Below are 56,240 nucleotides of genomic sequence, written 5' to 3' on the forward strand. Positions count from 1 at the left end.
GCCATGGACCTCCTGCATGCGCACCGCATTCATCCGGGTGAAACGGTGGCCGGTGGGGCAGGCGAGGAGAAAGCGCTCGCGATAGAGCGGCTTGAGATCAAGCCGTTCCGGATAGCCTTCGGCCCAGGCCATAACCGCGATGTCGATCTCGCCCTTTTCGAGCCTGGCGGCGAGTGCCGAGGGCATTCCCTCGATCAGCTCCAGGGAGATGCCCGGATAGCGCATGCGGAAATCGGCCAGGAGACCGGTGAAGCGGGTCGGGCCGACAGAGCACATGATGCCGACCTTGATCTGGGCATTCTCCAAAGTGAGGAACTGGCGCGCCTCGCGCTTGGCCTCGCCCACCGTCGCCAGGATCTGCTGCAGGCGCGGGCGCATCAGCATGCCGAGATCGGTCAGGTGGGTGAAATTGCGCTCGCGGCGGAAGAGCTGGCCGCCGACCTCTTCCTCGAGCTGCTGCACGGCCCGGCTGAGCGCCGGCTGGGTGACGTTGCAGGCCTCGGCCGCCCTCGTGAAGTTGAGGGTCTCCGAGACCGCCAGGAAGTATCTGATGTGATGCAGGTCCATGGCGGCGACCCTAAAGGCAGGCTCAAAAAGGCGCCAATGCGCACTGGTCATGGAAACAATAGTCCTTCGGCATTTCCGGTGAACCCCCGAATTGGCCAAGCTGGGCCTCAGAAAATCGCCTGATGTCGGAGACTTCAATGCTTGTCCTCAATACCAAGAAAGATATCCATTCCTCGCGCCGTCCGCTCGAGGGCCGCGCCGCGATCGTCACCGGCTCGACCAGTGGCATCGGCCTCGGCATTGCCAAAGCGCTGGCGGAAGCGGGGGCGGCCGTGATGCTCAACGGCTTCGGCGACCGTGACGATATCGAGATGCAGCGCCAGTCGCTGGCCGATGCGCATGACGTCGATGTCGCCTATAGCGATGCGGATATGAGCCAGGCTCAGGCCATCAAAAACATGGCGGAGCAGGCGGAACGACGCTTCGGCCAGGTCGACATCGTCGTCAACAATGCCGGCATCCAGCACGTATCGCCCGTCGAGGCGTTTCCGGCGGAGAAATGGGACCAGATCCTCGCCATCAACCTGTCGTCGGCCTTCCATCTGGTGCGCGCCACCTTCGCGGGCATGAAAGCCCGCAAGTTCGGGCGTATCGTCAATATCTCCTCGGCTCATGGCCTCATCGCGTCGCCCTTCAAGGCCGCCTATGTGGCGGCCAAGCACGGCATTGTCGGCTTCACCAAGGTGGTGGCGCTCGAAGGCGCCGAAGCGGGTGTCACCAGCAACGCCATCTGCCCGGGATATGTATGGACGCCGCTGGTCGAGCGCCAGATCGACGACCAGGCAAAGTCGCACAAGATCCCGCGCGAGGCGGTCATTCGGGATGTGCTGCTCAAGAACCAGCCGAACAAGCGCTTTGCCGCGGTCGAGGAGATCGGCGCGCTCACCGTCTTCCTCTGCGGCGAAGGCGGCAGCTCGATCACCGGCACGGCCATTCCGGTCGATGGCGGCTGGACAGCGCATTAGGAGGAACAGGGACATGGATCAGCCAGTCAACACGGTAACGCAGCCGGCACCTCGCAAGACGGTGGTCAGGCAAGTGAAGGCGAAGACCCTCAATCTCGCCTTGCAAGGCGGCGGCGCCCATGGCGCTTTCACCTGGGGCGTGCTCGACCGGCTGCTGGAAGAGCCCAGGCTCGATTTCGAAGGCATTGTCGCCACCAGTGCCGGCGCCATGAATGCCGCGGTCATGACCTATGGGCTGATCGAGGGCGGACGCGATGGCGCCCAGAAGGCATTGGCCAATTTCTGGCGCCGGGTCAGCCATGCGGCGGCCTTCTCGCCGATCCAGCCGACGCCGCTCGATCGCCTGACCGGCAACCGGTCGCTCGAGAACTCGCCACCTTACATATTTTTCGACCTGGTGACGCGGCTGATGTCGCCCTATCAGTTCAATCCGCTCAACATCAACCCGTTGCGGCGGGTGCTCGAGCAGTCGATGGATTTCGAGGCGCTGCGCAGCGCGCGCTGCAAGTTCAAGCTCAATATCTGCGCCACCAATGTGCGCACCGGCAAGGTCAAGGTCTTCTCCAATGACGACATCACCTGCGATGCGGTCATGGCGTCCGCCTGCCTGCCGTTCCTGTTCCGCGCCGTCGAGATCGGCGAGGATGCCTATTGGGATGGCGGCTATATGGGCAATCCGGCGATCTTCCCGCTGATCTATGGCTGCGAGTCGCCCGATGTCCTCATCGTCCACATCAATCCGATGGCCCGGCCCGAACTGCCGCGCACCGCGACCGAGATCATGAACCGCATCAACGAGATCAGCTTCAACTCCTCGCTGATGCGCGAGATGCGGGCCATCGACTTCGTGACCCAGCTGATCGACCAGGGAACGGTCTGCGGCATGACGCTCAAGCGCATGCTGATCCATGCGATTTCGGCCGACGACATCATGCTCGATCTCGGTGTGGCGAGCAAACTCAATGCCGACTGGGAATTCCTCACCGAGCTGCGCGATGCCGGCCGCATGCGCGCGGAAAGCTGGCTCACCTCGAATTACGACCATATCGGCAAGCAATCGACCGTCGATATCCACAACACCTATCTTTGACGATGCCTTTGTGAACCCCGAGCAGCCCGTCTCCCCTCCACGGCTGCATAACTGGCCGCTCCCTTCCGGGAGCGGCATTTTTTTGAGGCAGGACCAACGCTCATAGAGCGCCGCTATCATTACCATGCGGATACGGCATTTCAGTTCGACGCCCATTCGGCCGACACTCAAGTTCGATAGTTCAAGCAGGCTATCCCAGACCTTAACCATCCATGGAGAGTCCAATGATCGATACCAAATTGCTTGTCGGCACAGCTCTGGCGGCGTTCACCGCCATTGCCGCGAGCGGCGCCATAGCCGGGCCGGCCGAAGAGCCCAATTTCTCGTTTGAGAAGTGCTACGGCGTGTCGAAGGCCGGCACGAATGACTGCCAGACCTCGACGCATTCCTGCGCCGGCACCGCGACGGCCGACAACCAGGGCGATGCCTGGATTTACCTGCCGGCCGGCAGCTGCGCCAAGCTGACGGGCGGAGCCCTCGAGCCGAAAGCCTGATCGACCCCCATCCTCAAGCCAGCCAACCGGAAAGGAGCACCACATGCACGCGACATCCCCCCGCACCCCGCTACCCCCGGTCGCCGGCATTGGTCTGCGCGGCCCCCATCTGGCGCAGATCCTGAAACAGCGTCCTTCCGCTGGCTGGCTTGAGGTCCATGCCGAGAATTACATGAAAGCGAGCCCCGCCGCGGCGGCGCTCGAGCAAGTGCGCAAGAACTACGCTCTGTCTGTCCATGGCGTCGGCCTGTCGCTCGGCTCGGCGACGGGCGTCGACCCCTCGCATCTCGCCAGGCTCAAGCAGCTCTGCGACCGTTTCCAGCCGGCAATGGTGTCCGAGCATCTCGCCTGGTGCGTCGGTGACGGCATCTATCTGAATGATCTCTTGCCCGTGCCCTATGATGAAGAGGCGCTCGCCATCGTGTGCCGCAACATCGAGCAGACGCAGGAGACGATCGGCAGGCGTATCCTGATCGAAAATCTCTCGGCCTATGTCGGTTTCGCGCGCTCGACCATGATGGAGCCCGAATTCCTGAGCGAGATCGCTGAGCGCACCGGCTGCGGACTGCTGCTCGACATCAACAATGTCTATGTCTCGGCGCATAATCTCGGCTTCGATGCGCAAGCCTATATCGCCGCCCTGCCGGCCGAGAGCATCGAGGAAATCCATCTCGCCGGCCATGCCGAGAACATGACCGACGACGGGCCGGTGCTGATCGACAATCACGGCTCGGCCGTGGCGCCGCAAGTGTGGTCGCTCTATCGCTTCGCGCTGGAGCGCATCGGCGTCCGCCCCACTCTCATCGAGTGGGATTCGGAGATTCCACCACTCGAAACGCTGCTCGGCGAAGCCATGTGGGCCGATCTCCTGGCCAATTCCGTCACTGAAGACGCAAGATCAATGTCGGCGTTCCTGCCACCCAGCCGGGCGCAAACCGCCAAAGTGGCGCTCTGCGATCATCATCCCGCCCGCATGATGGAGCATGTCCATGCTTGATCTCGCCGCCCTGCAATCCGCCATGACACATGCCTTGCTGGCCGGCGGGCCTGCTGAGATCGAAGCCGAGCTCGCCGCGCCTTCGGCAAATCCGGCGCGCCGCTTCGCGATCTATCGCAACAATATGTTCCTGTCGCTGACGGCGCATCTGCGCTCCGTCTTCCCGGTCACGGTGAAGCTCGGCGATGACAGGTTCTTCGCCTATGCCGCGCACCAGTTCATCCTGCGCGCGCCGCCGCGTGAATCACGCCTCGTCGTCTATGGCGAAGCTTTCCCGAGATTCCTGGCGCAATTCCCGGCCTGCCGCCATGCGCCCATCCTGGCGCAGATGGCGACACTCGAATGGGCCATCCACAAATCCCTGACCAGTCCCCAGATGCCGTTCCTCGAGCCTGGGGATATGACGGGTCTTTCAGGCGGCATGACACTCGCTGTGCAGCCCAGCCTCCATTTCGTCCTGTCGCGCTGGCCGTTGCTCGGTCCGTGGGCCCATGAAGCCGAACGGCAGCGCCCGCTCATGCGCAAGATGAGCCGGCTTGCCGTCGTCCGGCATGATGACGACATCCGCTTCTTCGAGCTCGACCCGGCCCGATTTGCCTTCTGGCGCAGTCTTGCCCGGCGCCGTCCGGTCGAAGTCGCCGCCGCGCACGCTTTGGCGCGCGATCGCAAGTTCAATCTCGTCGATGAACTCCTTTTTCTCTGCCGCAACCGTCTCCTCACCCAAGCCTGACAAAGGATGCCTCATATGATGACCCCCTCTCTTTCGAAGTCGCGTGTCACCGGGCTGTCGCCAGCCTGCCTCGCCAGGAAGGCGCTCGCTCTCGCCGATGCCATTCCGCTTTCGCTCGTCCAGCTGGCGGCGAGGGTCGCCATCGCCAATGTGTTCTGGAATTCGGCCCAGTCCAAATTGCTGAGCTGGCCCGTGACCCTGCAGCTCTTTGCGATGGAATACCGGGTCCCGGTGCTGTCACCGGAACTGGCCGCGCCGCTGGCGACAGCGACCGAGCTCACCGGCGCTGTGCTGATCTTCCTCGGTCTCCTCACCCGGGTCGGCGCGCTCGCCTTGCTCGGCATTGTCGCCGTCATCCAGATATTCGTCTATCCTGGCCATTGGGGCGAGCATCTCCTGTGGGCAAGCTTGCTCCTCCTGCTTCTGGCGCGCGGGCCCGGCAAGGTGTCGCTCGACCATCTGGCGGGACGCCTCGTCCTCGGCAACAGGTGAGCCTTGACCGATCTCCAGACCCAGCAACGCGATGGGCGGCCCTCGGGCCGCCCCCATGTCGTCATCATCGGCGCCGGCTTTGGCGGCCTGTCCGCCGCGAAGGCGCTGCGCCATGCGCCCGTCGATGTCACGCTGGTCGACCGGCGCAACTACCATCTGTTTCAGCCGCTGCTCTATCAGGTGGCGACCGCCGGCCTGTCGCCGGCGCAGATCGCCTCGCCGATCCGCCGGATCGTCTCGGGGCAAAAGAACATTGCCGTCCTCATGGAGAAGGTTGTCGGCGTCGACAAGGAGCGGCGAGAGGTCGTGACCTCGGGCCGGCGCATCCCTTATGATTATCTCGTCATCGGCACCGGCGCGCGGCATGCCTATTTCGGCAATGACCAGTGGGAGCAATTCGCGCCGGGCCTCAAGAAGATCGACGAGGCCACCGAAATCCGGCGCCGTATCCTGCTCGCTTTCGAGAAGGCCGAGGCGAGCCAGGACGAAAGCGAGCGGCAGCGATTGCTGACTTTCGTCGTGGTCGGCGGCGGCCCGACCGGCGTCGAGATGGCGGGCGCCATTGCCGAGCTCGCGCATCGCACCATCATTGCCGATTTCCGCCATATCAATCCGGCCGAAACCAAGATCATCCTCGTCGAAGCGGGCTCCCGGATCCTCACCTCGTTTCCCGAGCATCTGTCGGCCTCGGCGGCGCGCCAGCTGGCAAAGCTCGGGGTCACCCTCAAGATGGAAACGGCGGTCACTTCATGCGATGTGCAAGGCATCGCCCTCAAGGATGGCAGCCGCATCGAGACGGCGACGATCATCTGGGCGGCCGGCGTCATGGCATCGCCCGCCGGCAAATGGCTCGACGCGCCATCCGACCGCGCCGGCCGCGTGATGGTCGATGCGATGCTGCATCCGCCGGGCGCGGACAATATCTTCGTCGTCGGCGATACGGCGGCGGTGACCGATGCCAATGGGATCGTCGTACCGGGCGTGGCGCCGGCGGCCAAGCAAATGGGCCACTACGCGGCACGCTCGATCCTGGCTCTGCTCAAGGACGAGAAACCGCGGCCGTTCAGCTATCGCAACTACGGAAATCTCGCGACCATCGGCCGCAAATCGGCGGTGGCGGATTTCGGCCGCTTCACCCTCTCGGGCTTCCTCGCCTGGCTGACCTGGGGGTTCGCCCATATCTGGTTCCTGATCGGCTTCCGCAACCGCCTTATCGTCTTTCTTGATTGGATCATGGCCTATGTCACCTTCGAGCGCGGCGCCCGCCTCATCACCGGCGGCGAGAACTGACGACCGGCCGCGCCTCAGGGTGCGGATCGGCCTGGCGCTGACCGGCCTGGTGCTGGTCGCGGTCCTGGCGAGCGCGCTCATCGTCCATGTGTCATGGATGCGCACGTCGAGCCGCAATATCGAAATGGTGGTCGGCTCGATCAATGTCGAGACGGCGGCGGCGGTGAAGAAGGAGCTGGAAGGCACATTCCGCGCCTCGGAAGGGGCGGTCGAGATCATCCGCTCCATCCTGTTCCAGGGCGCCATCAAGACAGAAGACGAGGCCAAGCGGGAATTCGTCTTCCTGTCAGTCCTGCGCTCGCTGCCGGCCGTCTCCTGGATCGGCTTCGGCTTTCCGGATGGGCGGTTCTTCGGGTCTCACATACTGGACGAGAACGATATCGAAATGGTCGAGATCGGGACGCCGCTCGCCAATGGCATGCGCGAGCTGCGCCGCGACCGTTACCGGCCGATACCCGGCGATATATTCTTCGAGGAGCGCAGCAAGGGCTCAACGGCCTATGTGGCGCTGGGCAGCAAATGGTATCGCCAGGCCAAGGAAGCGCCGGGACTGGTCTGGACCATGGTCGATATACTGCCGAGCGGCTTCGAGCCCGCCGCGGTGGCCGCCACGCGCTTCGACCTTCACAACCGCTTCCAGGGCGTGATCATGGTCTCGCTCAACCTGCGGCGCCTGGCGGATTTCCTGGCCGGGCTCGATGTGGCGCGCAAGGGGGCGGCCGTCATCGTCAATGAGCAGGGGACGATTATTGCCACTTCGCTGGCCGACATGAGATCGGCATCCCTGTCGGAGGCCTCCGGCAACCGCGAGATCATCGGGGCCCTCAAACAGGCGGCGCAGGGAAGCGTGGTGGAGGGAACGGTCACCAGTGGCGACGGCACGATCTTCCATGTCACGCGGACGCCGCTCGACTTCAATGGCTGGCTGCTGGTGACCGCGGTGCCGCGCTCGGTCTTCACCGAGGAGATCGACCGCAGCACCCGCCGGCTGCTCGTCACGCTCGTCCTCTTCGCACTCCTGACCGCGGGCCTTGCCGCCCTGTTCGCGCATTATTCCTTCGTCCGGCCCATCCAGGCGGTTGCCGGAGAGCTGCGCCACATCGAATCCTTTGCGCTCGGCGACATAAAGCGTGTCTCCACCCGCCTGTTCGAGCTTGACCGGCTGTCCGACGCCCTGCGGCGGATGGCCGGGAGCCTCAAGGCTTTCGGGCTCTATGTGCCGGGCGATATCGTGCGCAGCCTTATCGAGCAGGGGATAGACCCCAAGCCCGGCGGCGAATTGCGCGAGATCACCGTGATGTTCGCCGACCTGCCCGGATTTACCCAGCTCACCGAGGATTATGGGGCCGATGTCGCTCCCTTCTTGACCGAGTTCCTTACCGTTGCGACAAAGGCGATACATGCGGAGGGTGGAATCGTCGACAAGTTCATCGGGGACTGCATCATGGGGATCTGGAACGCGCCGGCGGCGAATGATGAGCATGCGTTGCGGGCCTGCCGCGCCGCTCAGGCCATTCGCGGCGCCATGCAGGATGTCGCCCGGCCCGACAAGCGGGCAAATGGCCAGCGCGTCCGCATCGGCATCAACAGCGGCATCGCGCTGGTCGGCAATGTCGGCTCCATCGAGCGCCTGAGCTATACGGCAATCGGCGATGTGGTGAATGTGGCGAGCCGGCTCGAGGGGCTCGGCAAGGAGCTGGACGCCGAGATCCTCATCAGCGAGCAGACGCGCAAGCTGGCGGGGCAGGACCTCCTTACCAAGGCGCATGGCGCCGTCCTGCTCAAGGGGCGTAGCAGCAAGGTCCGGGTATTCGAGCTCATGGATTTCGTGGAGAAGACGCCGGAAGTCGCCAGGGAGGTGCAAAATGCGGCCCCCGGGTGACAAAGGGCTCTCCGTCAGATTCTGGGGCGTTCGCGGCAGCATTCCGACAGCCGGACCGGACTGCGCCGAGACGGGCGGCAACACGGCCTGCGTCGAGATCCGCTGCGGCCAACATGTTCTCCTTTTCGATGCCGGCACCGGCATACGCGAAGCCGGCATCGCTTTGACGCGGGAGGGGATCGGGCGCTTCGACATCCTTTTGTCCCACAGCCATTATGATCATGTGATCGGACTGCCTTTCTTCCAGCCCCTGTTCGACCCGCGGGCACGCTGCACGATCTGGTCAGGCCATATGGCCGGAGGCACAACGCGCGCCATGGTCGCGGACTTGCTGAAGCCGCCTTTCTTCCCGGCAGGGCCCGCCATGTTCCGGGCCGGCCTTTCTTATGAGGATTTCAGGGCGGGCGACGTGATCCGGCCAGCCGCCGGGATCGCCATCTCGACGGCGCAGCTCGATCATCCGGGCGGCGTCATCGGCTATCGCGTGGAGTTTGGCGGCCGCGTCATCACCTATCTGACCGATACGGGCACGGGATCGGAAGCGGCGAACAGGGCGGCTCTTCGCCTGGCGGATCAGGCCGACATGGTCATCTATGACTGCATGTATACCGAGGAGGAGGCGAATGAGCGCAGGGAATTCGGGCATTCGACCTGGATGCTGGGCGCCGGTCTCTGCCACATGGCGAAAGCCCGGCAGCTCGCCATGTTCCATCACGCGCCCGGCCGAAGTGATGCGGAAGTGAGCGCGTTCGAAGCCGCGGCGCGCAGCGTGTTCGCCGGTGCCTTTGCGGCGCGCGAAGGGATGAAGGTCAGTTTTCCGGCGCTGGAAGTAGCAGCGCTCTAGTCGCGCCTCTGCGACAGAGCTATACGGTCCGGTCAAACTCCACTATGTGTCCACGCCCCAAGCGGTAGAGCTGTGCGGGCCGCGCCGTGGCTTTGCTGACATTTCCGGCCAGCGGCTCGATCACCCGCAGCTCGTCAATCTTCCGTCTGAACGCACTGTCGTTCAATGCGCGGCCGAGCACTGCCTCATAGGCGTGGCGCAGGGCCGACTGAGTAAACGCAATCGGCAGCAGGAAGGCCGGCAAAGACGAGTAGGCGGCGCGCCGCCGGCATCGTTCCAGCGCTTTGCTCACGATGGTGTCGTGGTCGAACGGAAGGCCCGTCGCCCGGTCGAGCGGAAGCATCTTAAGGTTCCTGCGCACCTGCTGCGCGACGTCTTGATAAGGCAGCAGTCCGTAATAGGCGACCGACGCCGACCAGCCGCGCGGATCGCGCTCCGTACCTGAAAAGGTCATCAATTGCTCGAGCAGGCGCGCGGTCAAGCCGGCCTTGTCACGCAACACGCGTGCCGCCGCCGCTGCTGTCGATACATCCTCCTCGGGACGCACATAGCCGCCAATGAGCGCGAAGTGGCCGGCATGCGGCGGCTTGTCCCGCTTCTGCACCACGACATGCACCCGCTGCTCGTGGAGGGTCAGAACGACGATATCGACGGTGAGAATCGGGCGGATGAGTTCCTGGTTCATAAAGCGATCTTAACCACTTACTAGCAAATTGCAAATAACAAGTTGCATATTGATGAGTAGGAAGGGATGATCAAATACGGTCCCAATCGAGCAGCGAGATGGGTCGCCACTCTCAGGGAGGGCAATATGATTGTCGTCTGGCGTGTCGTGGATAGTTGCAACCTTGCCTGCCCGTTCTGTGCTTTCGACAAGCGGCTGGCTTTTCCGCGCAGGGAGGCACAACCCGACGAAATCCTGCGCTTTGCCAAGCTGCTCAGCGCCTATCAGGCAGCAAGCGGAGATGCGGTGCTTCTGAGCTGGCTAGGGGGAGAGCCCTTGCGATGGAAGCCATTGGAGACGCTGACACATGCCGTCCGCGCTCTTGGCCTCGAGGTCAGCGCGACAACGAACGGGTCCACTCTTGGAAGTCCCAGCGTCCGGCGCCATTTGTGCGAGACCTATAAGGAACTGACAATCAGCGTCGACGGTTTCGCAAACTTTCACGATGCGATGCGCGGTTGGACCGGCGCCTTCGAAAAGCTGTGCGCCTCGATCACGGTACTGGCGAAAGAAGCGCGGGCGCTCGGCTCGGGTTTGAAGTTGCGGGCAAATATCGTGCTCATGCACCAGAATGTGGGTGACTTCGAGCCACTCTGCCTCGAGCTGGCCAAATGGGGGATTTCTGAAATCACCTTCAATCAGCTTGGAGGGCGTGACCGGCCGGAATTCTACCCGGCTCACCGGCTCACCTGCACCGACATAGATGCCCTGGAGGCCCGGCTGCCGGACATTCGCAACAGGCTTCTCGACCAGGGTGTTGTCCTGGTGGGCGACGAGGACTATCTCAACCGCTTTCGCGCCAGCGCTGCGAATGAGCGCATTGCGGTGGAGGATTGCGGGCCGGGAGAGCGCTTCCTCTTCATCAATGAAGGCGGTCAGATCTCTCCCTGCAGCTTCACGACATCGGATTATGGGGTGGATATCCGCACGGTGGCGACAGTGGCTGATCTCATGGCTCTGCCTGATCGCTTCCGCGCGTTGCGCCAGGACAAGCGATCGACGCAATGCGACGACTGTCTCAGCACGCAGGTCTGCGGAAAATTCAAGAATGCCCCGAACGACGCAGATTGCGCGAAGAGCAGGAAAATTCTGGACCTCCTTTGGTCCCAGCCCGTCGCAGCGCGAGTCTCCGGATGCGCGGCGGCGACTATAGCAGGCGCCTGATCAGGAGGCGGTCTTCGCAGCCGGCGCGCCGAAGAGGATCCTTCTCTCCTCATCCGACATCCGGCGCTGCGATATATAGGAATCCTCGATGCCGTCATAGGCCTTGATCACCGCCGGACGGGCGGCGATGGTCTCGAACCAGCGCTTGAGATGCGGGTGATCGTCGAGCGACTGGCCGTGGCCCCCATGCGGCACGATCCAGGGATAGCACGCCATGTCGGCGATCGAATAATCGCCGGCGATGAAATCGCGGCCGGCAAGCTGCGTGTTCAGCACCTCGTAGAGGCGATGCGTCTCGCGCGCATAGCGCTCGATCGCATAGGGCACTTTCTCCGGCGCGTAGACATTGAAATGGCCGATCTGGCCGGCCATGGGCCCGAGCCCGCCGACCTGCCAGAACAGCCATTTGATCACTTCATTGCGGCCCCTGAGATCGCGCGGCAGGAACTGGCCGGTCTTGTCGGCGAGATAGAGCAGCATGGCGCCCGATTCGAAGAGCGCGAGGGGCTCACCGCCATCGACCGGATCATGGTCGATCATGGCCGGGATCTTGTTGTTGGGCGAGATCTTCAGGAAGTCCGGCTTGAACTGATCGCCCTTGCCGAGCCTGACCGGGATGACGCGATGCGGGAGGCCGGTCTCCGCGAAGAATACCGCCATTTTCAGGCCATTGGGGGTGCCGCAATAATAGAGGTCGATCATTCCGTCACAATGCAGGGCTGTGCGCCGCCGCGACAGCACCAATATCGACAAATCGCAGTGGACCAATGGGGGTCGGAAGGAATGCCTGTTATGCGTCGAGCCTTGATGTCAATCGCGCCCCAGCCGATAAGATCACCGACATAATCAGTTGCAGCGCCATCATTCCGGCCGGGAGGAAACCATGACAGGCGATGATCTTTCCTATGCTTCAGCAGGCAGCATCGCGGAGGCCATCAAGGCGAAGAAGCTCTCGCCCGTCGAAGTTGTCGATCATTTCATCAAGCGCATCGGCGAGCGCAATCCGAGCCTGAATGCGGTCGTGCATCTGGCGCCCGAGGAAGCGCGCCAAGGCGCCAAGGCAGCCGAGAAGGCCGTCATGGCGGGCGAGGAGCTCGGCCCCCTGCATGGCGTGCCGGTCGCCATCAAGGACCTGTTCGATTTCAAGCCGGGCTGGCCGGCGACGCTCGGCGGAATCCGGGCGCTCAAGGATTTCAAGCCGGATTTCCTGTGCCCGTTCGCCGAGCGCATCGAGCAGCGGGGCGGAGCGATCATCATCGGCAAGACCAACAGCCCGATCATGGGTTTTCGCGGCGTCACCGACAACTATCTGTTCGGGCCGACCGGCAATCCCTTCGACACGAGCAAAAACCCCGGCGGCTCGTCGGGCGGCAGTGCCGCCGCGGTCGCCGATGGCCTGCTGCCGCTGGCGGAAGGCACCGATGGCGGCGGCTCCATCCGCATCCCCGCCTCCTGGTGCGGCGTCTATGGCTATAAGGCGGCCTTCGGGCGCTTGCCGCATTGGGGCAGGCCGAACGGCTTTTCCAGCACCATGCCCTTCATCTTCGAGGGGCCGCTCACCCGCAATGTCCGCGACACCGCTTTGGCATTGACGGCGCTTGCCGGCTATGACCGGCGCGATCCTTTCGCGCTCGACGAGAAGGTCGATTTCCTTGCCGCGCTCGACCGCCCGATCAAGGGCATGCGCATCGCCTACAGCCCGGATTTCGATGTGTTCCCGGTCGAGCCCGAAGTCGCCGAGACCGTGCGCAAGGCGGTCGATGCCTTCCGCGAGGCGGGCGCCACCGTCACCGATGTGAAGCTCGGCATCAAGCGCTCAGCCATGGAACTCGCCGATCTCTGGTGCAGGATCATCATGCCGCTCAATGTCGGCGGCGTCATGGGCATGAAGGCGAAGGGCTTAGATCTCATGGGCAAGCACCGCCAGGATCTGCCGCCCGAATATCTCTACTGGTATGACCGCTGCAAGGATATGACGGCGGCCGACATCCATGAGGCGCAGTCGGTGCGCACCGAGATCTATGACGCCGTGCAGAATGTCTTCGCCGACCACGATATACTGATCTCACCGACGCTCGCCTGCCTGCCGGTCAGCAACGCAAGCGATGGCAACACGCTGGGACCCGACATGGTGGCGGGCGTGAAGGTCAACCGGCTCATCGGCTGGTGCCTTACTTTCCCGATCAATTTCAGCGGCAATCCGGCGGCCTCCATTCCGGCCGGCCTCGCCAAGGGCATGCCGGTCGGCATGCAGATCATCGGCAAGCGCTATGCCGACACGGATGTGCTGGCGGTCTCCGCCGCCTTCGAGCGGCTCAGGCCCTGGCAGCAGACCTATGATATTTGTCGCAAGCGCAAACTGTCATAGTCTCGCTCCATCATAGATCTGAGCACGTCTGCCGTGAGGGCAGGTGTGCCGATTTGCAGTGGAGTGCGTGATGAGCTGGCTTCCCGATAAAGATCCGGTCCTTGGCGATGTGAAATCCTGCAATGCGCTCGATCTCGTGATCGTGCCTAGAGTGCGCGACCTGGGCGATGGCTTCTCGGTGCGCCGGGCGCTGCCGCATGGACGGCGCCAGATGGTGGGGCCCTTCATCTTCTTCGATCATTTCGGGCCGGTTCAGTTCATTGCGGGGCATGGCATGGATGTCAGGCCGCATCCCCATATCGGGCTCGCCACCGTCACCTATCTGTTCGACGGCTCGATCCTGCATCGCGACAGCGAGGGCAATATCCAGGAGATCATGCCGGGGGCGATGAATCTCATGACTGCCGGGCGCGGCATCGCCCATTCCGAGCGCACGCCCGACACGCCGCGCCGGACCGGCAGCCATATGCTGGGCCTGCAAAGCTGGATCGCGCTCCCCGCCGACAAGGAGGAGATCGCGCCGTCCTTCCAGCATTTCGATGGCGCGGTGCTGCCGACGGTCGCCGATACGGGGCTGAAGGCGCGCGTCATTGCCGGCGAAGCCTTCGGCGTCAAGGCGCCGGTCAGCATGGTGTCGGACTGGTTCTATGTCGAGGTCGCGGCCGAGGCCGGCACTGCCGTGCCGTTCGATCCCACTTATGAAGAACGCGCCGTCTATCTGGTCGAAGGCGAGGTCGATATCGCCGGCGATAAATTCGCCGCCGCGCAAATGCTGATCTTCCGGCCGGGCGACAGGATCACCGTCAAGGCGGTGACGAAGACGCGCATGATGTTCTTAGGCGGAACCGCGCTGGAAGGCCCGCGGCATATCTGGTGGAATTTCGTCTCCTCGCGCAAGGAGCGCATCGAAGTGGCCAAGGAAGACTGGAAGACCGGCCGCTTCAGCCCGGTGCCGGATGAGACGGAGTTCATCCCGCTGCCGGAGAGGTGAGTGGGAGGTTTCGATGCGGCCTCGCGATACGGCAGCTCTTTTTTCCGGATCACAGGCGTTCAATGCGAGATGAGCGCTTCGGCGCGCTGCCTGACGTCATCGGCCAGCGGTACCGATGTGCGCGCAGCCTTGTCGAACCGCACGCTTGTCACCGTCGCGCGGGCCCTGGCCAGCTCATCGATGGTGCCCGACAGAAGGTGGACATAGGTCAGCGAGGATCCGCCTATGCGGGTTGCGTGCGAGCTGATCGTCAAAAGCGTGCCGGCTGCCGTCTCGTGAAGAAAATCCACTTCGATCCGGACATCGGCCCAGCCGAGGAAATCGGGTCCGGACGGCGCGATCCGGCCGAGGAGCTGGAAACTCGCATCATCGAACATCGCCGCATAGTGCCGGGTATTCAGGTGGCCCATAGCGTCGCACATCCAGGGATGGGCGATGCCGGCAAATGTCACGATGGCAGCCATGTTCAGAAGCCCACCTCGTTGCCGCCCTTGAGCTTCAGGAGCGTGCGAGCCTCGTCAGGGGTCGCCACTTCGAGCGACAGCTCGGCAAGAATGCGGCGGATCTTGGCGACCTGCTCGGCATTGCTCTTCGCCAGCTGACCCTTGCCCAGATAAAGGCTGTCCTCGAGGCCGACGCGGACATTGCCGCCCAGTATCGCACCCATTGTGCACAGGGACATCTGATGCCTGCCGGCGGCAAGGATGGACCACAGATAATCCCTGCCGAACAGACGATCGGCAGTGCGCCGCATGTGCAGGACGTCCTCGCCGTCAGGTCCTATTCCGCCCAGAATGCCGAAGATGGATTGCACGAAGAGCGGCGGGGTGAGCAGCTTGCGGTCCAGGAAGTGGGCCAGCGTATAGAGATGCCCGACATCGTAGCATTCGAACTCGAATTTGGTGCCATAGGCATTGCCGACTTCATCGATGATGCGCTCGATCTGGGTGAAGGTATTGGAGACGATGCCGCCGCGCGTGCTTTCGAGATAGTCGCGCTCCCAGTCGTGCCTCCAGGTGGTGTATTTTCCCACCACCGGATGGAGGCCGAAATTCATCGAGCCCATATTGAGCGAGCATAATTCCGGCTTGCTGACATGCGCCGCCTCCAGCCTTTCGTCGAGACTCATCTTGAGCCCGCCGCCGGTGGAAATATTGATCACCGCATCCGACTGCTGCTTTATGCGCGGCAGGAACTCCATGAATATGCGCGGATCGGGTGTCGGCTTTCCGGTTTTCGGATCGCGGGCATGGAGATGTATGACGGATGCGCCGGCATCTGCGGCCTCGACCGCCGCCTGGGTGATCTCGCTGGGCGTGATGGGAAGATAAGGGCTCATGGTGGGCGTGTGAACAGAGCCCGTCACGGCGCAGGTGATGATGACCTTCGAAGACACTTGCATCCATTTCTCCCGATTCAGATGGTGTTGCGAAGAGACGAGCTCGGCCGACCGGGGCTCTTACCGCCTCTTGCGGTCCTGTGGCGGCGGCTTGCCGTTCAAATCCATCGAGCCTCTGCTCGCGGCCCTGAGCATGATATCCGCGGCATCCGAGATATCCGCCACAATGGCGCGGCGGGCTTTCTGTCCATCGCCCTTGTGCAGCGCGTCGAGGATCTCGGCATGATGATCGAGACCCAGTCCCAAGGTCGCGCCCAGCCGCATGATGTTGAGCCATGGACCGGCCCGCAGCCACAGTCTTTCGATGATGGGAAGCAGGACAGGCGAGCGCGAGGCCCTGTAGATCAGGAAATGGAACTGCCGGTTCAAGGCGAGATAGTCCTGACGCTCGTCGGGATGCGAAACGATGGCCTGCATCCGCGCATTGATCGCCTCAGCCTCCGCGATCTCGTCCGTGGTGATGGTCGTTGCGGCCCATTCGGCGGCCGAGCCCTCGATCGAGCAGCGGACCCGAACCAGGTCGGAAATCACTTCCACCGTCGCCTCGGGAATGAGGACTCCCCGATTGGGGTGGTCGATCAGCGCCTCCTCGCTCACCAGCCGGCGCAGCGCCTCGCGGACGGGCATCGGACTGGTGTTGAAGCGCTCGGCGAGATCGCGCACGACGAGACGTTGTGCAGGCAAAAAATCGCCGTTCATCAAGGCACTGCGGAGCCTTCCATAGATATGGCTATGGGTGGTTCCGTGCGGAGGTTTCTTCGGCTTTCTTGCTGGGCTCGGCATTTTCATTTCCGGCGCGGAAGGAGATCCGCGCAATTGGTGAGGAAATCATCAAATGCATCGGAAAAACCGTCAAGCTCCTTCTGTCCGAAAGGCAAGGACAAAGCGAGCATGCCGCGTGGAGTCACGTGATAGCCGCGCAGCAGCATTTCCATCTGCCAGAGAGCCAGGAGGCGCGAATCGGCGGAGTCGAGCTGTTCGGGGCGTTCAACAGGCCCCGGCACGAAATGCAGGTTCATCAGCGATCCGATGCCGATCACCGTTCCAGCAATGGCGTGCCGGTCGAGCGCGGCGTTGAGCATCGCACGCAGGCTGTCGCCCTGCGTGTTGACGCGCCGGCTCGCCGCTTCGCTCAGAACCTGCGTGAAACCGGCCAGGCCGCCGGCCATGCTCAGGACGTTGTTGTTGAACGTGCCCCCATGCGAGAAAGCATTCGCCGAAGCGGGATCGAAGCGGTCCATCAGTGCCGCTCTGCCGCCAAAGGCGCCGAAGCTTGCTCCGCCGCCCAGATATTTCCCGAGAGTCACAAAATCGGGATTGATGCCAAGCTTGCCGTGGAGCGCGCGATAGTCGAGGCGCGAGGTCATCACTTCGTCGAAAATCAGCAGGGCGCCGACGTCGCGGGACACCTGCCGTAGCATTTCGAGAAAGGCCCGACTGGCCGGAACGCAGCCGCCACCGCCCATCATCGGCTCGACGATGATGGCAGCAAGGGTTGCGGCGTGCGCGCGAATGCTCCTCTCGGTTTCCGCGAGGTCGTTGTAACCGGAGAATATGAAGGGGAAGGGCAGGTTGAGCGGGGAGCCGCCATGGGCAAAGGTGAGGACGCCGCCATGATAGCCTTCACGGAATGCCATGACATGCGTTCGCCCGGTGATGGCACGAGCGGCCGAGATGGCCATGACGTTGGCTTCGGTGCCTGAATTGCAGAAGCGGACCCGCTCGATGGCGGGAAAGCGTTCGACAATGGCGGCCGCATAGCGCGCTTCATAACGATTGGGCGATCCGAGCAGCAGGCCGCCATCAATGGCCTCGATGAGGGCGGCGGCGATCACCGGATCGCTGTGGCCATAGAGTCCCGCCGAATATTCGGAAATCAGATCGACATAGCGATGACCGTCGAGATCCTCGACATGACAACCTTCGCCCCTCACCACGGTCAGCGGGAACGGGCGGTAGAACATGACCGCCCGGGTATTGCCGCCGGGCAATGCTGTGGCGGCATCGCGGTGACGGGCTTCGCTGCGCGGATTGGCAGCGGCGAATTTCAGGCGCGCTTCGGCCAGCACCGAATCCAGATCGGCGTTGCGGTTCGATTGATTGAGCTTCGCCTTCATTAGATCAAATTCCGCAAGATTTTTCTCCGACTTGTCGAATGTGAACTAAACGCTCTTGCATTGCTTGATTTGTTTGTTATAGGATTTGATCAAATATAAAGTCAACGACAAAGGAGGAGAGTGTGATGAATATCAAGCTTGGATATGTGGCTGCGGTGCTGGGCGCGTCGGTGATGACGTCCGCTGCCGCGCTGGCGGCCGACCCGATCACAGTCGTGGGGTGGGGCGGAAACTGGGACAAGGCCTATAAGGAGGGCGTCTGGTCCGTCTATACGGCCAAGACCGGCATTCCCATCGCTCTCGAGGAATGGGGCGGAGAGCTCGCCAAGGTGCGCGCCCAGGTGCAGGCCAACAACATCACCTATGATGTCGTATCGGTCGAATCGCCCAATCTCGAAGTCGGATGCGCCGAAGGACTGTTCGTGAAGCTGTCGCCCGAGATCACCGGCGATCCGTCGAAATACTTTCCAGGCACACTGCATGAATGCGGGGTGGCGTCCGACACATGGGCGACGATCCTCACTTACAATGGCGACTATCTGAAAGGCGAGGCCCCCAAAAGCTGGGCTGACTATTGGAATGTCGAGAAGATCCCGGGCAAGCGCGGCATGCTGGCGCAGGCGCAATATACGTTGGAAAATGCGATGCTGGCCGACGGCGTGGCGGCTGCTGACGTGTACACCGAATTGCGCAAGCCCGGCGGCGTCGACCGCGCCTTCGCCATGCTGGACAAGATCAAGCCGCATGTCGTGTGGTGGACCAGCTCATCGCAGGCTTTGCAGAACCTTGCAAGCGGCGAGGTCGTGATGACCGACCAGTACAATGCCCGCATCACCAATGACATCGTCAATGAGAAGAAGAACTATCACATCGTCTGGGAGGCCGGCTTCTTCTACGGCACCGATATGTGGGCCGTGGTCAAAGGCTCGGCGGGGGAGCAGGCCGGGCTCGATCTGCTGAAGTGGTTTTCCATCCCCGAGAACCAGGCCGGCTTCTCCAAGCTCTATGCCTATGGCACCGGGCGCATCGAGGCGGCCGAACTGGTTCCGGCCGAGTGGCGCAAGCATCTGCCGACGGCGCCCGATCACGTGAAATACGGCGCGACCTATGACGACGCGTTCTGGGTCGAAAACAAGGAAGCGCTGGAGGCCCGCTTCAAGGCCTGGCTGGCAAAATAGCAGCCGGACGTGGTCAATCTGTTCCGGCGGAAACGCTCGCATGGCAGGGCATGGCGACAGGGCTTCCTCATGGTCCTGCTTGCCGTGCCCATGGTCATCTTCATCACGCTGATCTTCATCTGGCCGGTGGCCCGTTTCCTCATGCTGTCGGTGGATAATTCCGACCTCTCGAACGGCCTCGCGCGCACGACAATGGCGCTTGACGGATGGCAGGCGGGCGACGGCGTCCCGGGCGAGCCCGCGTTCCAGGCGCTGGTGGCAGATCTCGCGCAAGCGCAGCGCGATGGCAGGGACGGGGTGCTGGCGCAGCTCATCAATCAGCGCCTGGTCGGGAGCCGCTATCTTGTTATCAAGACCGCGAATGACGCGGCGCTCGGCAAGATTGCCGGCCCGTCCGTCAAGGATGCGTTGCTGGCAAAATACCCGGGCTGGTCGAATCCCGCTCTATGGGCCGTCATTGCCGCGAACGCGGCGCCTTATACGGACTATTATCTCCTCGCCAGCCTCGACCTGGAGCGTGACGGCAATGGCGCCATCGTGCGGATCGGCGAAGATCGCGCCATCTTCCTGCAGGCCCTCGCCCGTACGGTGTGGATCAGCTTCGTCGTCACCTTGATCTGCGCCGTCATCGCCATCCCGCTCGCCCAGGCGATCGCCAGCGCTCCCCCCGTCCTCTCGAAAGTGCTTTTTGCCATGGTCCTCTTCCCACTGTGGACGTCGCTGCTCATCCGCACGGTGATCTGGATCATCGTGCTGCAGCGGAACGGGCCGGTGAATGCGGCGCTCACGACATTCGGCATCGTCAGCGAGCCGCTCGATCTCGTCTATACGCGGTTTTCGCTCTATATCGCGATGGTGCAGGTTCTCCTGCCGATGATGGTGCTGTCGGTCGCCTCGGTCATGCGGCGAGTGCCCGATATCTATATGCGGGCGGCGCGCTCGCTCGGCGCGCCGTGGATCACCGCCTGGCGGCGGGTGCAGCTGCCGCTCATCATGCCGGGCATCCTGTCGGGAGCGGCAATCGTCTTCGTATTCGCCCTCGGCTACTACATCACGCCTGCCCTGGTCGGCGGTCCGACCGATCAGATGATCTCATCGAACATCGCCTTCTTCACCAACCAGTCCCTCAACTGGGGGATGGCCGCGGCACTCTCGGTCCAGCTCCTGCTCATCCTGCTTGTCGGCGGCCTCCTCCTCTTCACCGCCCGGGCGCTGCTCGGCCGCAGGAGCGATGCATGAACGCGGCGCGCCTCAGGCTCGTTCTCATGTACGGCTATTCCGCCTTGCTGCTGGCCTTCATGCTGGCGCCGCTGCTCGTCATCGTTCCCATGTCGCTGACCAGCGGCAATACGCTGTCATTCCCCACGCCGGGCTGGTCGTCACGCTGGTATGCCGAGCTTCTCGACGATCCGCGCTGGCTGTCCTCCTTCTGGAATTCGCTCGTCATCGCATCCGTGGTCACGCTGATCTCCTGCGTGCTCGGCATACCCGCCGCGATCGGCCTCGCCTGGGGCAAATTCCCCGGCAAGCGGCTGATCTATGCGCTGGTCGCCGCGCCATTGGTGATGCCGGTGGTCATCGTGGGCGTGGCATCGTTCTCGTTCTTCGCGTCGCTCGGACTGGTCGGCAACCGGCTGTCGATCATCCTGATCCATAGCGCGATGGCGGTTCCGGTGATGCTGACGACCGTAATGGCCAGCCTTGCCGGCTTCGAGCGCAGCCTGGTGCGGGCTTCGGCCTCCCTCGGCGCCGGTCCGGTCAGGACGCTGTTCAAGGTGATCCTGCCGCTGATCATGCCAGGCGTGGCGGCGGGGTCCATTATCGCCTTCATCATCTCATTCGATGAAATCGTGGTGGCGAGCTTCCTGTCGACGGCCGATCAGCGAACGCTGCCCCGCATGATCTTTTCCGGAGTACGTGAATCGATAAGCCCGGCGATCGCGGCCGTGGCCGTCCTGCTGATCTTCCTGTCGGGCATCCTGCTCGCGCTGGCGGGCTGGCTGCAGCTGCGGAGCGAGCGTCTCAGAAGAAAGGTGCGGACATGAATATCGACCCGGCGATCACGGAACTTGAGCCGGAAATGAAACGGTGGCGCCACCATCTCCATGCCCATCCCGAGCTCGGCTTCGAGGTGCATGCCACCGCCCGGTTCGTCGCCGACCTGCTGCGAAGCTGGGGCATCGAAACCCATGAGGGCGTTGGCCGGACCGGTGTGGTGGGCGTTCTGCGGGGCGGATCGGCCGGGCCATCCATCGGAATCCGAGCCGACATGGACGCATTGCCGATGACCGAGGCGCGGGCGCTGCCGCATGCATCGCGCCAGCCGGGACGGATGCATGCCTGCGGGCATGACGGCCACACTGTCATGCTGCTTGGCGCCGCCCATGCACTTGCCCGTGACGGCGGGTTCTCGGGAACCGTGAATCTGATCTTCCAGCCGGCGGAGGAAGGGCAGGGCGGCGCGATGGCCATGCTGGCGGACGGGCTCTTTCCGCGATTTCCCTGCGATGCGGTTTATGCACTGCATAATTCGGAGCGGCCCCTGGGCGAGGTCGCAGTGCATGACGGCACGGTGGCTGCGGCGGCGGACCGGTTCGATATCGTCATCCACGGCCGCGGCGGGCATGCGGCGACGCCCCATCTCACCATCGACCCGCTGCCGATCGCGGCGCGGCTGCTCCTCGACATCGAGGCATTGCCGGGTCGCCTGACCAATGTGATCTCGCCGGCAGTCGTCACGGTGGGTTCGTTCCATGCGGGAGAAGCGTTCAATACCATTCCGGATACCGCCAGGCTGGGCGGCACGGTGCGCTGCTTCGATCAGACGGTACGCCGGCAATTGGAGCGCGAGATCATCGGCCGGGCAAAGGCCATCGCCACCATGCATGGCGCCACGGCGGCGGTGAACTATGAGTCGCCTTTCGCACCGACGGTCAATTCCCCGCAGCATGCAGCGATCGTGGCGAAGGTCGCGGAAAAGGTCGTAGGCGCACATCGCCTGGTGCGGAATCCGGACATGGAGATGGGTTCGGAAGATTTCTCTTTCATGCTCGAGCAAAAGTCCGGCTGCTATTTCCTGCTGGGACAGGCGGACGAAGCGCATGCCGCGGCCGCACATGATCCCGATTATGATTTCAACGACGCGCTCCTCCCAATCGGCGCGAGCATCTGGGTGGCGCTGGCGCGTCATTGCCTGCCGTCATGAGCAAAATTGAAGAACAGGATATCGGGTGGCGAAGCCATTGGCTGCGGCAGGCGCTTGCCGAATCCGCCGATCTGACGCCGCCGCTGCAAGGCAATGACCATGCCGACCTGTGCATCGCCGGTGGGGGCTATCTTGGCTTGTGGACCGCGCTCAAACTCAAGGCGGTGGCGCCCGAGCTCGATATCGTCATCCTGGAAAAGGACATTTGCGGCGGCGGCGCGAGCGGCCGAAATTCCGGCATGCTGCTGGGAGCCTGGGCAAAGTTCAGTGCGCTCTCGGCGCTGCGCGGCGAGGAAGAGGCGCTGCGCATCATACGCGCTTCGCAAGCCGCGATCGACGACATTGCCGCCTTCTGCGGGCGGAACGCCATCGATTGCTGGTTCGATCGCGTGGGCTGGATCTGGGGCGCGACCTGCGAGGCCCAGCGTGGCGCATGGGACGATGCTCTGACGAACCTCGCGCGCCACGGTGTGGTTTCGGCGCGCGAGGTGACGCGGCACCAAATTGCGGAGTTGACGGGATCGGAACGGCATGTCGCGGGCGTCCTCGATCCATCGGCCGCGACCATTCATCCGGGATTTCTGGCGCGGGGCCTGCGGCAAGCCGCCATTCGCGCGGGCGTCCGTATCTTCGAGAAGTCTCCGATGCTGCGCTTCGGGAGAAAGAGCCCCATCACCATTGTCACGCCGGGCGGGCAGGTGATCGCGCGCAAGCTGGTGCTTGCGCTCAATGCCTGGTCGGGCGGCATTCGCGAATTGGCGCCTGCAATCTTCAACATCTCCAGCGACGATGCCGTCTCGAAGCCGATGCCGGAGATGCTGCGGCAGGCGGGTTATGCGCGTGGGCCCCTGATGATCGATTCGCGCGTCTTCGTCTCGGGCTATCGGGTAACGCGCGACGGGCGGCTCAATGTCGGGGTCACGGGTGGGCATATCGGTCTGGGCGGCATCGTCGACCGGCGTTTCGATGCGCCATCGCGGCGGGTATCCGACATGCGCCAGGCGTTGCGCGAGGGCCATCCCGCACTGGCGGATTTCGCGCTTGATTCCGCCTGGAGCGGAGCCATTGATCGTACCGCCAGCGGCTTGCCGCTGTTCGGCAGCTTCCCGGCGAATCCCGACATCCTCTATGGATATGGTTTCTCGGGCAACGGCATCGGCATGACGTTTCTGGGAGGCAGCATTCTGGCTTCGCTGGTGATGGAGCGCGCGGATCAGTGGTCCGACTGTGCTCTCGTGCGGCCGGTGAGCCGCGGATTTCCACCCGAGCCTTTCAGGTTCATCGGCGCGCATCTGGTGCGGGGCGCGGTGCGGCGGCGCGATCATGTCGAGCATCTGGGCCGGAAGGCGGGGCCGATCATCACCGCTCTTGCTCGCCTCGCCCCCTCCGGCGTCACGCCGTCCAAGGTCAATATTGCCAGAAAGGAGGCTCGACGATGACGGAAGCGCGCGTCTTCAAACGCGAGGAGATGACCTTCAGGCCCGCCGTGACGGCGACCGGCACGACGTCCATCGCACGCGTCGTCAATGGCGCTGTCAGCCGGCATATGGGTGGCGGCATCGAGTATCTGGAGAATGTGACGATCGACTGGACCGTCACCTATGACGAGATTCTTTTCGTTTTCGAGGGATCGCTTACCGTCGTGCTGGACGATCAGGAGGTCCGGGACTGCCATGCCGGCGATATTGTCTGGCTGCCGGAAGGCACGCATCTGAAATATATCGCGCATGGCCGGGCCGGTTATTTCTATGCGCTCCACCCGGTGGATTGGGCGGCAAGGCAAGGTGTCAGAGAGCCATGAACTCCGCCCTGCAGGAAAGTGCCACCAGGAACACCCCGGCACGGAATACCGCCGTCAGCTTCGTGAATGTGCAGAAGACCTATGACGATGAAACACTGGTCGTCAGGAATCTCAATCTGGATATTCCGGAAGGTGAGTTCCTCACCATGCTGGGTCCCTCGGGCTCGGGAAAAACCACGACTCTCATGATGCTTGCCGGTTTCGAACCCGCCAGCCATGGCGAGATCTATCTGAAGAGCCGGCCGATCAACCGCGTGCCGCCGCATCGGCGCGGCATCGGCATGGTGTTCCAGAACTACGCCCTGTTCCCGCATATGACGGTGAACGAAAATCTCGCCTTTCCGCTTCAGGTTCGTGGCATCAGCAAGTCGGAGATCGAGGATCGGGTCAAGAAGATGCTCGCGATGGTCGAGCTTCCGGACATGGGCGGCCGCAGGCCTGGCCAGCTCTCAGGCGGCCAGCAGCAACGCATCGCCGTGGCCCGCGCCCTGGTGTTTCAGCCCGACCTTGTATTGATGGATGAACCGCTGGGCGCGCTCGACAAACAGCTGCGCGAGCAGATGCAATATGAGATCAAGCGCATCCATGAACGCCTCGGAGTCACCGTCGTCTATGTCACGCATGATCAGTCCGAAGCCCTGACGATGTCGAACCGCATCGCCGTGTTCAATGACGGCGTCGTGCAACAGCTTGCGACGCCTGATGATCTCTATGAGCGCCCGATCAATTCCTTTGTCGCCCAATTCATCGGTGAAAACAACAAGCTGATGGGCACCGTCGTAGCGATCACCGCCGACAAGATCGCCACCGTGCGACTCGAGTCGGGTGATATGGTGAATGCGCTGGCGGTCAATGTCGGTGCGAAGGGACAACCGACATTGCTATCGGTCAGGCCGGAGCGCATCGAAATCAATCCTGCCGCCGGGGATGTCGACACCATGTTGGATGGCCACATCGTCGAAGTGGTCTATCTGGGCGATCATATTCGACTCCGTCTCCAGGTGGCGGGCCGCGACGATTTCATCGTGAAGCTGCCCAACAAGGCCAATGGTGCCATGACGGCACAGGGTCTCGACGTGCGGTTGGGATGGAAAGCCGCGGATTGCCGTGCGCTCGACAGATAGCAGGTAGCTTCCACGCGCTGGGCAAGGCGTCATTTCAGGCTTGCGCGATCACCTGAATCGGGACTAGAAGACTCGCATTCCACAGGGGTGCTCCGTAATGCCGGGGCTGAGATGCGGGCGACATGCCCTCGGACCCTTAAGCTGATCTGGATAATACCAGCGGAGCGAGGTTGCGATGTTTTCCGGCGCGCAGATTTCCCTTTATCCGATGTCCGATGATTTCGTCGGCATCATCCTCAAGGCCATCAAGGCGCTCGATCCCTATCGGCCGCATTTCCGCATCGAGACCGATGACGTCTCGACCTTGATCGCAGGCCCGCCGGAACAGCTTTTTCCGGCGATGCGCGATCTCTTCGTCGCGGCGGCGCAATCGGGCGTCCACTGCACGCTTTCGGCCGCCGTGTCGCGCGGCTGCCCGGGTGAGCCCGACAGCCCGCTCTGCACGCCGCAAACGGATATGCCCGACCTGCCGTTGCTCCAGCGCATCGGCGCCGCGCGCGAGGCGGTGACGCTGGCGCCCCGGACCGGCCAGGTGATCGCCGCCCAGTTCTCGCTCTATCCCCTGGGCGTCGGCCACCATATGGACGAGATCTATGGCTGCATCGATTTCCTCAAGAGCTCAGGCGTGTTCGACCGGGCGAAGAATTTCTGCACGAGGCTCGCCGGCGATGCCGGGCCGGTCTTCGCCACGCTGAGCGAGGCGTTCCTGCGCTTCGGCGCGCCTGAGGGCCATGTGGCGCTCGACCTCACGGTCTCGGCCAACAGCCCCAGCCCCAACGCCCCGAGGTGATCCAAATGAATATTTCCTATCGCTGGAGCTTGCGTGAAATCCTGATCCTCGCCGTGCTGGGGGCCGTGTTCGGCGTCCTCTATCTGGGCTGGGTGCAGATCTGGCTCATCGCTCAGGCGATCCTTGGCGCCGTCACCATGGATGTGGTGATGGGCTTCTGGTTCATCGTCTCGATCATCGCCGCCGCCATCATCCGCAAGCCCGGTGCGGCGCTCGCATCCGAGATGCTGGCGGCCCTCACCGAGATTCTGCTCGGAAGTCCGGCCGGGCTGCTTCTGCTGCTCGCGGCCTTCGTGCAAGGGGCAGGGGCCGAGATCGTCTTCGCGGCGAGGGGCTGGCGCGACTATCGCCTGCCCATGCTGATGGCGGCGGGCATCGGCTCGGCGGTGTTCTCCTTCGCCTATACCTGGATCATGTTCAATTACGGCGCGCTGGCGCCAGGTCTCCTGGTCGCGATGTTCGTGCTGCGCTGCCTCAGCGGTGCGCTGCTCGGCGGGCTTCTCGGTCACCTTATCGTCGAGGCGCTCTATCGGACCGGCGTGCTGTCGGGCCTTGCCATCGACCACGACAAGAGGCTGGCGCGTGCCTGACCTGCCGGCGGCGGCCTGGCATGATGTCTCGGTACGCTATCCTTATGAAAAACGCGATGCGGTGGGGCCGGTCAGCTTCGCCCTGAAGCGAGGCGAGAGACTTCTGCTTCTCGGGCCCTCGGGCTCGGGCAAGTCGACCTTGCTCAACACGATGACGGGGCTCATCCCCCATACCGTGCCGGCCGATCGCACGGGCGATGTGCGGCTCGGCGGCGAGCCGGTCGGCGCGCGACCGCCCGCCGGCTGGGCCGTGGATGTGGCGCGTTTCTTCCAGAATGCCGAAGAGACCTTATGCGGCATGCGGGTCGAGGACGAGATCGCCTTCGCGCTCGAGAATCGCGCTTTGCCGGAGCTGGAGATCCGCAACAGGGTGACGGCGGCGCTGCGCCTCGTCGACCTGCCGGAAGACTGGCGCCAGCGGCGCAGCTCGACCTTGTCGGGCGGCGAGAAGCAACTGGTGGCGCTCGCCGCCTGCCTGGCGCAAGCAGCGTCCATCTTCGTCGCCGATGAGCCGACGGCGCATCTGGCCCCCGCCGTCGCAGCACGCCTGCACAGGCTCCTGATGGAGGGCGACAGGGATCGCAGCGTGTTCCTGGTCGATCACCGGCTCGACGGGCTCGTCGCCTCGGTCGATCGTGTGGTGGTGCTGGGGCCTGAAGGGACGATCATCGCCGAGGGTCGGCCGGCCTCCGTTTTCCGCGCGCATGGCCGGAAGCTCGAGGAACTCGGCATCTGGCTGCCGCTTGCCGCGCGGCTCGATGGCGATCTCATGAAAGCGGGCTTCGCCGCCGCGCAACCACCGCTCACGCTCACGGAAGCGCTTGGCGGCCTCGACCCTCTCGCCGGTGAAGACGAGGAGAAAGCCAAGGCGGTCGTGCGGGATTTTGCCGAGCGGCATATGCGAGGGCCGACGAAGCGCAGTGACCAGGTCGTGGCGCGATTGATCAACGCCGATTGCGCACCGCTGTTCGGCCCGACCGTGCTCCGCAATATCTCGCTTGCCGTCCATGAAGGCGAGATTCTCGGCATTCTGGGCGCCAATGGCGCCGGGAAATCGACGCTGGGCGCCAGCCTTGCCGGGCTCCTGAAGCTGAAGGCCGGCCGGCGCGAAGGCAAAGCGGGTGGCATCGCCTTCCAGAATCCGGAAAACCAGTTCATTGCCGGCTCGGTCAACGAAGAGATCGCACTGGCGCTGCCGGCCGGGATCCGGAACAGCGAGGAGATTCTGCGGTCCTTCGGCCTTTGGGAGCTGCGCGACCGGCATCCATTCGAATTGTCGCAAGGCCAGAAGCGGCGCCTGGCGTTTGCGGCGCTCACCGCACATGGAGAATGGCCGCTTCTCGTCCTTGACGAGCCGACCGCCGGGCTCGATGCGCGAGGTGCAGGCATGGTCACGCGCCATGTCGAGGCGCTGGCGCAGCGGGGACATGCGATCGCCGTCATCACGCATGACATGGACCTTGCGTTGCGGCTTTGTGCGCGCTCCGTCATCGTTGCCGGCGGCCGCATCCTTGCCGATGGGCCGACCATCGATCTTCTGGGCGACGCCGATCTTCTGGAGCGCGCGGGCCTGGCGGAACCGGCGATCAGCCCGGTCTTGCGCTGGCTCGCTTCATGCTGAGCCATCTCCATCCGCTGCCCAAGCTCGTCATCTGTCTTGTCTGGATGGTAACGGCCATCCTTGTCTTCGACGCGCACTTCCAGCTCATCGTCATCCTGCTCGCCGTCACCATTCTCATAGTCCTCGAGCGCAAGCCGCCGCTGCTCATCCTTGGCCTGATGATCCCTTTCGCGCTGTTCGGCTTCGGCTTCCTCACGACCAGTGTGCTCTTCCGTGCCGACAGCGACTTCGCGCTGCATGTGGCGCGGCAATCGCCCTTCGCATCGCAAGCCTTCTCTGCCGGCATCGTGCTCTTCCTGAGGGCCATCGCCACGGGCCTGGTCTCGGCGGTCTTCGTGCTGACCACCGATCCAGGCCTCTTCATCAAGGCGCTGATGGCCGACTGGAAATTGTCGCCGCGCATCGGTTATTCGCTGTTCTCCGCCCTGCAGCTGACCCCCGATCTCGCCGCCGAGCTCAGGCAGATCCGCATCGCCAGGGCGATGAAGCGGGGCAGGCCGCCATCGGCCTTCCTTCATCCGGCGGAGCTCATGACATTGTTCATCCCGCTTCTTGCTTTCGCCATTCGCCGCGCCGGACGGGCGGCCATCGCCATGGAGGCGCGGGGTCTCGGCATGGGGATGCGGCGCACCATTGTCGGTGCGCCGAGGCTCGCCCGCCGCGATGCCGTCTTCGGCGGGGCGGCTCTTTCACTGCTGATTGCCAGCCTTGCTTTGCTCTGACAGTGTGTCAACGGGGCCTGCGGGGTGTTCATGAAACAAATGACGATGGCGTTGACGCCGGAGCTCGTGGCGCTGTGCGAGCGTCAGGTGGCGGATCCGGGCATCGATCCGCGCTGGCTCACCGAAGCCGAGCTCAGGATATTCTCCGACAGTCTGGTGGCGCAGCGGCCCTCTGGTCCGTTCTGGATCTTCGCTTATGGATCGCTGATCTGGAAGCCGACCTTCGAGAGTGTGTCGCGCCGGCGCGGGACGGCGAAAGGCTGGCATCGCTCCTTCTGTCTCGAGCTCGAAAGCTGGCGGGCGACGCCGGAGCAGCGCGGCTTGATGATGGCGCTGGATCATGGCGGCAGCTGCGATGGCGTATTGCTGGAAGTTCCGGAAACGAACTTGTTCGAAACGGTATATGGCGTCGTCTGGCGCGAGATCAGCTTCGAGCATGAATTCAGGACCGCCCGCTGGCTGACGGTCACGACCAAGGATGGTCCGGTGAAGGCGCTGACCTTCTGGGCCGGTCCCAAGGGCGAAGGCATATTGCGCAAGCTGCCGCCCGAGAAAGTGGCGCAGGTCATTGCGCGCGCCTGCGGCCATCTCGGCTCCAATGCCGCCTATCTCTACAACACCGTCGTGCATCTGGCGGAAGCGGGCATCCGCGATCGCAATCTGTGGCACCTGCAAAAGCTCGTGGCGCAGGAGATCAGGGCAATTCACGGCAGAAGCGCCCCGGCTCCGTGACGAGCCGGGGAGCGTTTGGTGAGCGGGCTCAGTTTCCGACCTTGCCGCAGGTCGTCAGGGCGTTCTCCGGCGTGCAGACTTCCGTGCCCGTCTTGATGAAGGGCTCCACCGGCTGGCCCTTGGTCAGCTTGTCGAGCGACTTGATCGTCTCATAGCCCATGTCATAGGGACGCTGGCCGATATTGTAGTGGCTGAGGCCCTCGGCGAGGAGCGGCAGTTGCGGGCCGAAATTGTCGCCGAAGACGACGACAAGATCCTTGCTGTCGAGGCGCGCTTTCAGCGGCTCCATCGCCTGCTTGTAGGCTTGCGGCGCATATTGCGCCCAGCCGCCCACCGCGACAAAGGTGGTGAGCTCCGGATTGTTGGTCATCACGTCGCGGACCTGCTGGGCGGCGAGTGTGATGTCGTCATTATTGTAGACCGGGCAGCCCGCGGGCTCGGTCCAGCCATTCTGGCCGGTCAAAGACTCGACCGGCTTGTCGCGCGTCGAGCCGGCGAGCGTGTCGCGGATACCCTGGACGCGCGCCTTGAGATTCTCGGAAGCGGGCGCCCCCGACTGGATGCATACGGTGCCGCCGCTCTTCTTGTGCTCCAGCACCTTCTGCGCGAGATTCACGCCGAACTCGTAATTGTCGGTGCCGATATAGGTCGAGCGGAGACCCGCATCCTCGGGCAGGACGTCGGTATCGAAGGTGACGACGGGGATGCCCTTGTCCTTGGCCATCTTCATGATGCGGGCCATCGCCTTGGGATTGCCGGCAGAGACGCCGAGACCGGCGACGCCGCGGGTCACCATGTCCTGGGCGAGCTGCACCTGCTTGGCTTCGTCATATTCGGTCGGCCCGATATAGGTGCATTTGACATCGCCGAGCTCCTTGGCCGCCGCCTGGCAGCCCTGCTCGATCGGCGGGCTGAAGGCGTTGTTGAGAACCTTGAAGACGAGGGCGAATTCGCGCTCCTCGGCATTGGCCTGTATCACCGTCATGCCCAAAGCCAGGCAGGCCAGTGAAATTGTGGTTTTCAGTCCGGTTGGTAGCGACATCTGGGGTTCCTCCGTTTGTTGCCGTTCCTGTCCGTTCTCAGCGACGCAGAGAGCGGATTCGTTCGAGCAGGACCGCCGCGAGGATGAAGCTCCCCACGAATGTGCCCTGCCAGAAGGGATTGACGCCCGCGATCAGGAGGGCGTTGCGAATGACCTCGACGAGAAGTGCCCCGATCGCGCCGCCCAGCGCCGAGCCGGTGCCGCCGGTCAGCGAGGCGCCGCCGATGACGGTCGAGGCGATGACCTGCAGCTCATAGCCGGTGCCGATGGCATTGGTGACGGCGCCGAGCCAGCCGACCAGGAAGACGGCGGTCACCGCCACCATGAAGCCGCTGAAGGCATAGGCCGAGATCTTGATCAGATCGACCGGGATGCCGGCGAGGCGGGCGGCGGGTTCATTGCCGCCGATGGCGAAGAGATAGCGGCCCCAGCGCGTCATGGTCAGCAGGAAATGCAGGACGATGAGGCCGACGATCAGGGCGTAGACGACATTGGGCAGGCCGAATGTATAGCCGCCGCCGATGGCGATGATCGACTGGGTGGACTGGCCGAACTCGTAGAACACCTGGTTGTTGGTGATGATGAGGGCGAGGCTGCGCCCGATCGACAAGGTGGCCAAGGTCACGATGAAGGGCGGCAGGCGGAAATAGGCGATGATCGCGCCGTTCACGGTGCCGCACAATATGCCCATCAGCAGGGCGCCGAGGATGCCGATGACGATCGGCACATCGGCGTTGAGCAGCACGCCCAGCGTGACCGCGCACATGCCGAGGATCGAGCCGACGGAGATGTCGATGCCGCCGATGATGATCACCGGCGTCATGCCGAGCGCCATGATGGCGATGAAGCAGGCATTCTGGAAGACATTGAGGAGATTGCCGGAGGTCGCGAATTTGGGCGAGATCATCGACACGATCAGGCCCAGTATGAGGATGGCGAGCGCGACCCAGGCCTCCTGCGACATGAGGAGACGGTTCCACCAGGGCCGCGAAGATCCCTTGAGCAGGTCGATGTCCATGCTGGGCGGGTTGGGTGAGTTCATCGCGTGCCTCCGGTGGATTTGCGGGCAGGGCGCTCAGGCCGACTGGATGGCGCCAGTGATGAGGCCGGTGACTTCTTCGGGACTGGACTGGCTGATCATCTTGTCCGCCACCTTGCGTCCGCGCCGCATCACGACGACGCGGTCGCAGACCTCGAACACATCCGGCATGCGGTGGCTGATCAGGATGACCGACAGGCCCTGGTCCTTCATGCGGCGGATGAGGGCCAGAACCTCGGCCACCTGACGAACACTGATCGCGGCGGTCGGCTCGTCCATCAGCACGATCCTGGACCGTGAGAGGCGGGTGCGGGCAATGGCGACCGCCTGGCGCTGGCCGCCCGACATGCGGTTGACCAGATCGGCCGGCCGTGTTTCGGATTTGAGCTCGCGGAAAAGCTCGGCCGCCCGCGAGTTCATGCCGCCATGGTCGAGAACCCTGAGGGGACCAAGGCGGCGCATCATCTCGCGGCCGAGGAAAACATTGGCGGCCGCCGTCAGGTTGTCGCAGATCGCAAGATCCTGATAGACGACCTCGATGCCTTCGCGGCGCGCATCGGCGGGACCTGAGAAGCTCATCGGCCGGCCCTGGAAGAGGAAGCTGCCGGAGGTCGGCTGGAAGTTGCCGGCGATCGTCTTGACCAGCGTCGACTTGCCAGCGCCGTTGTCGCCCATCAGGCCCAGGACCTCGCCCTCATTGATGTCGAGCGAAACATTGTCCAGGGCCCGGACAGCGCCGAAATCCTTCACGATATGCTCGAGGCGGGCCAGAAGGGCCATGTCGTCCTCCCATCAATTTGCTTTTTCAAAAAACAAATCATCCTTTGGCACATGGGTCAATAGTCAAGATTCCGCATTATTTTCGCTGCAATGCACAATCGAATTGCTCTTTGACGCCAAAAGATGAGTGATTTAGTATTTTTGTCTTACAAATCTGGAGAGGATTTTGCCCGAATCGTCCGAATTGCGACCCAACGAAACGCGAGCGCTCGCGGCCTTGTTCCGCGCCGGCGCCTCGAGCCGGGCGGCACTGGCCCGCGATCTCGGCCTGACCCGGTCGACCACCGGCATATTGGTGCAGTCGCTGGCGGAAGCAGGTCTTGCGCGCGAACGCTCCGACACCGCCATTGCGGAGCAGGATGGCGAAGGCCGGGTCGGCAGGCCGGGAATTCTTGTCGAGATCGACGGAGACGGCGCCTTCTTCCTCGGCGCCTATATCGGCGTGAACTGGATCATCGTGGTGGCGATCGATCTTGCCGGAAAGGTGCGCGGCCGGGCGTCGCGGCCCTTTGCCGGGGCGGGCAGCGCGCCTGAGGATGCCGTTACCATCGTTGCGGCGCTGGTTGACGAGGTGATCGCCCAACTCCCGCGCGATGCCCGGCTCTCCGGCCTCAATGTGGCCGTTCCGGGCTTTCTCGACGCAGATGGAACGACCTATCACGCCGTCATACTCGGATGGCATCGCATCAATCTCGCAACCCTGTTCGCGCGCGTGCTGGGTCCGGACATGCCGGTCCTTCTGGAAAATGATGCGAATGCGGTGGCGCTCGCCGAAACCTACCGACGGCGCCCGGACGACCAGGCGTCGGGCGACAGCCTCGTCGTCCTGATCGAGAATGGCGTCGGCGGCGGCTTCATCAGCGGCGGGCGGCTGCATCGCGGCCATCTGCGCGGCGCCGGCGAGATCGGTCACATGCCGCTTGGCGATGAAGGTTTCATCCATGACGCGCAGCGCCCGGGGCGGTTCGAAACCTATGTCGGCAAGGATGCGCTATTGGCGCGCCATGCCTATATCGGCAGGCGGGCGGTGACCTTCGACATGTTCCTCGCGGCACTCGCGGCCGGTGAATCCGCCGCGGTGAAGGCGGCCGGCGATTGGGGACGCTGGCTGGCGCGCGGGCTGGCGGCGCTCATCTGCACCTTGCAGCCGGAGCGCGTCATCCTCGCGGGGTCCGGCAATGAAGTCTATCCGTTCGTCGCCACACAGGTGAAGGCGTTCCTGTCGACCTATCTGGTCGAGGGCTATCCCGTGCCCTCTATCGAACTGTCGCAAAGCGGTCCCGATGGACCCGCCATCGGCGCCGCGTTCCTTCTTCATCAGGCCGCATTGTCGGCCGATCCGCCGTTCCAGCTGCGCAATGCCGCCGCGCGTTGACTCACAGGAGACTTCATGATGCCGCAAAAAGACCAGACCCGGCTGCGCATCGGCGTCCTGGGCTGCGGTCCGATCGCCCAGGCGGCCCATTTCGAATCCTGCGTGAAGGCGCGCAATGCCGATCTCCATGCGATCTGCGACGTCGCCGACGACCTGCGCCAGCGAATGGCGGCGACTTATGCGCCGGAGAAGAGCTATGCCGATTACGGCGAGATGCTTGCCGATCCGAAGGTCGATGCGGTGATCGTCGCGACGTCGGACAGCTTCCATGTCAGCGCCTGCGAGATGGCGCTTGCCGCCGGCAAGCATGTGCTGTGCGAGAAGCCGCTCGGCGTCAGCATCGAGGAGGTCGAGCGGTTGCGCGCCTCGGTGGTGCAAAGCGGCAAGATCCTGCAGGTCGGGCACATGAAACGCTTCGATGCCGGCATCCAGGCGGCCAAGGCCTTCATCGACACTGAAATGGGCCAGCATCTCGCCTTCAAGGGCTGGTACTGCGACAGCACGCATCGCTATGCGATGACCGATGCCGTCCAGCCTACGATCATCACCAGCGCAAAGGCGCGCAAGCCGGCGGGCGATCCCAAGGCGAACCGCCGCCAATATTACATGCTGGCGCATGGCAGCCATCTGCTCGATACGGCGCGTTTCCTGTTCGGCCCGATCGAGACGGTCGAGGCGCGCCTCACCGAAAGATTCGGCGCCTATTGCTGGTTCATCACCGTCGTCTTCGCCGACGGCACTGTCGGCCATCTCGATCTGACGGTCGCCGTGCGGATGGACTGGCATGAAGGCTTCCAGATCTATGGCGAGAAGGGCAGCATTCTCGGGAAGACCTATAATCCCTGGTACTACAAGAGCAGCGATGTCGATATCTTCCGCGAGGCGGATGGCAGCTCGCAGCGCGTGCTCGGGGCCGATGGGCATTTCTATCGCCGTCAAATCGAGGCGCTGGCCGATGTCGTGCTCAAGGGCGCGCCCATGACCGGTGCCGATGTCGAAGACGGCATCGCCTCGGTGCGCGGCATGATCGCCATCGCGCGCTCGGTCGAAAGCGGCGGCCGTGCCGTGCGGCTTGCCGATGTCGACGGGGCGGTGTGATGGAGATCGGGATATTCGCCAAGACCTTCGAGACGATCGGGGCGAAGCCGACCCTCGCGGCGGCAGCGCAAGCCGGCTATTCGACCGTGCAGTTCAACATGGCCTGCCTTGGCCTGCCCTCCATGCCGGATGGGATCGAGCCCGGCATGGCCGCAGAGGTCGCAACAGCTTCCAGCGCCACCCGTGTCGGCATCGCGGCGGTGTCGGGCACCTATAATATGATCCATCCGGACAGGGCGGTCCGCGCGCGCGGACTGGCGCGGCTCGACGTCCTGGCCGCCGCCTGCGCCGATCTCGGCACGCGGCTCATCACCCTGTGCACCGGGACGCGCGATCCGGACGATCAATGGCGCGGACATCCCGGCAATGCCGAGCCTGAGGCCTGGCGGGATCTCGTTGCCGAGATGAAAGCCGCCATTGCGATCGCCGAGCGCCACGACATCGCGCTCGGCATCGAGCCGGAAATGGCGAATGTCGTTTCAAGCGCCCGGCAGGCACGCCGTCTGCTCGATGAGATGGCGAGCCCGTGCCTGAAGATCGTGCTCGACCCGGCCAATCTCTTCGAGACCGCGGAGGAAGGCGAGCGTCGTGACCTGATCGAAGAGGCCGTCAGCCTCCTTGCCCCGGATATCGCGATGGCGCATGCCAAGGACAGGGCCGCCAATGGCGACTTCGCCACTGCCGGAAGCGGCGTCATCGATTTCGCGCATTTCATCCGATGCCTGCGAAGAGCGGGCTTCGACGGCCCCCTGATCACCCATGGTCTTGCGGCGGGGGAAGCTCGAAGCGTGGCGATGTTTCTGTCAGGCCTTCTGGCGGGAGCGCACAATTCGTGATCTCGTTCTTCGCCCATGATGGTGTCGAGCTTTGCTATCGCGATGGCGGTGCCGGCGACCCCGTCCTTTTCCAGCATGGCCTTGGCGGCGATGAGAAGCAGGTTGCCGATATTTTTCCCGACATGCCGGGATATCGGCGGATCACGCTCGAATGCCGCGGGCAGGGGCGCTCCGGCTTCGGCCCGCCGGAACGTCTTTCGATAGCAACCTTCGCGGATGATCTCGCTGCCCTGGCCGGCAAGCTCGCCCTCGATGCTGTGATCATCGGCGGCATTTCCATGGGGGCTGCGATTGTGCTACGGCTCGCGGTGCGCGGGAATTTTAAGGTCCGCGCCCTGGTGCTGGCGCGCCCGGCCTGGGTGACGCGGCCGGCGCCCCTCAATATGAAGCCCTATGCGCTGGTGGGTGAGCTGATGATGCGCCATCCCGCCGATGAAGCCTCCCGTCTCTTCGCCGAGAGCGCTGTCGCCCGAGAGCTTGCGCAGCATGCGCCTGACAATCTGGCGAGCCTGCACGGCTTTTTCGCCAGGCCCCAGGCCAAACAGTTTGGCGCGCTGCTGAAGACCATCGCGGCCGATGGGCCGGGGGTCACGGAAAGCGAGCTGCGGGCGATCGATGTGCCGACGCTCGTCATCGGCCATGGCCGGGATCTGGCACACCCCCTTGCCTATGCCGAAGAACTGGCCGACCTGATCCCCCATGCGCAATTGCGCAAGATCACGCCCAAGGCTGAAAGCGCCGACGCCTACCGGTGGGATTTCAAAGCAAGCCTTGAGGAATTTCTGGAGTCGATCCGATGAGGCGGGCAGCCGACGAGACCATAGCCGTTGCCGAGATCGGCGGAACGTCGGTCAAGATCGGCTTCGTGCATCTGGGCCACCCTTCCGGCTTCACGCGGACCTGGCCGACAACCGGCTTGCGGCAGGGGGCGACGGTCGCGCATCTCGCGGCTTTGCTGCGCTCGACTGCCGATGAAGCGGGGCTCAAGCCCGACCGGGTGGTGGCCACGGTGCCGGGCTTCATCGGGCGTGACTTCGACACGGTCCTGCATGCCGCCAATGTGCCTGAGCTCGAAGGCATCAAGCTTGCTTCCGAGCTCACTGCCGAACTCGGCCTGCCGGTGCGGCTCGAGCGCGATGTCGTGCTGCAGCTGCTCGGCGAAAGTGTTGCTGGCGCGGTCAAGGGCGAAAGCGAAGTCCTGGCGGTCTATCTGGGCACCGGGATCGGCGCGGCCTATCTCGGCAAGGCCGGCATCTTCCGCGGCGGCGGCTGGGCGCTGGAGATCGGGCATATGCCCGTCTATCGCTCGCGACTGACGGATGCGCCGCAGCGCATCGAGGCCTATGCGTCCGGCGCCACTCTTGCCGACCTTGCGGCGCGCCATGGGATCGCCGTGGCCGACCTGTTCCAGGCTTCGGCTGGTGTGATGCAGCTCGCCGAGGCGCTTGACGATATCCTCTGGCACCAGGCCGTGACGATCGCATCGGCTGCGACATTGTTCTCGCCGCGGATCATCCTGCTCGGCGGCGGGGTGATCGAGATGAGCGGCTATCCGCGCGCGCTGCTCAAGCAACGCATCGCCCGATGCCTGCCATGCTCCGAGCGGATGCCGGCGCTCGACATCCGCTGGGCGAGCCTCGGCTGGCAGGCGGCGATCCACGGCGCCGTCCTTGCGGGCCATGACGAGGATCCGCACTAGCGGTGTTCTCTCAGGCCAGCGACCGGACCAGCTCTTCCCATTCCTCGGCAAGGCTCAAGGTTGAAGGTGTGGCGCGGCAGCGGCGATACCAGTATTCGGCATTCGACTGGTCACCTTCCTTGCGATGGAGATAGGCATGCACGCGCATGCCGTCCTGGTCGTCGCGGGCCTGCGCGCATTCATGCGCCTTGTCCCAGTTGCCCTTGCCGTCCCACCACAAGGCCTGCAAAGCGAAGCTCAGGCTTTGCGGCGGCTCGGGCTTCGTCAGCGATTCCTTGAAGGACGGGACATCCATCTCATTTCGCCTTGCGCCAGTCATATTCCGGCTTGTAGCCCAGCACGCGCCTGGCCTTCTCGATCGAGATCAGCGATTCATGCGGCTGCAACGGACGCTTGCGTTTAGTGCCGGGAAACACCTCGTCGAGCAGCTCATCATTCGACTGCGTCATGACGGAATCGTTGTTGGCAATGCCGAAGACATGGGCGCCGGTCAGCTTTGATTCAAGCGACAGGCGGATGGCCTGGGCGGCGTCGCGGGCGTCGATATAGGTCCACAAGTTGAAATGACGCGAGCGCGCATCCTTCTGGTAGGCCGGGAATTTCGCATAGTCCTGCGGCTCCTGGACGTTGGAGAAACGCAGTCCGATGATCTTGGTCCCGTCATCCCAGCGGGCGAACTGCTCGGCCATCTTCTCGCCGAGGAGCTTGGAGAGCGAATAGGACCATTGCGGCAATTCGATCTCCTCATCGACCGGGACATATTGCGGCCCACCGGGATAGGGGATGCCATAGACGGTCTCGCTCGAGGCCCAGACGACATTGCGGATCTTGAGGCGGCGCGCCGCTTCGAAGACATTGTAGGTCGAGATCATGTTCACATCGAAGATGACATGATCGGGCGCCTCTCCGGGCGAAGCGATGGCGCCCAGATGAACAATGCCCGTCACCTGTTCCTCGACACGCGTATTGATGCCGGAGAAGGCGGCCATGACCGCGCCGAAATCGGTGATGTCGGCGCGGGTGAAATTGACATCGGTCGGCTTTGGCGGATTCGAAAGCCCCGCCGGCCGCGCCATATCGATGGAGGCGACCTTGTAGCCATGCTCCATGAGGTCCTTGACGCAGGCGCGCCCGACCTTGCCGCTTCCGCCGGTGACGATGATCATGCGACTTCCCCGATATGAGATGAAGAAGGGGATTGTTTAGCGGTTCGTGGCGAGGGGAATCAATATGTATGATGAATCAATTGGTTGGGATCATTCCCCAGGATGATCGAGCGGGGAATGAATCCGCGTTCATTCAAGGTTCATCATTGCTTACGTATGGGTAGTGGTCTATTGGGCAGGTGTTGCAACCGTGGGAGATCGTGCATGCGATACCTGGGCTTGCTTCTTGTCCTCTTGGCGGCATTCGCAACATCTGCGGCCGACGCCCAGGACAATGCCATCCTCACGCGCGGCGAAGCGGTGGTCACCGGTTTCTCGGGGACGAAACCTGCCGATCCGCCGCCCGCCGCCGGCAATGCGCTGGATGAAACCTTCATCGATCCCGATGGCGCGTCGGCGCAGATCCTGAAGCTCGAGCCGGGCGCGCCGCCCCAGGGCCAGCTCGTCACGGCGCCTCCCGTTCTCAGCGTGAAAGCGCGCGATGTCGGCCAGCTATTCGCCGTCGCGCTCGATGACAGCTTCCTTCCCGGAGTGTCGCCCAACATTTATCTCGGCGCGACCTCGGCGTTCGGGCTGCAGATCGTGGCGCCCGATTCCGATGGCGACGGACGGCCCGAGCGGGTGAAGAAGGGCCAGCCCGACGCGCAATGGATGGCGGGGCAATTCGGTCTCGACAAGGGCGGTGGACCTGGCTCGATCTACAAAATCGACGGGATGACCGGTGCGGTCTCGCTCTTCGCGACGATTCCCGGCAATAGCGGCCCTGGTCTGGGCGACATTGTCTTCGACCGGGCAACACGGCAGTTCTTCGTCTCCGATCTCGACACGGGATTGATCCATCGCCTGGACGCGGCGGGGACATTGATCGACACGTTCGATCATGGCCTGATGGGGCGGCCGGCCGCCGGCCTTCCCGCCGTCGCCGATGACGGCGTCGCCATGGATATCAAGGCGCCGGCTTTCGACAGCGAAGATTCTTCCACCTGGGGCTTCACCGCACCAGAACGGCGCGTCTGGGGCCTCGGCCTCAGGGCAGGGCGCCTCTATTATGCGCCCTTTGCCGGTCCTGAAATCTGGTCCGTGTCGATCAATCTCGACGGCACTTTCGGCGCCGATCCGCGCCGCGAGATCGAGGTCTCGGGAACGCCCGGCAATCATCCGATTTCCGACATCGCCTTCGACACTCAGGATCACCTGTATGTCGCCCAGCGCGGCGGCATCAAAGGCAGCTACGACTATTCCGTGTTCGCCGATACAAAGCAGTCGGTGGTGTTCCGCTTCGCGCGGGAAATACCGGACGACGAAGTGACGCCCGGAATCTGGGTGCCTATACCTGACGAGTATGCTGTCGGCTTCCCGCCCGATCATCGCAACACGTCAGGCGGCGTGGCGCTGGGCTATGGCTACGACCAGGCTGGAGCGATCCGGCCCGGCGCTTGCGACATGACGGTCTGGATGTCGGGTGACTCCTTGCTCGACAATCCCGTCACCCATGGCCTGCAGGGCAGTGACCGCGCGCTGACGCGGCCAGACAATGAACCGCCGGCGAAATCCTATTTCGTCGGTTATGACGGCCGCAGTGGCGATCCGCGCCAGCAGGGCCATGTCGGTGATGTCGAAATCTGGCAGCCCTGCGAAGAGCGGGCGGGCATCGACACCTATTCACCCGTGGCCGACCTGCCGCCCGATTTTGTGCCGCCGTTATATGTTCCGCCGGGCGAAATTCCGCCGGATGGCTGGCAGCCGGAGGATACGCCGCCGGTCGGCACGCCGGACTGGACCTACAATCTGCGCCTCGACAAGAAGACGGTGCCTGACGCGTGCGTCGCGGGCGGGCTCGGCTTCCTGTGCGATTATGTGATCCGGGTAACGAATGAGGGGCCCGATGCCTATTTCGGTCCGATCGTCGTCAACGACAAGCTGCCGGCGGCGCCGGCGGGCGCGGTGATGACAGTCACCAACGCGCCGCCCTGGTTCTGCATCCCGCTCTCGCCTTCCGAGCAGCAATGCACCTATGCTCCGGCAGGGCTTTTCCCCGGCGAAAGCATCGATCTCCATGTCACCGTCGATCTCGCCGTGGCGGCGCCCGTCTGCCATCTGGACAACCTTGCCGGCCTCGTCTGGCCGCCGGGCCTCGGCGACATCGATCCTGCGGATGATTTCGATCTGGCAACGGCGACGATCCCGGCCCCGCACTGCCCGCCGCCCGCCGGCGAGACGACCAATCTGAAGATCTGGAAAAATCCGGTTGCCGATCTCTGCACCGACAAGGGTCCCTTCTTCGAGTGCAAGTATGTCGTCGTGGTGCGCAATATCGGCGCCGGCATCTACAATGGGCCGGTCAAGGTCGAGGACACCATCCCGGCGGGCGCGACCGCAAGCTTCTCGCCGGCCGCGTGGAACTGCGCCGGTCCTGCGCCGACCTATAGCTGCGAGCGCGGTCCGCTCGTGCTCCTGCCCAATCAGGCGGTGAATCTGAACGCCATTGTGAAGGTTCCCAAGAACCTTGCCGGGCCGTTGAGCTGCAAGGCCGAGAACAAGGCGAAGATCGTCGAGGCTGCGGGCGGCAGCAACCAGAATACCGACGCCACCGACGATGAGGCCGATGCCACGATGATCCTGCCGGGTGAGCTCGCGCAATGCCCGAATCTGGATGCCATGAGCAATCTCAAGATCACGAAGAAGAAGCCGGACGGCGAGTGCCCCGTGATCTTCGGCAACTGGATGTGCCCGTACAAGATCACGGTGCAGAACTTCGGCCAGGCTTACACGAGCCCGATCCAGTTCTTCGATGCCTTGCCGTTCGGCACACCCGCCGGCGCCACCATCGCGTTCCAGGCGCCGGCCGGCTGGAACTGCGGCGGCCCGGTCCTCTTCCCGACTCTCTATCAGTGCAGCAGCAACAACCCCAACCTGGCGCATAAGGGCAAGGCCGAATTCACGGCGACGGTGAAGATTCCCGTCGCCCCCGTGGCGAAATGCGAGGTCACGAACAATGTCGTGATCTCGAAGGCTCCGGGCGGCACATTGCTCAACTCCTTCGCCGGGGATGATACGAGCTCGGCCAAAGCGCAACTCGGCGCAGCGCTTGCGCAGGGCATCTGCCTTTCCAATCTCAAGCTCAAGAAAACCGGCCCGGCCGAGCCGTGCCCGGTCTCCGGCGGCAATTGGGAGTGCAAGTTCAAGGTCGCGGTGCAGAATTTCGGCGCGGACTACAAGGCCCCGATCCAGTTCGTCGACGCCTTGCCCTTCGGCTCGCCCGCCGGCGCGACGGTAACGTTCCAGCCGCCCGCCGGCTGGAATTGCGGGGGACCGTTCCTCAACCTTTACCAGTGCAGCAGCAACAATCCCAACCTTGCGCATCTGGGCAAGGTCGAAATTCCGGTCACCGTCAAGGTTCCCGTGGCGCCACTGGCGAAGTGCGAGATCACCAACAACGCGAAGATCATCAAGGCGCCAGGTGGAACGCCCGACAACTTCTTCGCGGCAGACGATACGAGCTCGGCCAAAGCGCAGCTTTCGCCGGTATTCCCGCTGGACGGGAGCCCGCTCATCTGCGTCGCCGCGGCCATGGGTGGGCCCGAGCAACCGCCGCTCACGGCGCCCGAAGGTCAGGAGAGCAATCTCTCGATCAGCAAGGCGGCCGGTGCCAGCCAGGCTACCGCGAGCGGACAGAACACGAAATTCACCATCACGGTCACCAATGAGGGACCAGGCGTCTACAAGGCGCCGATCGAGCTGCGCGATACGCTGTTCGATGGCGCCATCGTCGAGCCGTCGAATGGCAGCTGGTCGGATCCGTGGGTCTGCGAAGGCCAGTCCGCGCTCGGTCATCCGGAGCAGGGAATCTGCAAGCACCCGGAAGTCGAGCTTGATCCGGGCGAGAACGTCGTGCTCGAGCTTGAGATCGAGGCGCCGAACAGTTTCGTCGCGCCCTCCGGCTCGCAGGTGAAATGCGGCTACAAGAACAAGGCCGAGATCACCAGGCCCGCCGGTGGCAGCCCGAAGAATACGAATGCAGGCGACGACACTGCCTTCGCCGAAGCCAAGTTCGCGCCGTTCGAATTGCATGGCACGACCTTCTGCGGGCTTGGGCTGACGACGCCGCCGGCATCGCAAAGCTGCCCGCAAGGCTGGTCGCGCACGCCGATCGCCGGCAAATGCTGCCCGCCCAATTCGCGCTGGAATGGCGAACGCTGCAGCCGCGTCAAGGTGAAGACGCCGGAAGTATGTCCGGAGAACACAGTAGGCAAGTATCCCGATTGCCGCGAGATCGATGTGCCCGAGCGCTGCAGGGGCGGCATGGAGCGCGTCGATGGCGAGTGCCAGTGCCCGAAGGGGACGCGGTTCATCGATGGCAAGTGCCGGATCCCGACATCGGAACCGAAGAGCTGCCCGGCGGGCACCAGGGGCAAGTATCCCGATTGCCGCAAGATCGACTGCCCGGCGAACCAGCGGTGGATCGACGGCGCGTGCCGCTGCGCCTATCCGCTCAAGTGGAACGGCAAGCGCTGCGTGGCCGAAGAGCCGAAGACATGCCCGGCGGACTCGGTCGGCAAGTACCCGAACTGCCGCTGCAAGCGCGGCACGGTCGGTGAGCCCGGCAATTGCAAGCGCATCGTCGAGCCCAGGAAATGTCCGGCGGACTCGGTCGGCAAATATCCAAACTGCCGCTGCAAGCGCGGCACAGCCGGCGAGCCTGGCAATTGCAAGCGCATCATCATCGAGCCGCGCAAATGCCCGGAGGGCTTCCGGGGCACGCCGCCCAACTGCAAGCGCGTGATCCCGCCGCGGAAGCTGTGCCCCGAGGGCTTCAGAGGCGTGCCGCCTAATTGCCAGCGCGTGATTCCGCCCCGCCGGCTGTGCCCTGAGGGCTTCAGGGGCGTGCCACCCAATTGCAAGCGGGCCGGCACCAATCCGGGTTAGTCAACAACGCGCCGTGGCAAATGTCACGGCGACTGCCTCTGTCAACTATTTGGGATCCGGGAGAAAATGGTGGGCGGTACATGGATCGAACATGTGACCCCCACGATGTCAACGTGGTGCTCTACCGCTGAGCTAACCGCCCACACCATTTGCCTGAAGCGGGGCCGGTATATCGGGAAGACGATTTGATTGCAAGCTTTCGGTGGGCTCAATGATTGCCTGCGGTTGGCGTAAGCTTTTAATCCTATAACGCCTGCTCCGGCTGCCTTTCCCGCACCGTCTCCTTCACTGCCCGGATGATGTCGAGAAAGCCCGAGACCTGCCAGGCAGCGCGGCCGATGAACAGGCCGTCGATCTCGGGCTCAGCAATGAGCGCCCGGCAGTTGTCGAGATTGACGCTGCCGCCATAGAGCACCGGCACGTCCAGCCCGCAAATGTCGCGCGCTACCTGTTTGATATGCGCGTGCTGTTGGTTGGCGAACCGGGGCTCCGCCGGCGTGCCGCCTTCGCCGATCGACCAGACCGGCTCATAGGCAATCACTATATTCGCGCTGGCGGAGGCCGGTACCTGGCTGAACAAAGCACGCGTCTGGCGCTCGAGTGCGTCCGCCGTCCCGCCTGCCGCAAACTCCTCCTTCGTGTCGCCAATGCAGACCAGCGCCAGGAGCCCGTGCCGGATCGCGGCGGCGACCTTGAGGGCGACGGCTTCGTCGGTCTCGTTGAAATGCATGCGCCTCTCGCTGTGGCCGATCTCGACCAGCGCCGCGCCGCAATCCCTCAGCATCGGGCCTGATATTTCCCCGGTCCAGGCGCCCGCATCGTTCCAATGCATATTCTGCCCGCCGACCGAAACGGAAGTCCCGGCCAGTATCCGGGCGACGTCGCGGATATAGGGGAAGGGCGGAAGGACGAAGACCTTCGCCTCCTCGAATGTGTCGGCCGGCGCCGCGGCCAGGCTCGCCGCATAGCCGGCCGCCTCGGCGCCGAGCTTGTTCATCTTCCAGCCCGTGCCGATCCAGGGAATCTTCTTCTTGTGCATTGCTGATGACATACTTATTGACTCATTATACCAGTAGCTGATATGCCCATCCCCGACAAGAGGTGGATGAGATGTCGACGATCGCTCTTTTTGGCGCGGGCGGAAAAATGGGGCAGCGCCTGTCGCAGAACCTGGCGAAGTCCAGCTACAAGGTGCGCCATGTCGAGGTGAGCGAGGCCGGCAAGGCGCGGCTCAAGGAACGCTTCGGCGTCGACTGCTGGACGCCGGACGAGGCGATCAAGGGCGCCGATATCGTGGTGCTCGCCGTGCCGGACACCGTCATCGGCAAGGTCGCCAGGGGCATCGTCGACAGGCTGGGCCCGGGCACGCTCGTCGTCATCCTCGATGCGGCCGCACCCTTCGCCGGCCATCTGCCCGAACGCTCCGACATCAGCTATTTCGTCACCCATCCCTGCCATCCGCCGATCTTCAATGACGAGACCGAGCCCGCGGCCAAGCGCGATTTCTTCGGCGGCATCGCCGCGAAGCAGCATATCGTCTCGGCCCTCATGCAGGGGCCGGAGAGCGACTATGCCCGCGGCGAAGCAGTGGCGAAGACCATTTGGGCGCCGGTCATGCGCTCGCACCGCGTGACGGTCGAGCAGATGGCGATCCTCGAGCCGGGCCTATCGGAGACTCTGTGCGCCTCGCTTCTCGATGTGATGCGCGAGGCGCTCGACGAAGTTGCCCGCCGCGGCGTGCCGCGCGAGGCGGCGCGCGACTTTCTCCTGGGCCACATGAATGTGCTGGGCGCCGTCATCTTCGAGGAAACGCAAGGGGTGTTCTCGGATGCCTGCAACAAGGCGATCGAGTTCGGCAAGCCGGTGCTGATGCGCGACGACTGGAAACGCATCTTCGAGATGGACGAGATCGCCGCCAGCATAGAGCGGATAACCTGAAGCAGAACGTTCAACCAAAGGGAGGAAACTATGTCGAAATTCTCACGCCGCCTGGTGATTGCCGCCATGGGAGGCATGCTCGCCTTCTCGACGGCGCTTTCCGCGCGGGCCGCCGACCTGATCGCCATCATCACGCCCTCGCATGACAACCCCTTCTTCAAGGCGGAAGCGCAAGGTGCCGAAGCGAAAGCCAAGGAGCTCGGCTATGAAGTGCTCGTCGCCAGCCATGACGATGACGCCAACAAGCAGTCCGAGCTGATCGACACCGCCATCGGGCGCGGCGCCAAGGCCATCATCCTCGACAATGCCGGCGCCGATGCCTCGGTCGCCGCCGTCCAGAAGGCCAAGGATGCGGGCATTCCGTCCTTCCTGATCGACCGCGAAATCAACGCCACCGGGGTCGCGGTGGCGCAGATCGTGTCCAACAACTATCAGGGCGCCCAGCTCGGCGCCGCCGAATTCGTCAAGCTGATGGGCGAGAAGGGCACCTATGTGGAGCTGGTCGGCAAGGAGTCCGACACCAATGCCGGCATCCGCTCCAAGGGCTATCATGACACGATCGATGCCTATCCCGACATGAAGATGGTGGCGCAGCAATCCGCCAATTGGAGCCAGAAGGAAGCCTTCGACAAGATGGAGACCATCCTGCAGGCCAATCCCGACATCAAGGGCGTGATCTCGGGCAATGACACGATGGCCATGGGCGCCATCGCGGCACTCCAGGCGGCCGGCAAGAAAGATGTGATCGTGGTGGGATTTGACGGCTCGAACGACGTGCGCGACTCGATCCTGTCAGGCGGCATCAAGGCCACGGTCCTGCAGCCTGCTTATGCGCAGGCGCAGAATGCGGTGGTGCAGGCGCATGACTATATCACCACCAAGAAGGCGCCGGCGCAGGAGAAGCAGCTGATGGACTGCGTCCTCATCAACGGCGAGAACGCCAAGTCGCTCGAAACCTTCGCCTTGAAGTAATACTCCCTGAGACTTGGCGGGATGGACCGGCTACTCCGGTCCATCCCGTTGCTTTGTTTCTCGAGATCCCATGAAGCGCACCAGACTCATCATCCTCGCATGTACCGTGCTGCTGGCGGGCTGCAAATTCGTGGTAACCGAGAAAAAAGGCGGTGACGCCGGCGGATCGGGCGCCACTGCGCCCGAGCAGCAGGTTGCCGAGATGTGGGATGCCAAGGTGCTGCCCTATCTCGAAGCCAAGGCGGGCGATTTCAAGACGGTGAGCGAAGCGGTGCGCACCAATGCCGAAGCGGCGGGGGCCACCTATGGCAACAAGGAAAAGCAGGCCTCCTCGCCCTGGACGGTGATCGTCCGGCTGGAAGGCAAGATCGTCGCCGCCAATACGGAATCGCGCGCCGGCTCCATCGATGTCGATGCCGACGGCAATGGCAGCGCCGATGCCCGGGTGCAGATCGGTCCGGTGATGCGCGGCACTTCCTTGCGCGACAGCCTCGACTTCGTGTCCTTCAACCAGTTCACCAACCAGATCGACTTCGCGCAGTTCGGCAAGGCGTTCAACCTGCATGTCGACAAGACCCTGACCTCGAAGCTGCCGCGCGACCAGCTGGTGGGCAAGACTGTCTCGGTGCTGGGCGCCTTTCCGGTCGAAAACGGCAAGGACCTGCCGCTCGTCACGCCGGCGAAGATCGAGCTGAAATGACGGTCGCGGGTGACAGCGCCAGGGACGATGTCATCCTGAGGCTGGAAGACATCACCAAGGTCTATTCCGGCACGGTTGCCGTCAAGCAGGCCTCGCTCGACATCAGGCGCGGCGCCGTCAATGTGCTGGTCGGCGAGAATGGCGCCGGCAAGTCGACGCTCATGAAGATCATTGCCGGGGTCGAGCAACCGACCCTCGGCCGCATCCTTCTCGAGGGCCAGCCCGTCACCATCCCTTCGGTGGAAGCCGCCAATGCGCTCGGCATCTCGATGGTGTTCCAGGAGCTGAACCTGCTCGGCAATCTTTCCGTGGCCGAGAACATCTTCATCACGCGCGAGGTCACCTCCTGGCCCAGGGGCATCGACCATGCAGCGCAGATCAGGCGCGCCACAGCCTATCTCGACAGGCTGCAGGCGGGCATCAAGGCGGATTCGCTCGTCGAGGACCTGATGATCGGCCAGCAGCAGCTGGTGGAAATCGCCAAGGCGGTGTCGCTCGATTCCAAGATCATCATCTTCGATGAACCGACATCGGCGCTCAGCGCCGCCGAAGTCGAGATCCTGTTCCGCGTCATTGCCGATCTCAAGGCGCGCGGCGTCGCGATCGTCTATATCTCGCACCGTCTCGAGGAGCTGATCCGCATCGGGGACTACATCACCGTCCTGCGCGATGGCCGCATCACCGGCCATGAGGTGATGAAGAATGTCGACACCAAGTGGATCGTCCGCCAGATGATCGGTTCGGACGCCAAGGATTTCGCCAAATCGGCCGAGCATGTGATCGGGGATGAGGTGTTCCGCTGCGAGGAGATCAGCTTGCCGCGGCTCACCGGCGGGCTGGCCGTCGACCATGTTTCGCTTGCCGTCAGGAGCGGCGAGATTCTCGGCATCTATGGGCTGATGGGGGCGGGGCGCAGCGAGCTTCTCGACTGCATCATCGGCCGCCACGCCCATGCGACCGGCAGGATATTCATCGGCGGCAAGGAAGCGCAGGGGAAGGACACTGCCGGGCGCATCGCCGGCGGCATTGCGCTCATCCCCGAGGACCGCCAGCGCGACGGGCTGGTGTCGATCCTCTCCATCGCCGCCAACCTGACCTTGTCGAGCCTCAGGCGCATCGCGAGCCCGTTCTTCATCGACGGCAAGGTGGAAGACAAGGAAGTGCGGTCGGCCATTGCGAGCCTTTCCATCAAGGTCGCGGATCCGGCCTTCGAGGTGAGCTCGCTGTCGGGCGGCAATCAGCAGAAGGTGGTGATCGGCAAGGCGCTGATGACGCATCCGCGGCTGCTTTTGATGGATGAGCCGAGCCGCGGCATAGATATCGGCGCCAAGGCGGATGTGTTCCGCACCATGCGCCGGCTCGCCGCGGAAGGCATCGGAATCATCTTCGTCACCTCCGATCTCGACGAGGTGATGGCGCTGTCCGACCGCATCGCGGTGATGAGCAACGGAAAGCTGATCGCGGTGCGCGATCGCAGCGAACTCACGGAAACCGACATCGTGTCCGCCGCGGCGCGGGGCCACGGACCGCACAAAGCGGCAATGGGAGCTTGAAACATGGCTAGTCTGGATCGCGGCGCGGTCGTCCTCAATCTCATGAAGCTCAGGACCTTCATCGCGCTCTTCGCCGTGCTGATGTTCTTCTCCGTCGCCGCGCCCAATTTCCTGTCGACGGCGAATTTCATCCTGATGTCGAAGCATGTGGCATTGAACGCCTTCCTCGCCATGGGCATGACCTTCGTCATCGTCACCGGGGGCATCGACCTCTCGGTCGGTTCGATCGTCGGGCTCTGCGGCATGACGGCGGGCGGCCTTCTGCTCCATGGCATAGAGCTGCCGATCGGCTACACCGTCTATTTCAACGTCTTCGAGGTTGTCCTCATCACCCTGGGGGTCGGGGTGTTCATCGGCGCCATCAATGGACTGCTGATCACAAGGCTCAATGTGGCGCCCTTCATCGCGACCCTCGGCACGCTCTATGTCGCCCGCGGCGTCGCGCTGCTCGTCTCTGATGGCGGCACTTTCCCCAATCTCGTCGGCAAGGCGGAACTGGGCACGACCGGCTTCGGCTGGCTGGGGGCAGGGCGCATACTGGGCCTGCCGGTCTCGATCTGGCTCCTGCTGGTCGTCGCTCTCGCGGCCGCCTATCTGGCGCGCTACACGCCGCTCGGCCGCCATATCTTCGCCGTCGGCGGCAATGAGCGGGCGGCGCGGATGTCGGGGGTGCGGATCAACCGCGTCAAGATGTTCGTCTATATGTTCTCAGGCTTCTGCGCGGCAATCGTCGGGCTGATCATCTCCTCCGAGCTCATGGCGTCGCATCCGGCGACCGGCGAAAGCTTCGAGCTCAATGCCATTGCCGCCGCCGTGCTGGGCGGCACGTCGATGTCGGGCGGGCGCGGCACGATCGTCGGTACGATCGTCGGCGCCTTCGTGATCGGTGTCCTGTCCGACGGTCTCGTGATGATGGGGGTGAGCTCCTTCTGGCAAATGGTCATCAAGGGCATGGTCATCATCTTCGCGGTGGTCGTCGACCAGGCGCAGCGCCGCCTGCAGCAGCGGGTGACGCTCATGCAGATGGCGAAAGCGGGCTGAGATGAAGGAGCTGCGCGGCGCCCTCATCGGCTGCGGCTTCTTTGCCGTGAACCAGCTGCATGGCTGGAAGGATGTGCCGGGCGTCGCCATCGTTTCCCTGTGCGACCGCAATCCGGAGCGGCTGAAGCTTGTCGGTGAGCAGTTCGGCATCACGGCGCGCTATAATGATGCGCGCGAGATGCTGGCGGCCGAAAGGCCGGATTTCGTCGATATCGCCACGACGGTCGAAAGCCATCGGGCCCTGGTCGAATTGGCGGCGAGCTTGCGCATTCCGGTCATCTGCCAGAAGCCCTTTGCGCGGACGCTCGGTGATGCCAAGGCCATGGTCGAAGCCTGCGGACAAGCGCAAGTGCCGCTCATGGTGCATGAGAATTTCCGCTGGCAGTCGCCGATCCTGAAGGTGAAGCGGGCGATCGATGAAGGCCTGATCGGCAAGCCCTTCTGGGGGCGCGTTTCCTTCCGCTCGGCCTATGACGTGTTTTCCGGCCAGCCCTATCTGGCGGAAGGCGAGCGGTTCATTGTCGAGGATCTCGGCATCCATGCGCTCGATGTGGCGCGATTCCTGCTCGGCGATGCGCAGGATGTTTCGGCACGGATCGCGCGGGTGAATCCTAAGATCAAGGGCGAGGATGTGGCGACGGCGCTCCTGAACCACGGTAATGATGTGGCTTCGGTCGTCGATTGCTCCTATGCCACTCTCCTGGAGACCGAACCCTTTCCGGAAACGCTGATCGAGATCGATGGCAGCGAGGGGACCATAAGGCTCAATCGCGGCTATGAGCTGGTGGTGACAAGCCGCAAAGGCACCAGGCGCGAAGATGTCTCGCCGGCGCTTCTGCCCTGGGCGTCGCGGCCCTGGCATAATATCCAGGAAAGCGTGCTGCTCATCCAGCGGCATTGGGCGGACTGCCTGCGGGCGGGCAGGGAACCCGACACGTCCGGCCGGGACAATCTCCAGACATTGGCGCTGGTCGAAGCCGTCTATGCGAGCGCCAGAACGGGCGGGACGGTGTCCGTGCCTGGCCTGTTGCGGTGATGAGCTCAATTCGACAGGGAATAAAGATTTCGCGAGCGTTCGAGATGCTTCACCATGGCTTTCTCGGCACCATCGGCGTCGCGTGCTGCAAGGTGCTCGATGATGTCCTCATGCTCGGCAAGGGTGTATTTCTCCTTGCCGGACCAGATCAGAAGCTCGGTATGATAGACCTTGAGCCACCCCAGCAGCGCCTCGCTGACACCGACAAAGATCGGGTTGCCGGAAATGGCCGCGATCTGGGTGTGGAAACGCATGTCGGCGGCGATGAAGAGATCCGCCTTGCCGAGCAGGCCCTTCTGCTCGGCGAGCGTCTGGCGCAATTCGGCAATCTGCTTCTTCGTCGCCTTCTTCGCCGCCTCGCGCACCATGCCGCGCTCGAAGAACAACCGGGCGTTCTTCAGATTCTCGAGCGAATCGGGCGAGCGCGACAGCATGATGTGAGCGCTCTGGTCCACCTGGCGGATGATCGACAGGGGCGTCAATTCGAGAACGCGGGCGCGCTCGCCATGGCTGATGGCGACAAGGCCCATATTGCCCAGAAGCTGCATGGCCTCGCGAATGGCGGGGCGCCCGACGCCAAAGCGCTCCATCAATTCGCGCTCGGAGGGCATCTCATCGCCCGGCTTCATGCCGCCTTCGATGATCAGGCGCTTGAGACGCTCAAGCACTTCGTCGGAAAGCTTGCGTTTGACAATGCGGTCGGTCTGCATGGGCTCGCCAATCGGCTTGTGGACTCAACTCATTGTGTCATTATACCAGTTGGCCTCTCATGCACCAGAGCTCTAAAGATGTAATTCGATTAACTTATCGCATCGAGACGGCCGGCAGCATCGAGAAGCTGGCGGCCAAGATCGCTAGCGACCAGTCGACGGGCACCTTCATCGACCTGCCGGGCGAGACCGAGGAACTGAAGAACCGCGTGGCGGCACGGGTGGCCGATATCCGCCCCCTCGAGCCGTTTCCCGCTCCCTCCATCCCCGCCGGTGAAAGCGGGCCCTTCAAACGCGCCGATGTCGACATCGATTTCCCGTTCGATGCCATCGGCACCGATCTTGCCGCCCTGACGACCATCGCGATCGGCGGCGTCTATGCGATCAGGGGGTTCAGCGGCATCCGCGTGGTCGACATGCATTTGCCGGAGGCCTTTCGCGGCGCCTATCCGGGGCCGCAATTCGGTGTCGCCGGCAGCCGCCGGCTCACCGGCGTGTCCGGCCGGCCCATCATCGGCACGATCGTCAAGCCGGCTCTGGGCTTGCGTCCGCATGAGACGGCGGAGCTGGTGCGCGATGTGGTCGATGCCGGCGTCGATTTCGTCAAGGACGACGAGAAGCTGATGTCGCCCGCCTATTCGCCGCTGGCCGAGCGGGTGAAGGCGATCATGCCGATCATTCTCGAGCGCGAGCAGAAGACGGGCCGGAAATGCATGTATGCCTGGGGCATTTCGGCCGCCGATCCCGACGAGATGATGCGCAATCACGATCTGGTCGTCAAAGCGGGCGGCAATTGCGCCGTCATCAACATCAATTCCATCGGCATGGGCGCCATGCTGTTCCTGCGCAAACGAAGCGGCCTGGTGCTGCATGCGCATCGCAATGGCTGGGACATCCTCACGCGCCATCCTGGTCTCGGCATGGACTTCAAGGTCTATCAGCAGTTCTGGCGGCTTCTCGGCATCGATCAGTTCCAGATCAACGGCATCGGCGCCAAATACTGGGAGCCCGATGAGAGCTTTGTCGCTTCCTTCAAGGCGGTGACGTCGCCCTTGTTCGCGGAAGATGACTGCCCGCTGCCGGTCGTGTGCTCCGGCCAATGGGGCGGCCAGGCGCCGGAGACCTATCGGCGCACCGGGCGCAGCCAGGATCTCCTGTATCTGTGTGGTGGCGGCATCGTTTCCCATCCCGGCGGGCCTGCGGCAGGCGTGCGCGCCGTGACGCAGGCCTGGGAAGCGGCGGTCGCCGGCATTCCGCTTGAAATTTATGCGAAGGATCATCCGGATCTCGCCCAGTCGCTGGCCAAATTCGCCGACGGCAAGGGCGCATGAGCCTGCTGCTCTCCTATTACGGCGATGATTTCACCGGCTCGACCGATGTGATGGAGGCGCTCGCCTCCAATGGGATCAACACGGTCCTGTTCACACGCCTTCCGACACAAGAGCAGTTCGCGCCTTTTGCGGACTACCCGGCCATCGGTCTTGCCGGCACCAGCCGCAGCCAGCCGCCGCAATGGATGAATGAACATCTGCCGCAGGTCTTCGAATGGCTGCGGTCGCTCGGCGCGAGATTGTGCCATTACAAAGTGTGCTCGACTTTCGATTCGAGTCCCAGGGTCGGCAGCATCGGACGCGCGATCGAGATCGCCCAAAGCGTGTTCGGCCAGCCGGCGGTGCCGCTCGTCGTGGGAGCGCCGCAGCTGGGGCGCTACACTTTCGCCGGCCATCTCTTTGCCAGATATGGCGGCGACGTCTGGCGGATCGACCGGCACCCGGTGATGAGCCGGCACCCGGTCACGCCGATGGATGAAGCCGATCTGCGCCTTCACCTGGCCAAGCAGACCGCGCAACCGGTTCACCTGGCTTCAGGGGATTTGCGTGAGCCGGGCATTCACCTGATCGATGTCTTCGATGCGGCGACGCAGATGGAGGCCGGTGAGCGCCTTCTAGCGCTTCCCGGCGAGGCAAAACCATTCATCGTCGGCTCTTCAGGGGTCGAATATGCGCTCGTTCAGGTTCTGGCGCGGAACGGCGAGATTGCCGGCACGGCGGATTTTGCGCCGCTCGATCCGGTCGAGCGTTGTCTTGCGGTATCAGGCAGCGTATCCCCGACGACGGAACGGCAGATCCGCCTGGCTTGCGCCAATGGCTTCACCGGGATCACCGCAGATCCGTTGAAATTGGCGAGACAGGAAGTGGAGGAGAGTGCGCAGCTTACCAACAGAGCCTCACATGCGCTCGCGGGCGGCGAGAGCGTTCTGATCCATACCGCAATGGGCAGCGCATCGGATAAGGGACATGAGCTGGATAGGATACCGGATGGACGCCGTCGCCTCGGCCGGGCTCTGGGAAAAATTGCCGGTGAGCTCGTGCGCCGGCACAGGCTCACGCGCCTCATCCTGGCGGGCGGCGATTCATCGAGCCACGCGCTGGGAGAGCTCGACATCCATGCGCTGACGCCGCGTTTGCCGTTGCCTGAATCGCCCGGCTCGCCGGTTTGCCTCGCGCATAGCGCTGATCCGGCCTATGCCGGACTGGAGATCGCCATGAAGGGCGGACAGATCGGCCGAGACGACTACTTCATTCGCCTGAAACAGGGCGGCCCTTAACCAGCGGCTCTCACGCCGCCATCATCCGGTCGACCTCGGCGACGAGCTCGCGCAGATGGAAGGGCTTGGAGAGCACCTTGGCGTCCTTGGGGGCGCGTGAATCGGGATGCAGCGCCACTGCGGCAAAGCCGGTGATGAACATGATCTTGAGCGTGGGATCGAGCTCGGCCGCGCGGCGCGCCAGCTCGATACCGTCCATCTCGGGCATGACGATGTCGGTCAGAAGCAGGTCATAAGAGCTCTGCTTGATCTCCTCGAAGGCGCTGGCGCCCTCGCCGAAGGAGACGACGGTATGGCCGGCGCGCTCCAGTGCCCGCACCAGAAACCGGCGCATATCCTCGTCATCCTCAGCCAGAATGATCTTGGCCATCATAACCCTGGTCTTCTCTCTTTTTTCATTCATAGGCCATGCCAAAGCAGCCCGCCAGCCCAGGCCCGCCACCCGGCATCAGCCTATGCATTAGAGGTAAATGTCCTATAAAGCGCGTCTATCCTGTGGACAACGGCGCGTTTGACCGTAATATTCGGAAATATGCAGTCTCCAGGAGCCATGCGCATTGGGTAAGCCCGTTGAGATGGACCCCTTCGCCATTCTCGCCCCACGGCAGTGGACACGGCCGGCGATCTTCAACTCACCCCACAGCGGCCGTGCCTATCCTGAGGATTTTCTTGCCGCCGCGCGCCTCAGCCCGCATGCGTTGCGCAAGTCGGAAGATTGCTATATCGACGAATTGTTCAGCTTCGTCGCCGATCTCGGCACGCCGCTGCTCCATGCCCATTTCCCGCGCGCCTATCTCGATGTGAATCGCGAACCCTATGAGCTCGATCCGCGCATGTTCCGCGAGGACCTGCCGGGTTTCGCCAATGTCTCCTCCATGCGCGTGGCAGGCGGCCTCGGCACCATCCCGCGCATCGTGAGCGAGGGCGATGAGATCTATCGGGGACCCGTCAAGCTCGCCGATGCGCTGGCCCGCATCGAGACGATCTACCGACCCTATCACCGCACCTTGGCCGACCTCATCAACCGGGCGCGCCAGGCCTTCGGCTATGCGCTGCTGGTCGATTGCCATTCGATGCCTTCCACCGCCTGCTCGCATGTGACGCCCCATCCCATGGGCCGGGTGGATGTGGTGCTGGGCGACCGACATGGGGTCGCTTGCAGTGATGAGATCGTCTCGACGCTGGAAGCGCTCATGCGCAGCCAGGGCCTCAGGGTCCTGCGCAACAAGCCTTATTCAGGGGGCTTTATCACCCAGAACTATGGCTCGCCGGCGCATCACCGGCATGCGCTGCAGATCGAGATCAACCGGGCGCTCTATCTCGATGAGCGGACGCTCGAGAGGAGCCGGGGCTTCGCCGCGACGAAACTGACGCTTTATCGGGTTTTCGCGGGGTTGCTCGCCTCGCTCCCCGACATCATGCAACCCCGCCGCCAGGCGGCCGAATAGAAGGCCGGCCAAAAGAAAAGGGGCCGGGACTGCTTGCGCAGACCGGCCCAAGTCTAGGGAGGAAACGCCCAGGAAGGGCATGCGAGACGTCTCCGTCTCACGAGGTGTATTTGGCAGTGCAGCAGTGGAATTTCAAGGGAAAGGTTCAATCGAAGTGAATAATTCTGTGCAACTTTATGAAAATGCAGATCGGAGAATTCTGAGTTAACTAATTGTTTTTCCTAATTAATTAAGGCATATCCAAAGTTGATCCCTACATCTTTCGATAAAAGACATGCGCATGACGCATGGCTTTGTGCTGGATAACTCTTTTGCGCTGCAGCAAAAACGGAGGGCTTGAGCCTTCCTTCCTGTTCCCCTAGATCACGCTTCTGCATCGGTTTTTCAAGAGAAAGC

Annotated in this window: 55 protein-coding genes, 1 tRNA gene and 1 riboswitch (2 of these 57 only partly in view); of the genes, 39 read left to right on the plus strand and 17 right to left on the minus strand. The window is 63.3% G+C overall.

The features are described from left to right. On the minus strand, nt 1–567 hold the 5' portion of the coding sequence (locus DT068_RS21485) for a LysR family transcriptional regulator (protein WP_119392105.1). 330 nt of this gene lie to the left of the window's left edge; the window shows 567 of its 897 coding nt (coding positions 1–567); it begins with the start codon at nt 565–567; its stop codon lies off the left edge, out of view. A gap of 137 nt (nt 568–704) precedes the next feature. Between DT068_RS21485 and DT068_RS21490 the strand changes: the two genes are divergently transcribed. From DT068_RS21490 to DT068_RS21530, 9 genes are all read left to right on the plus strand, one after another. After that, on the plus strand, nt 705–1,532 hold the full coding sequence (locus DT068_RS21490; protein ID WP_119391949.1) for a 3-hydroxybutyrate dehydrogenase: 828 nt from the start codon (nt 705–707) through the stop codon (nt 1,530–1,532). 13 nt (nt 1,533–1,545) lie between these two features. After that, on the plus strand, nt 1,546–2,622 hold the full coding sequence (locus DT068_RS21495; RefSeq protein WP_119391950.1) for a patatin-like phospholipase family protein: 1,077 nt from the start codon (nt 1,546–1,548) through the stop codon (nt 2,620–2,622). A 224-nt stretch (nt 2,623–2,846) separates the two neighbouring features. Beyond that, a complete protein-coding gene (locus DT068_RS21500; RefSeq protein ID WP_119391951.1) occupies nt 2,847–3,116 on the plus strand; it encodes a BufA1 family periplasmic bufferin-type metallophore in 270 nt (89 codons plus the stop codon). Nucleotides 3,117–3,159: 43 nt separating this feature from the next. Beyond that, nucleotides 3,160–4,113: an MNIO family bufferin maturase gene (gene bufB / locus DT068_RS21505; RefSeq protein ID WP_119391952.1), complete on the plus strand. Its 954-nt coding sequence runs from the start codon at nt 3,160–3,162 to the stop codon at nt 4,111–4,113. After that, nucleotides 4,106–4,843 (plus strand): HvfC/BufC family peptide modification chaperone, encoded by a 738-nt coding sequence (locus DT068_RS21510; protein WP_162914355.1) that lies wholly within the window; start codon nt 4,106–4,108, stop codon nt 4,841–4,843. The genes bufB and DT068_RS21510 overlap by 8 nt, the downstream gene beginning before the upstream one ends. Before the next feature lie 15 nt (nt 4,844–4,858). Further along, complete coding sequence (locus DT068_RS21515; protein WP_119391954.1) at nt 4,859–5,335, plus strand: DoxX family protein; 477 nt, start codon at nt 4,859–4,861, stop codon at nt 5,333–5,335. 3 nt (nt 5,336–5,338) lie between these two features. Further along, nucleotides 5,339–6,625, plus strand: a complete 1,287-nt coding sequence (locus tag DT068_RS21520) for an NAD(P)/FAD-dependent oxidoreductase (protein ID WP_119391955.1) — start codon at nt 5,339–5,341, stop codon at nt 6,623–6,625. Next, nucleotides 6,576–8,507 carry an adenylate/guanylate cyclase domain-containing protein gene (locus DT068_RS21525; RefSeq protein ID WP_368904950.1) on the plus strand — a complete coding sequence of 644 codons (1,932 nt, stop codon included), beginning with the start codon at nt 6,576–6,578 and terminating at the stop codon, nt 8,505–8,507. The genes DT068_RS21520 and DT068_RS21525 overlap by 50 nt, the downstream gene beginning before the upstream one ends. Next, on the plus strand, nt 8,491–9,351 hold the full coding sequence (locus DT068_RS21530) for an MBL fold metallo-hydrolase (protein WP_119391956.1): 861 nt from the start codon (nt 8,491–8,493) through the stop codon (nt 9,349–9,351). Before DT068_RS21525 ends, DT068_RS21530 begins: the two co-directional genes overlap by 17 nt. Nucleotides 9,352–9,370: 19 nt before the next feature. Here DT068_RS21530 and DT068_RS21535 read toward each other — a convergent pair whose 3' ends face one another. After that, on the minus strand, nt 9,371–10,036 hold the full coding sequence (locus DT068_RS21535) for an NUDIX hydrolase (protein ID WP_119391957.1): 666 nt from the start codon (nt 10,034–10,036) through the stop codon (nt 9,371–9,373). A 126-nt stretch (nt 10,037–10,162) separates the two neighbouring features. Between DT068_RS21535 and DT068_RS21540 the strand changes: the two genes are divergently transcribed. Further along, the gene (locus DT068_RS21540; RefSeq protein WP_162914356.1) at nt 10,163–11,239 is read left to right on the plus strand and encodes a radical SAM protein; all 1,077 of its coding nucleotides are present in this window, start codon (nt 10,163–10,165) and stop codon (nt 11,237–11,239) included. Here DT068_RS21540 and DT068_RS21545 read toward each other — a convergent pair whose 3' ends face one another. Next, nucleotides 11,240–11,941: a glutathione binding-like protein gene (locus DT068_RS21545; RefSeq protein ID WP_119391959.1), complete on the minus strand. Its 702-nt coding sequence runs from the start codon at nt 11,939–11,941 to the stop codon at nt 11,240–11,242. A gap of 181 nt (nt 11,942–12,122) precedes the next feature. On the opposite strand from DT068_RS21545, the gene DT068_RS21550 reads away from it, so the two are divergent. Together DT068_RS21550 and DT068_RS21555 are read left to right on the plus strand one after the other, a co-directional pair. Then, nucleotides 12,123–13,607 carry an amidase gene (locus DT068_RS21550; protein WP_119391960.1) on the plus strand — a complete coding sequence of 495 codons (1,485 nt, stop codon included), beginning with the start codon at nt 12,123–12,125 and terminating at the stop codon, nt 13,605–13,607. A 70-nt stretch (nt 13,608–13,677) separates the two neighbouring features. Continuing rightward, nucleotides 13,678–14,598, plus strand: coding sequence for a pirin family protein (locus tag DT068_RS21555; protein ID WP_119391961.1), 921 nt, complete (start codon nt 13,678–13,680; stop codon nt 14,596–14,598). 59 nt (nt 14,599–14,657) lie between these two features. Here the strand turns inward: DT068_RS21555 and DT068_RS21560 are convergent, their stop codons facing one another. Genes DT068_RS21560 through DT068_RS21575 form a run of 4 tightly spaced genes read right to left on the minus strand, consistent with a single transcriptional unit; the run spans nt 14,658 to nt 18,114 of the window. Beyond that, the gene (locus DT068_RS21560; protein WP_119391962.1) at nt 14,658–15,062 is read right to left on the minus strand and encodes an acyl-CoA thioesterase; all 405 of its coding nucleotides are present in this window, start codon (nt 15,060–15,062) and stop codon (nt 14,658–14,660) included. A gap of 2 nt (nt 15,063–15,064) precedes the next feature. Then, nucleotides 15,065–16,000, minus strand: coding sequence for a 3,5-dioxohexanoate:acetyl-CoA acetone transferase (gene kce / locus DT068_RS21565; protein WP_119391963.1), 936 nt, complete (start codon nt 15,998–16,000; stop codon nt 15,065–15,067). 57 nt (nt 16,001–16,057) lie between these two features. Beyond that, nucleotides 16,058–16,786: a GntR family transcriptional regulator gene (locus tag DT068_RS21570; protein WP_119391964.1), complete on the minus strand. Its 729-nt coding sequence runs from the start codon at nt 16,784–16,786 to the stop codon at nt 16,058–16,060. Continuing rightward, nucleotides 16,783–18,114, minus strand: coding sequence for an aspartate aminotransferase family protein (locus DT068_RS21575; protein WP_119391965.1), 1,332 nt, complete (start codon nt 18,112–18,114; stop codon nt 16,783–16,785). Before DT068_RS21575 ends, DT068_RS21570 begins: the two co-directional genes overlap by 4 nt. A 125-nt stretch (nt 18,115–18,239) precedes the next feature. Here DT068_RS21575 and DT068_RS21580 point away from each other — a divergent pair, with 125 nt between their 5' ends. The 12 genes from DT068_RS21580 (at nt 18,240) to DT068_RS21635 (ending at nt 29,877) form a co-directional block, all read left to right on the plus strand. Further along, a complete protein-coding gene (locus DT068_RS21580) occupies nt 18,240–19,292 on the plus strand; it encodes an extracellular solute-binding protein (protein ID WP_119391966.1) in 1,053 nt (350 codons plus the stop codon). Nucleotides 19,293–19,301: 9 nt separating this feature from the next. Continuing rightward, a complete protein-coding gene (locus DT068_RS21585; protein WP_119391967.1) occupies nt 19,302–20,531 on the plus strand; it encodes an ABC transporter permease in 1,230 nt (409 codons plus the stop codon). After that, complete coding sequence (locus DT068_RS21590; protein ID WP_119391968.1) at nt 20,528–21,337, plus strand: ABC transporter permease; 810 nt, start codon at nt 20,528–20,530, stop codon at nt 21,335–21,337. Before DT068_RS21585 ends, DT068_RS21590 begins: the two co-directional genes overlap by 4 nt. A gap of 35 nt (nt 21,338–21,372) precedes the next feature. After that, nucleotides 21,373–22,497: an amidohydrolase gene (locus DT068_RS21595; protein WP_368904954.1), complete on the plus strand. Its 1,125-nt coding sequence runs from the start codon at nt 21,373–21,375 to the stop codon at nt 22,495–22,497. Further along, nucleotides 22,494–23,936, plus strand: coding sequence for an NAD(P)/FAD-dependent oxidoreductase (locus DT068_RS21600; RefSeq protein ID WP_119391970.1), 1,443 nt, complete (start codon nt 22,494–22,496; stop codon nt 23,934–23,936). The genes DT068_RS21595 and DT068_RS21600 overlap by 4 nt, the downstream gene beginning before the upstream one ends. Next, nucleotides 23,933–24,298 (plus strand): EutQ-related cupin domain-containing protein, encoded by a 366-nt coding sequence (locus DT068_RS21605; RefSeq protein ID WP_119391971.1) that lies wholly within the window; start codon nt 23,933–23,935, stop codon nt 24,296–24,298. The genes DT068_RS21600 and DT068_RS21605 overlap by 4 nt, the downstream gene beginning before the upstream one ends. Further along, nucleotides 24,295–25,422, plus strand: a complete 1,128-nt coding sequence (locus tag DT068_RS21610) for an ABC transporter ATP-binding protein (RefSeq protein ID WP_119391972.1) — start codon at nt 24,295–24,297, stop codon at nt 25,420–25,422. The genes DT068_RS21605 and DT068_RS21610 overlap by 4 nt, the downstream gene beginning before the upstream one ends. A gap of 74 nt (nt 25,423–25,496) precedes the next feature. After that, nucleotides 25,497–25,607, plus strand: a riboswitch (TPP riboswitch). Continuing rightward, on the plus strand, nt 25,598–26,212 hold the full coding sequence (locus DT068_RS21615) for a YkoF family thiamine/hydroxymethylpyrimidine-binding protein (protein ID WP_119391973.1): 615 nt from the start codon (nt 25,598–25,600) through the stop codon (nt 26,210–26,212). Its footprint overlaps the riboswitch before it by 10 nt. Nucleotides 26,213–26,217: 5 nt before the next feature. Next, a complete protein-coding gene (locus DT068_RS21620) occupies nt 26,218–26,802 on the plus strand; it encodes an ECF transporter S component (protein ID WP_119391974.1) in 585 nt (194 codons plus the stop codon). After that, complete coding sequence (locus DT068_RS21625; RefSeq protein WP_162914358.1) at nt 26,795–28,423, plus strand: ABC transporter ATP-binding protein; 1,629 nt, start codon at nt 26,795–26,797, stop codon at nt 28,421–28,423. The genes DT068_RS21620 and DT068_RS21625 overlap by 8 nt, the downstream gene beginning before the upstream one ends. Then, nucleotides 28,417–29,145 carry an energy-coupling factor transporter transmembrane component T family protein gene (locus tag DT068_RS21630; RefSeq protein WP_119391976.1) on the plus strand — a complete coding sequence of 243 codons (729 nt, stop codon included), beginning with the start codon at nt 28,417–28,419 and terminating at the stop codon, nt 29,143–29,145. Before DT068_RS21625 ends, DT068_RS21630 begins: the two co-directional genes overlap by 7 nt. Nucleotides 29,146–29,175: 30 nt before the next feature. After that, on the plus strand, nt 29,176–29,877 hold the full coding sequence (locus DT068_RS21635) for a gamma-glutamylcyclotransferase (RefSeq protein ID WP_368904957.1): 702 nt from the start codon (nt 29,176–29,178) through the stop codon (nt 29,875–29,877). A gap of 28 nt (nt 29,878–29,905) precedes the next feature. On the opposite strand, the gene DT068_RS21640 is transcribed toward DT068_RS21635, so the two are convergent. The 3 genes from DT068_RS21640 to DT068_RS21650 are packed head-to-tail and all read right to left on the minus strand — an operon-like array spanning nt 29,906 to nt 32,738. After that, nucleotides 29,906–30,919: a sugar-binding protein gene (locus tag DT068_RS21640; protein WP_119391977.1), complete on the minus strand. Its 1,014-nt coding sequence runs from the start codon at nt 30,917–30,919 to the stop codon at nt 29,906–29,908. 37 nt (nt 30,920–30,956) lie between these two features. Further along, nucleotides 30,957–31,937, minus strand: coding sequence for an ABC transporter permease (locus DT068_RS21645; protein WP_162914374.1), 981 nt, complete (start codon nt 31,935–31,937; stop codon nt 30,957–30,959). Between the two features lie 57 nt (nt 31,938–31,994). Next, nucleotides 31,995–32,738, minus strand: coding sequence for an ATP-binding cassette domain-containing protein (locus DT068_RS21650; protein ID WP_119391979.1), 744 nt, complete (start codon nt 32,736–32,738; stop codon nt 31,995–31,997). Nucleotides 32,739–32,904: 166 nt separating this feature from the next. Here DT068_RS21650 and DT068_RS21655 point away from each other — a divergent pair, with 166 nt between their 5' ends. The 5 genes from DT068_RS21655 to DT068_RS21675 are packed head-to-tail and all read left to right on the plus strand — an operon-like array spanning nt 32,905 to nt 37,746. Continuing rightward, on the plus strand, nt 32,905–34,113 hold the full coding sequence (locus DT068_RS21655; protein WP_119391980.1) for an ROK family transcriptional regulator: 1,209 nt from the start codon (nt 32,905–32,907) through the stop codon (nt 34,111–34,113). Between the two features lie 18 nt (nt 34,114–34,131). After that, complete coding sequence (locus tag DT068_RS21660; RefSeq protein ID WP_119392108.1) at nt 34,132–35,211, plus strand: Gfo/Idh/MocA family protein; 1,080 nt, start codon at nt 34,132–34,134, stop codon at nt 35,209–35,211. Further along, nucleotides 35,211–36,047: a sugar phosphate isomerase/epimerase family protein gene (locus DT068_RS21665; protein WP_119391981.1), complete on the plus strand. Its 837-nt coding sequence runs from the start codon at nt 35,211–35,213 to the stop codon at nt 36,045–36,047. The genes DT068_RS21660 and DT068_RS21665 overlap by 1 nt, the downstream gene beginning before the upstream one ends. Next, the gene (locus DT068_RS21670; RefSeq protein ID WP_368904960.1) at nt 36,044–36,847 is read left to right on the plus strand and encodes an alpha/beta fold hydrolase; all 804 of its coding nucleotides are present in this window, start codon (nt 36,044–36,046) and stop codon (nt 36,845–36,847) included. Before DT068_RS21665 ends, DT068_RS21670 begins: the two co-directional genes overlap by 4 nt. Beyond that, nucleotides 36,844–37,746 (plus strand): ROK family protein, encoded by a 903-nt coding sequence (locus DT068_RS21675; protein ID WP_119391982.1) that lies wholly within the window; start codon nt 36,844–36,846, stop codon nt 37,744–37,746. Before DT068_RS21670 ends, DT068_RS21675 begins: the two co-directional genes overlap by 4 nt. Before the next feature lie 10 nt (nt 37,747–37,756). Here the strand turns inward: DT068_RS21675 and DT068_RS21680 are convergent, their stop codons facing one another. Both DT068_RS21680 and DT068_RS21685 read right to left on the minus strand, forming a co-directional pair. After that, nucleotides 37,757–38,041: a hypothetical protein gene (locus DT068_RS21680; protein ID WP_119391983.1), complete on the minus strand. Its 285-nt coding sequence runs from the start codon at nt 38,039–38,041 to the stop codon at nt 37,757–37,759. Between the two features lies 1 nt (nt 38,042). Continuing rightward, nucleotides 38,043–38,912 (minus strand): NAD-dependent epimerase/dehydratase family protein, encoded by an 870-nt coding sequence (locus DT068_RS21685; protein ID WP_119391984.1) that lies wholly within the window; start codon nt 38,910–38,912, stop codon nt 38,043–38,045. 204 nt (nt 38,913–39,116) lie between these two features. Between DT068_RS21685 and DT068_RS21690 the strand changes: the two genes are divergently transcribed. Continuing rightward, entirely contained in the window at nt 39,117–43,838 is a 4,722-nt protein-coding gene (locus DT068_RS21690; RefSeq protein ID WP_119391985.1) for a hypothetical protein, read from the plus strand. A 67-nt stretch (nt 43,839–43,905) separates the two neighbouring features. On the opposite strand, the gene DT068_RS21695 is transcribed toward DT068_RS21690, so the two are convergent. Then, nucleotides 43,906–43,980 (minus strand) — tRNA-Val (locus DT068_RS21695). A 102-nt stretch (nt 43,981–44,082) separates the two neighbouring features. Continuing rightward, the gene (locus tag DT068_RS21700; RefSeq protein ID WP_368904963.1) at nt 44,083–44,889 is read right to left on the minus strand and encodes a triose-phosphate isomerase; all 807 of its coding nucleotides are present in this window, start codon (nt 44,887–44,889) and stop codon (nt 44,083–44,085) included. Nucleotides 44,890–44,948: 59 nt separating this feature from the next. On the opposite strand from DT068_RS21700, the gene DT068_RS21705 reads away from it, so the two are divergent. The 6 genes from DT068_RS21705 (at nt 44,949) to DT068_RS21730 (ending at nt 51,078) form a co-directional block, all read left to right on the plus strand. Beyond that, the gene (locus DT068_RS21705) at nt 44,949–45,776 is read left to right on the plus strand and encodes a phosphogluconate dehydrogenase C-terminal domain-containing protein (RefSeq protein WP_119391987.1); all 828 of its coding nucleotides are present in this window, start codon (nt 44,949–44,951) and stop codon (nt 45,774–45,776) included. A 30-nt stretch (nt 45,777–45,806) separates the two neighbouring features. After that, on the plus strand, nt 45,807–46,748 hold the full coding sequence (locus DT068_RS21710; RefSeq protein ID WP_119391988.1) for a D-ribose ABC transporter substrate-binding protein: 942 nt from the start codon (nt 45,807–45,809) through the stop codon (nt 46,746–46,748). A gap of 70 nt (nt 46,749–46,818) precedes the next feature. Next, a complete protein-coding gene (locus tag DT068_RS21715) occupies nt 46,819–47,448 on the plus strand; it encodes a DUF2291 family protein (RefSeq protein ID WP_119391989.1) in 630 nt (209 codons plus the stop codon). Then, entirely contained in the window at nt 47,445–49,001 is a 1,557-nt protein-coding gene (locus DT068_RS21720; RefSeq protein WP_119391990.1) for a sugar ABC transporter ATP-binding protein, read from the plus strand. The genes DT068_RS21715 and DT068_RS21720 overlap by 4 nt, the downstream gene beginning before the upstream one ends. A 3-nt stretch (nt 49,002–49,004) precedes the next feature. Further along, nucleotides 49,005–50,042, plus strand: coding sequence for an ABC transporter permease (locus DT068_RS21725; protein ID WP_119391991.1), 1,038 nt, complete (start codon nt 49,005–49,007; stop codon nt 50,040–50,042). A 1-nt stretch (nt 50,043) separates the two neighbouring features. Further along, nucleotides 50,044–51,078 carry a Gfo/Idh/MocA family protein gene (locus tag DT068_RS21730; RefSeq protein ID WP_119391992.1) on the plus strand — a complete coding sequence of 345 codons (1,035 nt, stop codon included), beginning with the start codon at nt 50,044–50,046 and terminating at the stop codon, nt 51,076–51,078. 5 nt (nt 51,079–51,083) lie between these two features. Here DT068_RS21730 and DT068_RS21735 read toward each other — a convergent pair whose 3' ends face one another. Next, the gene (locus DT068_RS21735; protein WP_119391993.1) at nt 51,084–51,788 is read right to left on the minus strand and encodes a transcriptional regulator NanR; all 705 of its coding nucleotides are present in this window, start codon (nt 51,786–51,788) and stop codon (nt 51,084–51,086) included. Between the two features lie 59 nt (nt 51,789–51,847). Here DT068_RS21735 and oiaX point away from each other — a divergent pair, with 59 nt between their 5' ends. Next, the gene (gene oiaX, locus DT068_RS21740) at nt 51,848–53,119 is read left to right on the plus strand and encodes a 3-oxo-isoapionate-4-phosphate decarboxylase OiaX (RefSeq protein WP_119391994.1); all 1,272 of its coding nucleotides are present in this window, start codon (nt 51,848–51,850) and stop codon (nt 53,117–53,119) included. Next, the gene (locus tag DT068_RS21745; protein ID WP_119391995.1) at nt 53,116–54,396 is read left to right on the plus strand and encodes a four-carbon acid sugar kinase family protein; all 1,281 of its coding nucleotides are present in this window, start codon (nt 53,116–53,118) and stop codon (nt 54,394–54,396) included. The genes oiaX and DT068_RS21745 overlap by 4 nt, the downstream gene beginning before the upstream one ends. Nucleotides 54,397–54,406: 10 nt before the next feature. Here the strand turns inward: DT068_RS21745 and cpdR are convergent, their stop codons facing one another. Further along, on the minus strand, nt 54,407–54,769 hold the full coding sequence (cpdR, locus tag DT068_RS21750) for a cell cycle two-component system response regulator CpdR (protein ID WP_119391996.1): 363 nt from the start codon (nt 54,767–54,769) through the stop codon (nt 54,407–54,409). Nucleotides 54,770–54,971: 202 nt separating this feature from the next. On the opposite strand from cpdR, the gene DT068_RS21755 reads away from it, so the two are divergent. After that, nucleotides 54,972–55,844 (plus strand): N-formylglutamate amidohydrolase, encoded by an 873-nt coding sequence (locus DT068_RS21755; protein ID WP_119391997.1) that lies wholly within the window; start codon nt 54,972–54,974, stop codon nt 55,842–55,844. Between the two features lie 221 nt (nt 55,845–56,065). Here DT068_RS21755 and DT068_RS28120 read toward each other — a convergent pair whose 3' ends face one another. After that, nucleotides 56,066–56,240, minus strand: partial view of a hypothetical protein gene (locus DT068_RS28120; protein WP_162914359.1) — the 3' portion only. 80 nt of this gene lie beyond the right edge of the window; the window shows 175 of its 255 coding nt (coding positions 81–255); the start codon falls outside the window, past its right edge; it ends in the stop codon at nt 56,066–56,068.

The organism is Taklimakanibacter lacteus, assembly GCA_003576695.1.
GTDB classification, from domain to species: domain Bacteria; phylum Pseudomonadota; class Alphaproteobacteria; order Rhizobiales; family Aestuariivirgaceae; genus Taklimakanibacter; species Taklimakanibacter lacteus.

Coding starts and splice junctions, on each gene's coding strand:
- DT068_RS21620 (WP_119391974.1), top strand. CDS start 26,218: ATGAATATTTCCTATCGCTGGAGCTTGCGTGAAATCCTGATCCTCGCC.
- DT068_RS21525 (WP_368904950.1), top strand. CDS start 6,576: ATGTCACCTTCGAGCGCGGCGCCCGCCTCATCACCGGCGGCGAGAACT.
- DT068_RS21490 (WP_119391949.1), top strand. CDS start 705: ATGCTTGTCCTCAATACCAAGAAAGATATCCATTCCTCGCGCCGTCCG.
- DT068_RS21725 (WP_119391991.1), top strand. CDS start 49,005: ATGGCTAGTCTGGATCGCGGCGCGGTCGTCCTCAATCTCATGAAGCTC.
- DT068_RS21535 (WP_119391957.1), bottom strand. CDS start 10,036: ATGAACCAGGAACTCATCCGCCCGATTCTCACCGTCGATATCGTCGTT.
- DT068_RS21530 (WP_119391956.1), top strand. CDS start 8,491: ATGCGGCCCCCGGGTGACAAAGGGCTCTCCGTCAGATTCTGGGGCGTT.
- DT068_RS21720 (WP_119391990.1), top strand. CDS start 47,445: ATGACGGTCGCGGGTGACAGCGCCAGGGACGATGTCATCCTGAGGCTG.
- bufB (WP_119391952.1), top strand. CDS start 3,160: ATGCACGCGACATCCCCCCGCACCCCGCTACCCCCGGTCGCCGGCATT.
- DT068_RS21680 (WP_119391983.1), bottom strand. CDS start 38,041: ATGGATGTCCCGTCCTTCAAGGAATCGCTGACGAAGCCCGAGCCGCCG.
- DT068_RS21690 (WP_119391985.1), top strand. CDS start 39,117: ATGCGATACCTGGGCTTGCTTCTTGTCCTCTTGGCGGCATTCGCAACA.
- DT068_RS21630 (WP_119391976.1), top strand. CDS start 28,417: ATGCTGAGCCATCTCCATCCGCTGCCCAAGCTCGTCATCTGTCTTGTC.
- DT068_RS21495 (WP_119391950.1), top strand. CDS start 1,546: ATGGATCAGCCAGTCAACACGGTAACGCAGCCGGCACCTCGCAAGACG.
- DT068_RS21705 (WP_119391987.1), top strand. CDS start 44,949: ATGTCGACGATCGCTCTTTTTGGCGCGGGCGGAAAAATGGGGCAGCGC.
- DT068_RS21640 (WP_119391977.1), bottom strand. CDS start 30,919: ATGTCGCTACCAACCGGACTGAAAACCACAATTTCACTGGCCTGCCTG.
- DT068_RS21580 (WP_119391966.1), top strand. CDS start 18,240: ATGAATATCAAGCTTGGATATGTGGCTGCGGTGCTGGGCGCGTCGGTG.
- DT068_RS21515 (WP_119391954.1), top strand. CDS start 4,859: ATGATGACCCCCTCTCTTTCGAAGTCGCGTGTCACCGGGCTGTCGCCA.
- DT068_RS21510 (WP_162914355.1), top strand. CDS start 4,106: ATGCTTGATCTCGCCGCCCTGCAATCCGCCATGACACATGCCTTGCTG.
- DT068_RS21570 (WP_119391964.1), bottom strand. CDS start 16,786: ATGAAAATGCCGAGCCCAGCAAGAAAGCCGAAGAAACCTCCGCACGGA.
- DT068_RS21635 (WP_368904957.1), top strand. CDS start 29,176: ATGAAACAAATGACGATGGCGTTGACGCCGGAGCTCGTGGCGCTGTGC.
- DT068_RS21575 (WP_119391965.1), bottom strand. CDS start 18,114: ATGAAGGCGAAGCTCAATCAATCGAACCGCAACGCCGATCTGGATTCG.
- DT068_RS21715 (WP_119391989.1), top strand. CDS start 46,819: ATGAAGCGCACCAGACTCATCATCCTCGCATGTACCGTGCTGCTGGCG.
- DT068_RS21595 (WP_368904954.1), top strand. CDS start 21,373: ATGAAACGGTGGCGCCACCATCTCCATGCCCATCCCGAGCTCGGCTTC.
- DT068_RS21500 (WP_119391951.1), top strand. CDS start 2,847: ATGATCGATACCAAATTGCTTGTCGGCACAGCTCTGGCGGCGTTCACC.
- DT068_RS21645 (WP_162914374.1), bottom strand. CDS start 31,937: ATGGACATCGACCTGCTCAAGGGATCTTCGCGGCCCTGGTGGAACCGT.
- DT068_RS21615 (WP_119391973.1), top strand. CDS start 25,598: ATGTTTTCCGGCGCGCAGATTTCCCTTTATCCGATGTCCGATGATTTC.
- DT068_RS21590 (WP_119391968.1), top strand. CDS start 20,528: ATGAACGCGGCGCGCCTCAGGCTCGTTCTCATGTACGGCTATTCCGCC.
- DT068_RS21610 (WP_119391972.1), top strand. CDS start 24,295: ATGAACTCCGCCCTGCAGGAAAGTGCCACCAGGAACACCCCGGCACGG.
- DT068_RS21685 (WP_119391984.1), bottom strand. CDS start 38,912: ATGATCATCGTCACCGGCGGAAGCGGCAAGGTCGGGCGCGCCTGCGTC.
- DT068_RS21675 (WP_119391982.1), top strand. CDS start 36,844: ATGAGGCGGGCAGCCGACGAGACCATAGCCGTTGCCGAGATCGGCGGA.
- DT068_RS21730 (WP_119391992.1), top strand. CDS start 50,044: ATGAAGGAGCTGCGCGGCGCCCTCATCGGCTGCGGCTTCTTTGCCGTG.
- oiaX (WP_119391994.1), top strand. CDS start 51,848: ATGCACCAGAGCTCTAAAGATGTAATTCGATTAACTTATCGCATCGAG.
- DT068_RS21605 (WP_119391971.1), top strand. CDS start 23,933: ATGACGGAAGCGCGCGTCTTCAAACGCGAGGAGATGACCTTCAGGCCC.
- DT068_RS21745 (WP_119391995.1), top strand. CDS start 53,116: ATGAGCCTGCTGCTCTCCTATTACGGCGATGATTTCACCGGCTCGACC.
- cpdR (WP_119391996.1), bottom strand. CDS start 54,769: ATGATGGCCAAGATCATTCTGGCTGAGGATGACGAGGATATGCGCCGG.
- kce (WP_119391963.1), bottom strand. CDS start 16,000: ATGCAAGTGTCTTCGAAGGTCATCATCACCTGCGCCGTGACGGGCTCT.
- DT068_RS21600 (WP_119391970.1), top strand. CDS start 22,494: ATGAGCAAAATTGAAGAACAGGATATCGGGTGGCGAAGCCATTGGCTG.
- DT068_RS21755 (WP_119391997.1), top strand. CDS start 54,972: ATGGACCCCTTCGCCATTCTCGCCCCACGGCAGTGGACACGGCCGGCG.
- DT068_RS21540 (WP_162914356.1), top strand. CDS start 10,163: ATGATTGTCGTCTGGCGTGTCGTGGATAGTTGCAACCTTGCCTGCCCG.
- DT068_RS21665 (WP_119391981.1), top strand. CDS start 35,211: ATGGAGATCGGGATATTCGCCAAGACCTTCGAGACGATCGGGGCGAAG.
- DT068_RS21660 (WP_119392108.1), top strand. CDS start 34,132: ATGCCGCAAAAAGACCAGACCCGGCTGCGCATCGGCGTCCTGGGCTGC.
- DT068_RS21650 (WP_119391979.1), bottom strand. CDS start 32,738: ATGGCCCTTCTGGCCCGCCTCGAGCATATCGTGAAGGATTTCGGCGCT.
- DT068_RS21735 (WP_119391993.1), bottom strand. CDS start 51,788: ATGCAGACCGACCGCATTGTCAAACGCAAGCTTTCCGACGAAGTGCTT.
- DT068_RS21700 (WP_368904963.1), bottom strand. CDS start 44,889: ATGTCATCAGCAATGCACAAGAAGAAGATTCCCTGGATCGGCACGGGC.
- DT068_RS21710 (WP_119391988.1), top strand. CDS start 45,807: ATGTCGAAATTCTCACGCCGCCTGGTGATTGCCGCCATGGGAGGCATG.
- DT068_RS21555 (WP_119391961.1), top strand. CDS start 13,678: ATGAGCTGGCTTCCCGATAAAGATCCGGTCCTTGGCGATGTGAAATCC.
- DT068_RS21545 (WP_119391959.1), bottom strand. CDS start 11,941: ATGATCGACCTCTATTATTGCGGCACCCCCAATGGCCTGAAAATGGCG.
- DT068_RS21550 (WP_119391960.1), top strand. CDS start 12,123: ATGACAGGCGATGATCTTTCCTATGCTTCAGCAGGCAGCATCGCGGAG.
- DT068_RS21560 (WP_119391962.1), bottom strand. CDS start 15,062: ATGGCTGCCATCGTGACATTTGCCGGCATCGCCCATCCCTGGATGTGC.